55 protein-coding genes, 1 tRNA gene and 1 pseudogene (1 of these 57 only partly in view) are annotated in these 54,750 nt (G+C 70.5%); 23 read left to right on the top strand and 34 right to left on the bottom strand.

Going from position 1 to position 54,750, the window contains the following annotated elements; genetic code table 11:
* Positions 1–1,065 carry the 3' portion of a M1 family metallopeptidase gene (locus VKQ35_RS21180; RefSeq protein ID WP_324364852.1) on the top strand. Its footprint begins 867 nt before the window's first position, so 1,065 of the gene's 1,932 nt are visible here — the last part of the coding sequence; its start codon lies off the left edge, out of view; its stop codon occupies positions 1,063–1,065.
* A 148-nt stretch (positions 1,066–1,213) separates the two neighbouring features.
* On the opposite strand, the gene asnB is transcribed toward VKQ35_RS21180, so the two are convergent.
* From asnB to VKQ35_RS21165, 3 genes are read right to left on the bottom strand one after another with little or no spacing between them, the layout of a single operon-like run.
* Positions 1,214–3,019: an asparagine synthase (glutamine-hydrolyzing) gene (gene asnB, locus VKQ35_RS21175; RefSeq protein WP_324364851.1), complete on the bottom strand. Its 1,806-nt coding sequence runs from the start codon at positions 3,017–3,019 to the stop codon at positions 1,214–1,216.
* Positions 3,019–4,047, bottom strand: a complete 1,029-nt coding sequence (locus tag VKQ35_RS21170) for a glycosyltransferase (RefSeq protein ID WP_324364849.1) — start codon at positions 4,045–4,047, stop codon at positions 3,019–3,021. The genes asnB and VKQ35_RS21170 overlap by 1 nt, the downstream gene beginning before the upstream one ends.
* Before the next feature lie 60 nt (positions 4,048–4,107).
* A complete protein-coding gene (locus VKQ35_RS21165; RefSeq protein ID WP_324364847.1) occupies positions 4,108–4,983 on the bottom strand; it encodes a hypothetical protein in 876 nt (291 codons plus the stop codon).
* A 115-nt stretch (positions 4,984–5,098) separates the two neighbouring features.
* On the opposite strand from VKQ35_RS21165, the gene VKQ35_RS21160 reads away from it, so the two are divergent.
* Positions 5,099–6,472, top strand: coding sequence for an MFS transporter (locus tag VKQ35_RS21160; RefSeq protein ID WP_324364845.1), 1,374 nt, complete (start codon positions 5,099–5,101; stop codon positions 6,470–6,472).
* Here VKQ35_RS21160 and VKQ35_RS21155 read toward each other — a convergent pair.
* Positions 6,435–7,262 carry a PEPxxWA-CTERM sorting domain-containing protein gene (locus VKQ35_RS21155; protein ID WP_324364843.1) on the bottom strand — a complete coding sequence of 276 codons (828 nt, stop codon included), beginning with the start codon at positions 7,260–7,262 and terminating at the stop codon, positions 6,435–6,437. The genes VKQ35_RS21160 and VKQ35_RS21155 overlap by 38 nt on opposite strands.
* A 140-nt stretch (positions 7,263–7,402) precedes the next feature.
* Between VKQ35_RS21155 and VKQ35_RS21150 the strand changes: the two genes are divergently transcribed.
* Positions 7,403–7,591 (top strand): hypothetical protein, encoded by a 189-nt coding sequence (locus tag VKQ35_RS21150; protein WP_324364841.1) that lies wholly within the window; start codon positions 7,403–7,405, stop codon positions 7,589–7,591.
* 6 nt (positions 7,592–7,597) lie between these two features.
* On the opposite strand, the gene VKQ35_RS21145 is transcribed toward VKQ35_RS21150, so the two are convergent.
* The 4 genes from VKQ35_RS21145 to VKQ35_RS21130 all read right to left on the bottom strand — a co-directional run bounded on the left by VKQ35_RS21145 (position 7,598) and on the right by VKQ35_RS21130 (position 9,838).
* Entirely contained in the window at positions 7,598–8,125 is a 528-nt protein-coding gene (locus VKQ35_RS21145) for a DUF4199 domain-containing protein (protein WP_324364839.1), read from the bottom strand.
* Positions 8,126–8,243: 118 nt separating this feature from the next.
* Positions 8,244–8,657, bottom strand: coding sequence for a response regulator transcription factor (locus VKQ35_RS21140; protein WP_324364837.1), 414 nt, complete (start codon positions 8,655–8,657; stop codon positions 8,244–8,246).
* A 31-nt stretch (positions 8,658–8,688) separates the two neighbouring features.
* The gene (locus VKQ35_RS21135) at positions 8,689–9,450 is read right to left on the bottom strand and encodes an HNH endonuclease signature motif containing protein (protein ID WP_324364835.1); all 762 of its coding nucleotides are present in this window, start codon (positions 9,448–9,450) and stop codon (positions 8,689–8,691) included.
* Positions 9,451–9,463: 13 nt separating this feature from the next.
* The gene (locus VKQ35_RS21130; protein WP_324364833.1) at positions 9,464–9,838 is read right to left on the bottom strand and encodes a hypothetical protein; all 375 of its coding nucleotides are present in this window, start codon (positions 9,836–9,838) and stop codon (positions 9,464–9,466) included.
* A gap of 187 nt (positions 9,839–10,025) precedes the next feature.
* On the opposite strand from VKQ35_RS21130, the gene VKQ35_RS21125 reads away from it, so the two are divergent.
* Entirely contained in the window at positions 10,026–10,394 is a 369-nt protein-coding gene (locus VKQ35_RS21125; RefSeq protein ID WP_324364830.1) for a YccF domain-containing protein, read from the top strand.
* Here VKQ35_RS21125 and VKQ35_RS21120 read toward each other — a convergent pair.
* From VKQ35_RS21120 to VKQ35_RS21110, 3 genes are read right to left on the bottom strand one after another with little or no spacing between them, the layout of a single operon-like run.
* A complete protein-coding gene (locus VKQ35_RS21120) occupies positions 10,391–13,540 on the bottom strand; it encodes a CusA/CzcA family heavy metal efflux RND transporter (RefSeq protein ID WP_324364828.1) in 3,150 nt (1,049 codons plus the stop codon). The genes VKQ35_RS21125 and VKQ35_RS21120 overlap by 4 nt on opposite strands.
* On the bottom strand, positions 13,537–14,712 hold the full coding sequence (locus VKQ35_RS21115) for an efflux RND transporter periplasmic adaptor subunit (RefSeq protein WP_324364826.1): 1,176 nt from the start codon (positions 14,710–14,712) through the stop codon (positions 13,537–13,539). The genes VKQ35_RS21120 and VKQ35_RS21115 overlap by 4 nt, the downstream gene beginning before the upstream one ends.
* A complete protein-coding gene (locus VKQ35_RS21110; protein ID WP_324364824.1) occupies positions 14,702–16,237 on the bottom strand; it encodes an efflux transporter outer membrane subunit in 1,536 nt (511 codons plus the stop codon). Before VKQ35_RS21110 ends, VKQ35_RS21115 begins: the two co-directional genes overlap by 11 nt.
* Before the next feature lie 452 nt (positions 16,238–16,689).
* On the opposite strand from VKQ35_RS21110, the gene VKQ35_RS21105 reads away from it, so the two are divergent.
* The 4 genes from VKQ35_RS21105 (at position 16,690) to VKQ35_RS21090 (ending at position 19,548) form a co-directional block, all read left to right on the top strand.
* Positions 16,690–17,301 carry an OmpA family protein gene (locus VKQ35_RS21105; RefSeq protein WP_324364822.1) on the top strand — a complete coding sequence of 204 codons (612 nt, stop codon included), beginning with the start codon at positions 16,690–16,692 and terminating at the stop codon, positions 17,299–17,301.
* Position 17,302: 1 nt separating this feature from the next.
* The gene (locus VKQ35_RS21100; protein WP_324364820.1) at positions 17,303–17,995 is read left to right on the top strand and encodes a hypothetical protein; all 693 of its coding nucleotides are present in this window, start codon (positions 17,303–17,305) and stop codon (positions 17,993–17,995) included.
* Positions 17,996–18,007: 12 nt separating this feature from the next.
* A complete protein-coding gene (locus VKQ35_RS21095; protein WP_324364818.1) occupies positions 18,008–19,414 on the top strand; it encodes an APC family permease in 1,407 nt (468 codons plus the stop codon).
* Between the two features lie 57 nt (positions 19,415–19,471).
* Positions 19,472–19,548: transfer RNA gene (locus VKQ35_RS21090), tRNA-Met, on the top strand.
* 39 nt (positions 19,549–19,587) lie between these two features.
* Here VKQ35_RS21090 and VKQ35_RS21085 read toward each other — a convergent pair.
* Positions 19,588–20,631: a DUF2125 domain-containing protein gene (locus VKQ35_RS21085; RefSeq protein WP_324364816.1), complete on the bottom strand. Its 1,044-nt coding sequence runs from the start codon at positions 20,629–20,631 to the stop codon at positions 19,588–19,590.
* Between the two features lie 24 nt (positions 20,632–20,655).
* On the opposite strand from VKQ35_RS21085, the gene VKQ35_RS21080 reads away from it, so the two are divergent.
* Positions 20,656–21,180: a gamma-glutamylcyclotransferase gene (locus VKQ35_RS21080; protein WP_324364814.1), complete on the top strand. Its 525-nt coding sequence runs from the start codon at positions 20,656–20,658 to the stop codon at positions 21,178–21,180.
* Positions 21,181–21,183: 3 nt separating this feature from the next.
* Here the strand turns inward: VKQ35_RS21080 and VKQ35_RS21075 are convergent, their stop codons facing one another.
* The 4 genes from VKQ35_RS21075 to VKQ35_RS21060 are packed head-to-tail and all read right to left on the bottom strand — an operon-like array spanning position 21,184 to position 24,075.
* Entirely contained in the window at positions 21,184–21,891 is a 708-nt protein-coding gene (locus tag VKQ35_RS21075; RefSeq protein WP_324364812.1) for a lysophospholipid acyltransferase family protein, read from the bottom strand.
* Positions 21,892–21,893: 2 nt separating this feature from the next.
* Complete coding sequence (locus VKQ35_RS21070; RefSeq protein ID WP_324364810.1) at positions 21,894–22,517, bottom strand: YdcF family protein; 624 nt, start codon at positions 22,515–22,517, stop codon at positions 21,894–21,896.
* Positions 22,514–23,407: a cell division protein FtsX gene (locus VKQ35_RS21065; RefSeq protein ID WP_324364809.1), complete on the bottom strand. Its 894-nt coding sequence runs from the start codon at positions 23,405–23,407 to the stop codon at positions 22,514–22,516. Before VKQ35_RS21065 ends, VKQ35_RS21070 begins: the two co-directional genes overlap by 4 nt.
* Positions 23,404–24,075, bottom strand: coding sequence for a cell division ATP-binding protein FtsE (locus VKQ35_RS21060; RefSeq protein ID WP_414692373.1), 672 nt, complete (start codon positions 24,073–24,075; stop codon positions 23,404–23,406). The genes VKQ35_RS21065 and VKQ35_RS21060 overlap by 4 nt, the downstream gene beginning before the upstream one ends.
* Before the next feature lie 130 nt (positions 24,076–24,205).
* On the opposite strand from VKQ35_RS21060, the pseudogene VKQ35_RS22100 reads away from it, so the two are divergent.
* The 4 genes and pseudogenes from VKQ35_RS22100 to VKQ35_RS21045 form a co-directional block, all read left to right on the top strand.
* Positions 24,206–24,307 (top strand): annotated as a pseudogene (locus VKQ35_RS22100) (MJ0042-type zinc finger domain-containing protein); the annotation flags it as partial.
* A gap of 102 nt (positions 24,308–24,409) precedes the next feature.
* Complete coding sequence (locus VKQ35_RS21055; protein WP_324364807.1) at positions 24,410–24,982, top strand: DUF3426 domain-containing protein; 573 nt, start codon at positions 24,410–24,412, stop codon at positions 24,980–24,982.
* Complete coding sequence (locus tag VKQ35_RS21050) at positions 24,979–25,521, top strand: phosphoribosyltransferase (protein ID WP_324364805.1); 543 nt, start codon at positions 24,979–24,981, stop codon at positions 25,519–25,521. The genes VKQ35_RS21055 and VKQ35_RS21050 overlap by 4 nt, the downstream gene beginning before the upstream one ends.
* A gap of 92 nt (positions 25,522–25,613) precedes the next feature.
* A complete protein-coding gene (locus tag VKQ35_RS21045) occupies positions 25,614–26,054 on the top strand; it encodes a hypothetical protein (RefSeq protein WP_324364803.1) in 441 nt (146 codons plus the stop codon).
* A 20-nt stretch (positions 26,055–26,074) separates the two neighbouring features.
* Here the strand turns inward: VKQ35_RS21045 and VKQ35_RS21040 are convergent, their stop codons facing one another.
* The 5 genes from VKQ35_RS21040 to argH form a co-directional block, all read right to left on the bottom strand.
* Positions 26,075–26,668, bottom strand: a complete 594-nt coding sequence (locus VKQ35_RS21040) for a hypothetical protein (protein WP_324364801.1) — start codon at positions 26,666–26,668, stop codon at positions 26,075–26,077.
* A gap of 133 nt (positions 26,669–26,801) precedes the next feature.
* Positions 26,802–27,881, bottom strand: coding sequence for an NAD-dependent epimerase/dehydratase family protein (locus tag VKQ35_RS21035; RefSeq protein ID WP_324364799.1), 1,080 nt, complete (start codon positions 27,879–27,881; stop codon positions 26,802–26,804).
* A 26-nt stretch (positions 27,882–27,907) separates the two neighbouring features.
* Positions 27,908–29,206: a diaminopimelate decarboxylase gene (gene lysA / locus VKQ35_RS21030; RefSeq protein ID WP_324364797.1), complete on the bottom strand. Its 1,299-nt coding sequence runs from the start codon at positions 29,204–29,206 to the stop codon at positions 27,908–27,910.
* Positions 29,203–29,514, bottom strand: coding sequence for a hypothetical protein (locus VKQ35_RS21025; RefSeq protein WP_324364795.1), 312 nt, complete (start codon positions 29,512–29,514; stop codon positions 29,203–29,205). The genes lysA and VKQ35_RS21025 overlap by 4 nt, the downstream gene beginning before the upstream one ends.
* Positions 29,511–30,944 (bottom strand): argininosuccinate lyase, encoded by a 1,434-nt coding sequence (argH, locus tag VKQ35_RS21020; RefSeq protein WP_324364793.1) that lies wholly within the window; start codon positions 30,942–30,944, stop codon positions 29,511–29,513. The genes VKQ35_RS21025 and argH overlap by 4 nt, the downstream gene beginning before the upstream one ends.
* Between argH and VKQ35_RS21015 the strand changes: the two genes are divergently transcribed.
* Entirely contained in the window at positions 30,945–31,622 is a 678-nt protein-coding gene (locus VKQ35_RS21015) for a TlpA disulfide reductase family protein (RefSeq protein ID WP_324364791.1), read from the top strand.
* On the opposite strand, the gene VKQ35_RS21010 is transcribed toward VKQ35_RS21015, so the two are convergent.
* Entirely contained in the window at positions 31,623–32,009 is a 387-nt protein-coding gene (locus tag VKQ35_RS21010) for a helix-turn-helix transcriptional regulator (RefSeq protein WP_324364789.1), read from the bottom strand. It abuts the gene before it with no gap.
* Between the two features lie 389 nt (positions 32,010–32,398).
* Between VKQ35_RS21010 and VKQ35_RS21005 the strand changes: the two genes are divergently transcribed.
* Both VKQ35_RS21005 and VKQ35_RS21000 read left to right on the top strand, forming a co-directional pair.
* Positions 32,399–32,650, top strand: a complete 252-nt coding sequence (locus VKQ35_RS21005) for a hypothetical protein (protein ID WP_324364787.1) — start codon at positions 32,399–32,401, stop codon at positions 32,648–32,650.
* Between the two features lie 65 nt (positions 32,651–32,715).
* Positions 32,716–33,819 (top strand): AGE family epimerase/isomerase, encoded by a 1,104-nt coding sequence (locus VKQ35_RS21000; protein ID WP_324364785.1) that lies wholly within the window; start codon positions 32,716–32,718, stop codon positions 33,817–33,819.
* A gap of 273 nt (positions 33,820–34,092) precedes the next feature.
* Here the strand turns inward: VKQ35_RS21000 and VKQ35_RS20995 are convergent, their stop codons facing one another.
* Positions 34,093–34,797 carry an alpha/beta hydrolase gene (locus VKQ35_RS20995; protein WP_324364783.1) on the bottom strand — a complete coding sequence of 235 codons (705 nt, stop codon included), beginning with the start codon at positions 34,795–34,797 and terminating at the stop codon, positions 34,093–34,095.
* A 4-nt stretch (positions 34,798–34,801) separates the two neighbouring features.
* Positions 34,802–36,109 carry a guanine deaminase gene (gene guaD / locus VKQ35_RS20990; protein WP_324364781.1) on the bottom strand — a complete coding sequence of 436 codons (1,308 nt, stop codon included), beginning with the start codon at positions 36,107–36,109 and terminating at the stop codon, positions 34,802–34,804.
* Positions 36,110–36,305: 196 nt separating this feature from the next.
* On the opposite strand from guaD, the gene VKQ35_RS20985 reads away from it, so the two are divergent.
* From VKQ35_RS20985 to upp, 3 genes are all read left to right on the top strand, one after another.
* Positions 36,306–37,562, top strand: coding sequence for a GTP cyclohydrolase II (locus VKQ35_RS20985; RefSeq protein WP_324364779.1), 1,257 nt, complete (start codon positions 36,306–36,308; stop codon positions 37,560–37,562).
* Between the two features lie 183 nt (positions 37,563–37,745).
* Positions 37,746–38,939 carry a DUF1688 family protein gene (locus VKQ35_RS20980; RefSeq protein ID WP_324364777.1) on the top strand — a complete coding sequence of 398 codons (1,194 nt, stop codon included), beginning with the start codon at positions 37,746–37,748 and terminating at the stop codon, positions 38,937–38,939.
* A 15-nt stretch (positions 38,940–38,954) separates the two neighbouring features.
* Positions 38,955–39,584, top strand: coding sequence for a uracil phosphoribosyltransferase (gene upp / locus VKQ35_RS20975; RefSeq protein WP_324364889.1), 630 nt, complete (start codon positions 38,955–38,957; stop codon positions 39,582–39,584).
* Between the two features lie 206 nt (positions 39,585–39,790).
* Here the strand turns inward: upp and virB11 are convergent, their stop codons facing one another.
* From virB11 to VKQ35_RS20925, 10 genes are all read right to left on the bottom strand, one after another.
* Positions 39,791–40,795 carry a P-type DNA transfer ATPase VirB11 gene (virB11, locus tag VKQ35_RS20970; RefSeq protein WP_324364775.1) on the bottom strand — a complete coding sequence of 335 codons (1,005 nt, stop codon included), beginning with the start codon at positions 40,793–40,795 and terminating at the stop codon, positions 39,791–39,793.
* Position 40,796: 1 nt separating this feature from the next.
* Positions 40,797–41,942, bottom strand: coding sequence for a type IV secretion system protein VirB10 (virB10, locus tag VKQ35_RS20965; protein ID WP_324364773.1), 1,146 nt, complete (start codon positions 41,940–41,942; stop codon positions 40,797–40,799).
* On the bottom strand, positions 41,939–42,703 hold the full coding sequence (locus VKQ35_RS20960; protein WP_324364771.1) for a TrbG/VirB9 family P-type conjugative transfer protein: 765 nt from the start codon (positions 42,701–42,703) through the stop codon (positions 41,939–41,941). The genes virB10 and VKQ35_RS20960 overlap by 4 nt, the downstream gene beginning before the upstream one ends.
* A complete protein-coding gene (locus VKQ35_RS20955) occupies positions 42,700–43,863 on the bottom strand; it encodes a type IV secretion system protein (protein ID WP_324364769.1) in 1,164 nt (387 codons plus the stop codon). Before VKQ35_RS20955 ends, VKQ35_RS20960 begins: the two co-directional genes overlap by 4 nt.
* A 36-nt stretch (positions 43,864–43,899) precedes the next feature.
* A complete protein-coding gene (locus VKQ35_RS20950; RefSeq protein ID WP_324364767.1) occupies positions 43,900–46,299 on the bottom strand; it encodes a VirB4 family type IV secretion system protein in 2,400 nt (799 codons plus the stop codon).
* Complete coding sequence (locus VKQ35_RS20945; RefSeq protein WP_324364764.1) at positions 46,296–46,580, bottom strand: type IV secretion system protein VirB3; 285 nt, start codon at positions 46,578–46,580, stop codon at positions 46,296–46,298. Before VKQ35_RS20945 ends, VKQ35_RS20950 begins: the two co-directional genes overlap by 4 nt.
* Before the next feature lie 2 nt (positions 46,581–46,582).
* Entirely contained in the window at positions 46,583–46,891 is a 309-nt protein-coding gene (locus VKQ35_RS20940; RefSeq protein WP_324364763.1) for a TrbC/VirB2 family protein, read from the bottom strand.
* 3 nt (positions 46,892–46,894) lie between these two features.
* Entirely contained in the window at positions 46,895–47,524 is a 630-nt protein-coding gene (locus VKQ35_RS20935) for a lytic transglycosylase domain-containing protein (RefSeq protein WP_324364761.1), read from the bottom strand.
* Between the two features lie 83 nt (positions 47,525–47,607).
* Positions 47,608–50,085, bottom strand: coding sequence for an ATP-binding protein (locus VKQ35_RS20930; protein WP_324364759.1), 2,478 nt, complete (start codon positions 50,083–50,085; stop codon positions 47,608–47,610).
* Positions 50,086–50,213: 128 nt separating this feature from the next.
* Complete coding sequence (locus VKQ35_RS20925) at positions 50,214–51,311, bottom strand: YeiH family protein (protein ID WP_324364757.1); 1,098 nt, start codon at positions 51,309–51,311, stop codon at positions 50,214–50,216.
* 91 nt (positions 51,312–51,402) lie between these two features.
* Between VKQ35_RS20925 and VKQ35_RS20920 the strand changes: the two genes are divergently transcribed.
* From VKQ35_RS20920 to VKQ35_RS20905, 4 genes are all read left to right on the top strand, one after another.
* The gene (locus VKQ35_RS20920) at positions 51,403–52,881 is read left to right on the top strand and encodes a carotenoid oxygenase family protein (RefSeq protein ID WP_324364755.1); all 1,479 of its coding nucleotides are present in this window, start codon (positions 51,403–51,405) and stop codon (positions 52,879–52,881) included.
* Positions 52,882–52,946: 65 nt separating this feature from the next.
* Positions 52,947–53,228, top strand: a complete 282-nt coding sequence (locus tag VKQ35_RS20915; RefSeq protein WP_324364752.1) for a hypothetical protein — start codon at positions 52,947–52,949, stop codon at positions 53,226–53,228.
* A 74-nt stretch (positions 53,229–53,302) separates the two neighbouring features.
* Positions 53,303–53,887 (top strand): XRE family transcriptional regulator, encoded by a 585-nt coding sequence (locus tag VKQ35_RS20910; protein ID WP_324364750.1) that lies wholly within the window; start codon positions 53,303–53,305, stop codon positions 53,885–53,887.
* Between the two features lie 110 nt (positions 53,888–53,997).
* On the top strand, positions 53,998–54,750 hold a 753-nt coding region (locus VKQ35_RS20905), incomplete at its 3' end, for a HAMP domain-containing protein (protein ID WP_324364748.1).

The following is a 54,750-nucleotide window of genomic DNA, read 5'->3' as shown; positions in this document are numbered from 1 at the left end:
CACATGGACAAGACCCGCGACGTGGCTTTCACCGCCAGCCGGGCCTTCGTCTGGGACGCGGCGAAGATCAATCTGCCGGACGGCAAGACGGCGATGGCGCAGTCGGTCTATCCGCCGGAGAGCGTCGGCCAGGAGGGCTGGAGCCGGTCGACCGAATATATGAAGGACGCCGTCGAACGGTTCTCCAAGCGCTGGTATCCTTACCCCTGGCCGAACGCCATCAACGTGGCCGGGCCGGCGACCGGCATGGAGTATCCGGGGATCGTCTTCGACGGCATCCCGGACAAGGGCAAGACGCTGTTCTTCATCTCGGCGCACGAGATCGGCCACAGCTGGTTCCCGATGATCGTCGGCTCCGACGAGCGGCGCGACGCCTGGATGGACGAGGGAATCAACACCTTCATCGACGTCTACGAGAGCGACGATTTCGAGGGCGGGGTCTATGGCCCCAAGCGCGACGGGGAGTATGCGCCGGACGCCAAGGGCGGCTCGCCCGCCGACCAGATCGCGGCTCTGATCAAGGACCCCGAGGCGCCGGTCATCATGAGCCGGGCCGACACCATCCGCGAGAAGTACCGCCACCCGGTGACCTACTTCAAAGCCGCCTTCGCGCTCACCCTGCTGCGCGAGGACATCCTGGGTCCGGAGCGGTTCGATCCGGCGTTCCGCAAATACATCGCCGACTGGGCTTACAAGCACCCCAAGCCCAGTGACTTCTTCCGCGAGATGGAAAGCGCCGGGGGCGAGGACCTCAGCTGGTTCTGGCGCGGCTATTTCCTCAACAACTGGTCGCACGACATGGCCGTGACCGAGGTGGTCAACGACCCGGCCAGGGGCGCCTCGGTGACGGTGGAGAACCGCGGCCAGCTGGTGCTGCCGGCGACGCTGCGGGTGACCTTCCAGAACGGCCAGACGCGCGACATCCGCATTCCGGTGGAGACCTGGATGCAGACCGGCAAGCACACCTACGCCATCGACGGCGGACCGGTGGCGGAAGCGACCATCGACCCCGACCACCGCCTGCCCGACGCGGACCGGTCGAACAATTCGATGAAGGCGCGGTAGGCGAGCCCATTTTTCGAACCACGAAATACACGAAATACACGAAAAGGATCGACGCTGGCCGAAGGGCGATTCTTCCGGCTCTAAGTCGATTGGATGGCGAGCTGCGCTCGCGGGCGAACCGGCTCGTTCGTGTATTTCGTGGTTCTCTTCAGACCGCGCCCGCGACGCTCGCCAAGGCCTCGGCGGGGCCCGCGCCTTCGAGGTGGATGCGGGACCAGAGCGCGAAGAACAGCAGGGGCCAGCGGACGCCGGGCTCTCCCGCCTTGAACGCCGCGGCGGCGTCGGGCTTCACGCGGCGGAGCGCCGCGATGTCGCCTAGGCGCTGGGCGATGTCGGCGGCGCGGGGCGCGATCCAGGCCTCGACCGGGACGGTGAAGCCCTGTTTGCGAGCCCAGGGCTCGGCGGCGGGGCAGGCGCGCTCCAGCCATTTGCGCAGCAGCCATTTGCCGTAGCGGCCGCGGACTTTCATCCGGTCGGGCAGGGGGAAGGCGAAGGCGGCGACCCCGGGGTCCAGGAACGGCGTGCGGCCCTCCAGGCCATGGGCCATCAGGCAGCGGTCGAGCTTGAGCAGAAGGTCGTTGGGGAGCCAGGTCTGGATGTCGGCCCATTGCGCCTGCTGCAACCGGGAGAGGCCGGCCGGGCCTTGCGCCTCGGTCCGCCAGCGGGCCAGCGCCGCCGCGTCGGCGCCGCGCGGTTCGGCGGGCCGGCCGCCCAGCCAGGCGGGGCGCAGCGCCCGGCGATAACGGCCGTAGCCGCCGAACAGCTCGTCGCCGCCCTCGCCGGTCAGCACGACGGTGAGCGTGCCCTTGGCGGCTTCGGCCAGCTTGTAGGTCGGCAGGGTCGCGTAGTCGGCGGTGGGATCGTCGAGCGCCCAGGCGACCTCAGGTGCGATCCGCCAGAAGTCGGCCTCGCCGAAAGTCGTCTCGCGCCAGTCGAGGTTCAGCGCGCGCGCGACCCGCTCGGCCTGGGCGCGTTCGTCGGCGGCGCCGGCTGTGTCGAAGCCGCAGGTGTAGGCGGTGACCGGGCGCGCGTTCAGCCGCGCCATCAGGGTGGCGATGGTCGCCGAGTCGATGCCGCCGGAGAGGAACAGGCCGTAGGGGACGTCGGAGCGCTGATGGACGCGGACGGAGTCTTCGAGGACGGCGTCGAGGCGGGCGAGGATGTCCTTTACCTCACCCGTGAAAACGGGGGAGGGGGACCGCGAAGCGGTGGAGGGGGCGCTGGGATTGCGCGGCGAGGTGGGTGCGGCGGCAGCGCCCCCTCCACCACGTTCGTGGTCCCCCTCCCCCGCAGGGCGGGGGAGGTTTTTGGTGAGCCATCCCTGCCGCCAGCCTGAGACGATCCGGCCGTCGCGGACTTCGCAGACTTCGCCGGGGGCCAGGCGGCGCAGGCCCTGGAACGGGGTGCGGGCGCCGAGCGTGTAGTTGAAGGCCAGGAGTTCCTTCGCGGCTTCTTCGTCGAGAACGGCCTGCATCAGGCCGGCCTTGAAGAAGGCCCGGGGTTCGGAGGCGAAGGCGAGGCCGCCGGCGTGTTCCATGATGTAGAGCGGCTTGATGCCGAAGGGGTCTCTGGCCAGGAAGGCGCGGCCGTCGTGGCCGATGAAGCACAGGGCGTACATGCCGCGCAGGCGGGCGAAGGCGGCCTCGCCTTCCTTCGCATAGAGGTGCAGCAGCGGTTCGAAATCGGAGCCGGTGGCGAGAACCTCCGTAAGCTGATGATCCCGGGCGAGCTCGAGGTAGTTGTAGATCTCGCCGTTGCCGATGACCGTCGAGCCGGCGGCGTGCATCGGCTGCCAGCCGCCCTCCAGGTCGATGATCGAGAGCCGCGCGTGGGCGAAGGCGGCGCCGGGGGTCTCCTCGATGCGAATGCCGTCTGGGCCGCGGTGGGTGAGCGCTTCGATCATCTGGGCCACGCGGGGATCGCGCCCGCCCACCTGGCCCGCGATGCCGCACATCAGACCGCTCCGTAGTCGGCGAAGAGGGTCTTCCACTGGGCGACGACGGCGGCTTCGGAGAACTCCGCGGCGACGCGGCCGAGGCCCCGCTGGATGAAGCCGGCGGTGAGCTTCGGCTCGGCGAGGACGCGGCGCACGCCGGCGGCGAGCGCGTCGGCGTCGTCGACGGGGACGAGGATGCCGTCGCGGCCGTCCTCGATCAGGGCGGATGGGCCCTGGCTCGCGGCGGCGACCACCGGCAGGCCGTGGGCCCAGGCCTGGATCACCACATTGCCGAGCGGCTCGTAGCGCGAGGGGAAGACGCAGACGTCGGCGGCGCGATAGAGCGCCGAGGGGTCGGTGCGCCAGCCCAGGAAGCGCACGCGGGACGCGACGCCGAGCGCCTCGGCGAGCGCCTTCAGCTTGGCCTCCTCCGGGCCGACGCCGGCGATCCACAGGTACGCGTCCGGCAGGTCGGCGAGCGCCTGCAGATTGACGTCATGGGCCTTGGACTCATGCAGGCGGCCCATGGCCAGCAGCAGGGGCGCGTTGGCGGGGGTGTCGAGGCTCGCGCGGTCGGCGGGCGCGCCATCCGGCGGCGCGGCGGCGAAGTTGGGGATGTGGCGCACGCGCCCGGCCGGCCAGCCCTGGCCCACGATCCACTCGGCGATGTCCTCGGTGTTGGCGACCAGCTCGTCGAAGCCCTTGTAGTATTTGAGGTTGTAGTAGCCGCCCAGTCGGCCGATGCGCGCCCAAGGCCCCTTGGGCGTGTGACGCGCCGCGCGGTTCATCCAGGCGAGCGCCAGCCTGGTCCCGGTGATCTGGGCGTAGCCGGCCGCGGCGGTCCTGGTCAGGATGTCGAGCGGGCCGCCGAAGCCCAGCACCTTGGTCGGCACGCCGGCCCCGCGCAGCGCGGCCTCGCGCCCGGCATGGCGGCGGATCGCGCACGCTTCGTCGACGCCCGCGCGCCGCAAGGCGGTGACCAGGTCGACGAAGTAGGTCTCCGCCCCGCCGTCCCCGGCCGTTCCCAGAAGGTGCAGCACGCTCATGTGTGGCGCGAACCTAGCGGGTTGGGGTGTGCGGTAGAAGCGCGAAGGTGCGGGGCGGCCCTACAGCCGCGCCAGGCCCCGGGCCATGGAGCGGCCCAAGGGCAGTGAGAGCAGCCAGTCGCCGCCGGCGGCGAGGGCTGTGGGGCCCTGGTCGCGGACCAGGTGTTGGCGGATGTGTTCGGGGGCGGAGGTCTCGGTGGCCAGGTGGGGTTCGCGGGACATCTCGGCGAAGCGGGCTTCGTCAGCTTGCGCGTCGCCGGTGAGGTCGCCGACGCGTTCGAAGATCGCGGCGGTGGCGGTGGGCGTGCGGCCGGGGTCCAGCGCGCAGAACAGCACCAGGCCGTCGATGATCCCGGCCTGGACGGTGGAGACGCCGTTGAAGATCGCGAAGACGAAGGCGCCGCTGGTCATCTCGGCGCCGGCGAAGAACAGCTGGTTCTGCAGCAGCATCACCTGGCCTTCGACCAACACGCCGGCGGCGGTCATGCTGAGTTTGAGGAACCCCTTCGGCTCGGCGCGGATCATCACCTGATCGTGGATGAACTGGCCCGGATGCTGCGCGTAGGGCCGGGTCGTGCGGTAGAAGCCCTCATAGGCCGATCCGCGCAGCCGCACGGCCGCCAGGCTTTCCTCCAACAGCGGAATGGCGATCGCCGGACCGCCGCCACCGCCGCGGCGGGGTCCCGGCGGGGTCACGCCGATGGCGTCGGCCAGGCTCTCCAGGTCCCGCTCCCAGTCGAGCGCGGTGAACCTCGGCACGCGGGCGGCCACCAGGGCGGTGATCTGGGACATGTTGTGCGCCGAGGGCGCGGCCGCGCCGCTGATCCAGCGGCCGACGGCGGACTTGTCGACGCTGAGTTCGGCGGCCATCCGCCCACGGCTCATGGACAGCGCCTTGAGAACGAAATCCAGCTTTTCGGAAAGCTCTGGCGCCATCAGATCCGCACCGATCAACTAGCCGACAGGTTGCGGCAAGCTATACAATAAGCTCTCAGCATTTCGTACCGCCGCCGAGAGGGCGAAGGTTCGCGAGCCAGGGGTCGGAGCGGGGATGAGCGATGGCGCAAGCCCACCGGCCGAATCGCCGGGCCGCGAACGGGGCTTGCCGCTTGGACGGCTGATCGCCTTCGCCGCGCCGGCGGCGCCGATCTCGGCCATCGACACGCCGATTTCGGTCTATCTGCCGGCCTTCTACGGCGGCCTGGGCCTCAGCCTCGGCCTGGTGGGCGCGGCCTTCTTCATCGGCCGGATCGCCGAGATTCCGCTGGCGCTGTCGGCCGGCGCGGTCTCCGACCGGTTCGGCTGGGCGAAGCATCGCCGCAAGTTCTGGCTGGCCGCCGCCGCGCCGTTCGGCATGGCCGCGATCTGGGCCGTCTTCGCGCCGCCGGACAATCCCAGCGGCGGCTACCTGATCGGCTGGCTGCTGGCGGCGGTGGCGGCGCTGACCCTGCTGTCGATCAATCATGTCGCCTGGGGTTCGGAGGCCACGGCGCGCTATCACGAACGCACCCGCATCCAGGCCAGCCGCCAGATCGCCTCCGTGGCCGGGCTGGTGCTGGTGCTGGCCGCGCCGATCCTGATCGAGCGCGCGCATCCCGGCGGGGCGGACCGGCTGCGGATGGCCGCGATCGGCGGGTTCTTCGTCCTGCTGCTGCCGCTCACCGTGGCGGCCGCCGCCCTGCTGGCGCCCGAGCGGCCGTCGCCGCGGCCGGCGGTCACGCGCACCTCGCTGAAGGCGGCCTTCGCCGCCCTGCAGGGCGACCGGGCGCTGCGCCGCCTGCTGCTGGTCGATCTCTGCGACGCCGGCGCGCTGGGGATTGTCACCAGCCTGTTCGTCTTCCTGGCGCGAGATGTCTGGGGCCTGGGGCGCATCTCAAGCCTGCTGCTGCTCGCCTATGTGCTGAGCGGCGTGGTGTTCCTGGGGCCGATCCTGAAGGCGGCCGGTGGGCGCACCAAGCCTCGGACGATGGCCTGGATCGCGCTGGGGCTGACGCTCGCCCTGCCAGCCATCCTGCTGGTGCCGGCCGGCGGCGTGGCGGCGGCGGTGCTGTGCGTCGTCCTGCTGGGCGCGCCATCGGCGACCAACACCGCCCTGCTGGATTCGATGATGGGGGACATCGCCGCCGAGGACGCGGCGCGGCGCGGCGAGGTCCGCACCGGGCTCTACTACGCCCTGCACCTGATCATGGGGCGGGTCGGGCGCGGCGTCGCCATCGCGGTCGCCTTCGCCCTGCTCGACAGGATCGGCTTCGGACCCAACCGCGCCAACGCGCCGGCCGCGGTGAACGCGTTCAAGCTCATCTATGTGGGCGCGCCGGTGGCCCTGCAGCTGGCGATCGCCAGGCTGACCTGGACCTTCCCGGTCCCAGAGCCGGTGGTTCCAGGCGTCAGGCGGCAAGCGCAGCCCGGCGCCGCCGCCGGATGACCGCGCCGAGCGCGCCGAAGCCCACCAGCATCATCGCCCAGGCCGCCGGCTCCGGCACGTCGCCGCCGCCTACAAACGGCGGATCACCGTTGGTCACGTCGGGGCTGACCTCGATCGAATAGTCCTGGGGGTCGCCGATCGAGGGATCCAGAAACAGGATCGGGTCGGCCTGGGCGGTGAACTCGGAACCGTAGTCCGCGCCCGACGCCGCCGCCGAGAGCTTGATCCACTCCACGGTGTTGGTCGGCACGCTGAAGCTGACGTTCACGGGGACGGTGTTGGAGCTCAGGCCAGGCGCGCAGGAGCCATCGAAGCTGGCGCAGGCCTGGCCGTAGTAGTCGCCCGGGGCGAGGCCCGCCGAGCCCGAGATGCCGGCCCAGGCCTCGCCGGGATCGGGATAGGGGAATCCGAAGGCGTAGACCGAGCCTGTCAGGCCGATCAGGGCGCTGCCGCCAACCGGGCCGTTGATCCGGTAGAAGTAGGTCAGGTCGACCGCGGCCGAGGCGCTGCCGATCGTGTAGGCCGTGACCGCCGGTCCCGTGCCGAAGTTGTCGGATTGGGTGAAGGCGTGGGCGGAATCGAGGTCGAAGATGTCGACGGCGGACACGCCGAAATCAACCGGCAGCGACACGTGGTCGTAGGTGGCGCCGGCCGGGAACGCCACGTTGGCGGAATAGACGGCCTGCGACGGCGGCAACTGGGCCATGGCCGGCGCGCCGCCCGCGAGCGCGGCGGCGGCCGTGGCGGCCGAAAGGCCCGCGACGAGGCGACGGTTGACATGCACACTCATGCTTACACCCACCCAATTCGGCGCGTCGCCGGCGCCCGCCCCACCTGGGAGATCGCCGGAAACGCGCATCCCTGATGACGGCCCAAGCGCCGCCGACAACCATGGTGGCGCGCCCGGCGCGAGGGACCAGTGGATGCGCCGTGCGGATCGGTGCGGCGCCGTGCGCGGCGGTGCCGGAAATCGCCCCTCGCGCGACCGGGGTGGTCGAGGCCTGGTTCGAAGAGCCGGGGATCAACGACGCTGGCGAGGACGACGACCCCAACACTGTGACCAACCCCGAGGTGGCGCCGGACTATCTGAAGACGCGCAGGGCCCCGAAGGCGGCTTAGCGGGGTTCAGGCCGGCCGCGACCGCGCCGGCAGGAACTTCGGATTGCGCAGCAGGCCGGCGCTGACCAGCGCGACCAACAGGCCGACCGGAAAGATCTCCACGAAGGTCTCGGGCAGGCGGTAGAGCGGGTTGGCGTATTGGCGGCGCATCTGCTCGGCCTCCGCCACGGCCTTGGCGTAGGCCGCGCCGGTGACGCCGGCGGCGCGCTTCGCGGCCAGCATGCTGTCGGTGTACTTCTCCATGAAGCTGTAGTGGGTGGCGGCCAGGTAGATCTCCCAGATCACCACGTAGGCCAGCGAGGCGGCCAGCGCGATGCCAAGGCCGATGAGGAAGGCGGTGGTGAACTTGATCACCCCGCCCAGCTCGCGGTCGCGGTGTTGTTTCACGGCGATCAGGATGGTCGAGAGCGCCACCAGCATGATCAGATAGCCGGTGATCACGCTGGAGTGGCCGCCGAGCGCGAGCGTGGCGCCGATGCCGGCGATGATCACGGCGCCGGAGCTGAGGCCGTAGAGGAGGATGGTGCGGGTCATGCGGAGAGCGCCTTTCGCGTCTGGGTCGGGAAGGACCGCAAGCCTGACCGGGCGGAGACGGTGAAGCTATCGCCCGAAAGGGTGAGATCGTCGCCATCACCTATACGGACCAGCCGGTTCACGGGATCAGCTGCAGGTCGCGGGCCTTGCCGATCGCCTGGGTGCGGCGGCTGACGGCGAGCTTTTCGAACAGGTGCGCGATGTGCGTCTTGACCGTGTTGGGCGACAGGCCGAGCGCGCGGGCGATCTCCTTGTTGGACTGGCCGGCGGCAAGGCGCTCCAGCACCTTCACCTCCTGGCCGGTGAGGCCCAACGCGGTCAGCGCTGCGTCATTGCGGGCGAAAGGCCCAGGCGCGTGACGCCGCGTCAGCCGCCAGCCCGCCCAGACGCCGCCACCGGCGAAGGCCAGGCCGATCAGGCTGACATAGAGCTCGCGGCTGAGTGTGTGGGTCTGGTACTGCGCCTGCAGCCACTCGAGCGCCGAGGCGCCCACGGCCAGGACGAGCGCCCAGGTCAGGATGGTGCGGGTCATCGGGCCATCTAACCGGGCGCGATGACGGTTGTCAGTCCCCCGCGGGCTGGGCTCCGGCGGCGGCGGTCGTGTCGTTCTCGGTCCCGTGGGCCGGGCAGGTGGTCTCGTCGCAATAGACGTCATAGCCCTTGGTCCAGTCGCCGAGGAAGACGGCCTGGGCCTGCAGCAGGGTGACCGCGGGGTCGCCGGGCTTGGGATGGCAGACAAGGTTGTAGAGGCGGTCCTCCAGCCGGTCCTTGATCCAGGCGTTGAAGCCGGGCGCAGTGCGCGACTGGGGCCACAGGTTGTGGATGTCGTCACGGCCGCCGAGCGACAGGGGGATGCGGTGGTCGACCTCGTAGCTGGCGCCGCCGTCGCGCGGATTGACCATGCCGTAGGTGACGAAGACCTGGTTCTTCAGCGCGTCCGAGGTCTGGCGGCCGGCTTGGGAATAGGTGAGCGCGCCGCCCGGGATCGGCGGGGAGTCCTTCGGCCCCGGCTGCCAGGTCTTGCCGCAGATCTGGGCGGCGGTGGTGACCGCGGGATCGGTGAGGCCAGGCGTCTTGTCCTGATCGGGCAGCACACGCGTGCTGACCGCCGGCGTGGGCGCCGGGGGCTCGGTGTGGTTGAGGCCGACGCCCAGGCCGGTGGCGCCGGCGACGCCGATGACGGCGGCGGCGATGCGGCCGGCGTGCGAGCGGCGCGGCGGGGGCGTGGCCGCGGGCTTGGCGGCGGCGGCCTTGGCCGGCGCCGGCGCGGCGGCTGCGGGCTGGGCGGCTTTCGCTTTCGGCCGCTTCGGAGGAGGGCGCACCATGGTCCCGGCCCGCCTACTGCAGCACGGACTTGAGCTGGTTGAACGCGTAGGGGACGAACAGCGCCGCGCCGACAAGGAACAGCTTGCCGACGCTGTTCAGCACCGTGGTGACGTCGGCCGGATGGACGATGGCCAGCACGATGACGATGTTGCTGACGATCCAGAACAGCGAGGCCAGCATGATCGCGCCGACCAGGCCGGTGACGCGGCTGTAGCTGTTGTCGCCGGTGGAGGTCCCGTCCGGGGCCTTTTCCTTCAGCGCCTGGCCGACCTCCTGGGTGACGTTGCCGGCGCGCATGGTCATCGCCGCGGCGATGCCGATGGGAATGTTGAACGCCACGACAGCCGCGCCGGCGCCGTAGAACCTGACCTGCTCCCAGTCGATCATGACGATCCCCCGTCCCTTCCGATAACAGGGTTAGCTTAGCCACAGCTTCGGCGGTTCGCAACCTTTACGCGAAACTGTCACAAACACACCCGCCACCTCGTCGCGGGGCGCAAGAACCACCGAGACGAAGCGGCGGGCCGGCGCCTATGCTGTCGGTCTGCCCGCCGGGGCGGTTGCGGAGAGCCCGATGCGCACGCTGATGAACGTCCTGTGGTTTATCTTCGGAGGCTGGATCTCGGGGTCTCTGTGGTTGCTGGCCGGTGTCGTGCTGGCGATCACCATCGTGGGCCTGCCCTGGACGCCGGCGGCGTTCCGGATGGCGGGGTTCAGCTACTTCCCGTTCGGCAAGATCGCCGTCGAGCGCGACTACGGCGAGGTGAGCCTGCTGCTCAACATCCTGTGGCTGATCTTCGCCGGCTGGTGGCTGGCGCTGCACCATATTGTGTTGGCCGTGGCGCTGGCGGTGACGATCATCGGCCTGCCGTTCGCCTGGCAGCACGTGAAGCTCGCCGGCCTGGCGCTCGCGCCGGTCGGCCGCGACGTGATCGAGGTCTAGACCTCGAGCCGGTCGTCGGGCCGCGCCACCATCGTGTAGAGCACCGGCATCAGGAAGACGCTGATCAGCAGCCGCGTGAACAGGCCCGAGACGATGACGAGCGCGAAGGGCCGCTGCGAGTCGGTGCCGACGCCGGTGGCGAGCGCCGCGGGCAATAGTCCCAGCGCCGCGACCAGCGCGGTCATCATGATCGGACGCAGCCTGAGGATCGCGCCCTCGCGGATCGCCTGATCCAGCGGCAGGCCGTGGCCGCGCAGCTCGTTGACGTAGGAGATGTAGACCACGGCGGTCTGCACCGAGACCCCGAACAGGGCCAGGAAGCCGATGCCGGACGACACCGAGAACGGCGTGCCGGTCAGCCACAGCGCCAGGATCCCGCCGACCGGCGCCGAGAGCGCGACGCCGACGAGGGTGATGAAGGGGAACTTGAAGTTGGCGTAGAGGGTGAACAGCAACAGGAAGATCAGGGCGAGCGTCAGCGGCAGGATGATCTTCAGCTGGTCGCGGGAGGCGGTGTACTCGGTGTAGTCGCCGCCCCAGTCCGCGCGGTAGCCCTGCGGCAGGGCGACCTTCCGGTTCACCTGCTGAATCGCGTCCTGCACGGCCCCGGCGAGGTCGCGGCCCTCCACCGAGAACTGCACGCCGATGTAGCGGGAATTGTTCTCGCGGTAGATGAAGGCCGCGCCGTTGGTGACGCCAATGGTGGCGAATTCCTTCAGCGGGATCTGCTGGCCGCCCGGGGTGGCGACGAGGAGGTTGCCGATCTTGTCCGGGTTGTCGCGGTACTGCTCTTCCAGGCGCACCACCAGGTCGAACTGCTTTTCCTGCTGCACGACCTGGGTCGCCACGTCGCCGCCGATCGCGGTGGTGATCAGCGCGTTGATGTCGGAGACGTTGAGGCCGTAGCGGGCGATCTTCTCGCGGTCGATCTTGATGGTCAGGCTGGGCTGGCCGAGCTCCTGGACGAGCGTCACGTCCTTGATGCCGCGCACCTGTTGCAGCACCTGCTTGATGGCCCGGCCCTTGGTCTCCAGGGTCTTCAGATCGGGGCCGAAGACCTTGACCGCCAGCGCGCTCTTCAGGCCGGTCTCGGCCTCGTCGACGGCGTCTTCAGCGGGCTGGGTGTAGTTGAAGGTGACGCCCGGAAAGGCTTCGAGCTTCTTGTTGATGGCCGCGATCAGCGCTGGCTTGGAGTGATAGCTCCCATGCCACTGCGAATAGGGCTTCAGGCCGACGTAGAACTCGACGTTGAAGAAGCCGGTGGGATCGGTGCCGTCGTCCGGCCGGCCGAGCTCGGAGGCGACGGTGGTCACCTCCGGGAAGGATTTCAGGATGTCGCGCACCTTGGGCGTCAGCTTGGCGCTTTCGTCGAAGGCGATGGTGTAGGGCATGGTGGCCCGCACCCACAGCGCGCCCTCGTCCAGCTGCGGCATGAACTCGCCGCCCACCGCCGGGATCAGCAGCAGGGCGGCGACGAGCGCGATCGTGGCCGCCGCGAGCGTGCCCCAGCGGTGCTGCAGGCAGAAGTCCAGGCCTTTGGCGTAGCGGTCCTTGATCCACTCGAAGCCTTGGTTGCGCCGCTCGCGCACGCCCGAGCGCATGAACCAGGCGCAGAGCACCGGCAGCAGGGTGAGCGTCGCGATCAGCGCCCCGATCAGGCCGAAGATCATGGTGTCGGCCATGGGCCTGAAGAGCGTGCCGGAGGGACCTGAGAGCACATAGATCGGCAGGAAGCTGACCACGATCACCGCCACCGCGTAGAACAGCGGCCGGTCGACCTCGGCGGCGGCGTCGCGGATGATCTCGCCGACCGTGGCGGGCGAACCTTTCCTGAGCGCGATCTGGCGGAAGATGTTCTCGACCATGACCACCGCGCCATCGACCAATATGCCGAAGTCGATGGCTCCGATGGAGAGCAGGTTGGCCGACGCGTTCTGGATGTTGAGACAGGTGAAGGCGAACAGCAGCGCCAGCGGAATGGTGGTCGCCACGATCAGGCCGGCGCGGAAGTCGTAGAGGAAGAAGATCAGCACCACGACCACCAGCAGCATGCCGCGCAGCAGGTTAGCCTGCACGGTCTCCTTGGTGAGCGAGATGAGGTCGGTGCGGTCGTAGAACGGCACGACCTTGACGTCCTTGGGCAGGACGTGGGCGTTCAGGTCGGCGGTCTTGGCCTCGACGCGCTTCAGGACGTCCTGGGTCTTCTCGCCGGTGCGCAGCAGGATCACGCCCTCGACCGCGTCGTCCTGCTTCTCGAAGCCGAATTCGCCAAGGCGCGGCGCGATGCCGATCACCGCGCGGCCGACGTCCTTCAGCAGCACCGGCACGCCGTCATGGACGGCCAGGACAACGTTGCCGATGTCCTCCAGCGTCTCCAGCCGGCCGACGCCGCGCACGTAGTAGAACTGGCCGCCTTGCGAATAGAAGCCGCCGCCGGCGTTGGCGTTGTTGTTGGAAAGCGCGGTCTCCACCTGGCTGACGTTCAGGCCGACGCCGGCCAGTTTGTCGGGATCGAACAGCACCTGGTACTGCATGGTCCCGCCGCCGAAGCCTGAGTCGTCGGCCACGCCGGGGACCGAGCGGAAGGCGGGCTCGATCACCCAGTCCTCGAAGGTCTTCAGCTCCATGGGCGAGCGGTCGGAGCTCTGCAGGACGTAGCGGTAGATCAGCCCCGACGGCGACGACAGCGGCGAGACCGAGGGCTTGACGCCATCGGGCAGGGTGAGGTCGCCCAGGCGGTTGAACACCTCCTGGCGGGCGCCGTCGCGGTTGGTCCCGTCGTGAAAGGTCAGTCTGACGTCGGAGAGACCGTAGAGCGAGATCGACCGGCTGATGGTGGTGTGCGGGACGCCGTTCATGCCCTGCTCGGTGGGCACGGTGATCAGGCGTTCCACCTCCTCGGCGGCATGGCCCGGCCATTGGGTGATCAGCTCGACCATCGGCGGCGAGAGGTCGGGATAGGCGTCGACCGGCAGGCGCTGCACCGACCAGATCCCGACCCCGATCAGGATCAGGGTGAAGAGAACGACCAGCAGCGGCTGGGCCAGCGCGGCGGCCACGACGCGGTCGATGACGCCCGGCTCGTGGGGCCCATGCGCGCTTTCCGGTGCGGCCTCGGGCGGCAGGGGCGGCGTGGCGTCGCTCACTGGCTTTGCATGAACTGGACGAAGACGCCGCCGTCGGCGACGACGCGGTCGCCGGCCTGCAGGCCCTGCGGGATGTCGTACTGGTCGCCGGCCCGGTAGCCGAGGGTCACGTGGCGCCGCGTGAAGGTCCCGCCGGCGCCGGCCACGTAGACGAAGGGCAGGTTCTCGTCGTCGCGCAGGATGGCCGAGACCGGGACCAGGAGGCCGGTGGAGTCCTGCCGCGAACGGATGTGCACGCGGACGTACATCTGTTTCTTCAGGAGGCCGCCGGGATTGGCCACCACGACGCGGGTCAGGACCGCGCGGGTGTCGGGATTGACCAGCGCCGAGACGTTATCGACGACACCGGTGATCGCCTGTTGGCCCCCATTCGCCTGGCCGACCCCGGTCTCGACCTCCACGGGATCGCCGGCGGCGATAGAGGCGAGCTCGGACGGCGGCACCTGAGCCATGACCCACATCTTCGAGAGGTTGGCGACGGTGAAGGCGGGCGTGGTCCCGGCCTGCAGCAGCTGCCCCGGGGTGATCAGCTTCTCCACGAGGGTGCCGGGGAGCGGCGAGCGAATGGCGCCCTCGACGTGGGTGATGGCCTGGCCCTGCTGGATCGCCTTGACCGCCTTGGGATCGATGTTGAGCGCCGTGACGGCGCGCAGCGCCGCGTCGCGGTCGGCCTCGGCGTTGGCGGCGTCGGTCTGGGCCTGGGCGTTTTCGCGGGCCGAGACGCCATTGTGCTGGGCCAGGTCCTTGTCGGCGTCGGCCACCTGGCGCGCCGTCTTGGCGGTGGCCAGCGCCTTGGCGTAGGCGCCGAGCGTGGCGGCGAAGTCCGGCGAGTCGACCATGGCCAGCGCCTGGCCCTGCGCCACCTTCTGGCCGGGCTCGACCAGCAGGCGGGTGACGGGCCCCGAGATCGGGGACAGCACGCTGGTCGCCTGGTCGTTGTCGAAGTCGACGACGCCGGCCGCCTCGACGGTCTTGTGGAAGCTGGTGGGCGCGACGGCGAACAGGCGCACGTGCTGCAGCTGGTCGGCGGTCAGCGTGATGTTGCTGGGCGTGGCCGCGGCGGCCTGCGCCTTGTCGTCCGGCTTGCCGGAACAGGCGGCGAGCGACAGCGCGCCGAGGGTGATCGCGGTGGCGGCCAGGAAGGCTCCCAGGCGGGGCAGGCTAGTTGGCATGGGCGTCCTTGGCGGAGGTCTTCTCGGCGAGTTCGGCCCGCTTCCACCAGCCGCCGCCGAGCGCCTGGTAGAGGGCGGCGGTGTCGGCGAAGCGCGCCGCCTGCGCCTGCACCAGCGCGATGCGCGCCTGCTGATAGCCCTGCTCGGCGCTGAGCAGGGTGAGGTAGGAGGCGTAGCCGGCCTGGTATTGGCGTTGCGAGAGGTCGAGCGTGCTCTTGGCGGCGTCAAAGGCGGCGGCGTTGGCCTTCAGCCCCGCCGCGTCCTGCTCGATCGCGGCGAGCGTGTCGGCGACGTTCTGGAAGGCGGTGAGCACGGTGGAGCGGTACTGCTCGCGCGCCTGGACGTAGGCCGCCTTCGCGCCGCGTTCCTGGTGCAGCAGCGTGCCGCCCTCGAAGATCGGGGCGGTGATCGCCGCGCCATAGGCCCAGAAGCCGGTTCCGGCGCCGAACACATGGCCGATCTCCAGCGCGGTCGAGCCGGCGTTGCCGGTGAGCTGGATGTTGGGCAGGCGGTTGGCGGCGGCGATGCCGACCGCGGCGTTGGCGGCATGCATGTTGGCCTGCGCCTGCAGCACGTCCGGGCGCTGCTCGACGAGCGTCGAGGGCAGGCTGACCGGCAGGTCGGCGGGCAGCGTCAGGCTCGTCAGGTCGAACTTCGGCGAGGGCGTCTGGCCGGGATAGCGGCCGGCGAGGACCGCGATCAGGTCGTGCTGCTGCGCCGACTGCTTCAGCAGCGGCGGCAGGGTGGCGGCGACCTGGGCGAGGGCGGCCTCCTGCGCGGCCAGATCGAGACCCGAGGCGTAGCCCTTCTGCTGCTGGTACTTCAGCGTCTCGACAACCTTCTCGTCGATGCCGATGAGCTGGCGGGTGGCGTCGATCTGGGCGTCGATCGAGGCGTCCTGGAACGCTGCGGCGGCGATGTTGGAGGTCAGCGTCAGGTGGGCGGCGGCCAGGGAATAACGGGCGGCGTCTTCCTGCGCCTTGGCGTTCTCCACCGTGCGCCGGGTCAGGCCGAAGACGTCGAGGTTGTAGGCGACGTTCACCTGCGGGGTGAAGAGATTGTACTCGAAGGCGTTGTTGCTGGGGGTGGGCGCGATGTCGCCCGACTGGCGCTGGCGGGTCGCGGCGAAGCCGGCGGAGACCTGCGGGAAGAAGGCGCCGCGCTGGGCGCGGGTGTTCTCCTGGGCGACGGTGAGCGCCGCTTGCGCGGCCTTCAGGTCATGGTTGTTGGCCAGCGCCTGGTCGATCAGGTCGGTGAGCGGCTTGGAATGGAAGAGCGTCCACCAGTCGCCGGAGATGTCCGCCCCGCTGACGAAGCTCTGGGCCGCGCCGCCGGGGACGCCGGGCGTGGCGTCGGTGGCCGCGAGCGGATGGTCCGTGTACCCGGCGACCGTCGGGGCGGCCGGCTTCTTGAAGTCGGGGCCCGCGGCGCAGGCGGCCAGCAACAGGGCCGCGCCGATCCCAAGGACGGGCGCCAGGCGGTTTCGGCAAAACGCCGGATATCCCTCGAAGACAGGGCTGCTCATCGTCCCGTTGACGCCTTGATCAATCCGTCCATGCGGCGTTCGGAAAATCCCCGCCGCGCTCGACGCCCCCAAAGGGAGCGTCCCCAGCCCATGTTATAATGTAGCGCCCTAAGGCGCAGGTGAATAGGGCGCGGATAGGACGCCTCTGTGTCGTTGGTGTCCGTACTGAAACCGTGGCGTCAGGTTCGCGCGGGCTTGCGTTGCGGAGGCCTGTCGTCGCCCCTCTGTATGCCCGGAAAAGGTGGCGCTATTCGGACGGGGGATCCTATTTCCAGGCACCCGCCGCTTCCTGTTTGGGCAGAGCCTGGCCGGTTGGGCGAGACACAAGCTTGGCCAAGGGCTTACGGCCAAGCTGCGCCCGAAAACCGCCCCTTTCGGACCTGACAGAATGTCGCAGCTGGGGAGCTTTTAGACGGCGGTTTGAGAGCCGCCGACATGGAGGGACTATCCCAATGATCCAGCGTGCGCCGAAGATTCTAGTCGCGGGGGCGATGGTGCTGGGCGTGGTCAGCCTGGGCGGCTGCGCCACCAAGAAGTTTGTCAACGAGCAGGTCGGGCAGGTCTCCACCCGGGTCGACGACGTGAACAACAAGGTCGCCGATGTGAACGCCAAGGTCGGCGAGCACGACACCCACCTGGCGACCCTCGACCAGAACACCAAGGACGCGCTGGAGCGGGCGACCGCGGCCGGCAAGCTGGCGGAAGGCAAGTTCCTCTATCAGGAGGTGCTGACCGACGATTCCATGAAGTTCGGGGTCGCCCAGGCCAAGCTGTCGCCCGAGGCCCAGGCCCGGCTCGACGCCTTCGTGGACAAGCTGAAGAGCGACAACCGCAACGTCTATGTGGAGATCCAGGGCCACACCGACGCCACCGGCTCCAAGGAGGTCAACTACAAGCTCGGCGAAGAGCGGGCCGAGGCCGTGCGGCGCTATCTGAACGAGCACGGCGTGGCGCTGAACCGCATCTCGACGATCTCCTATGGGGCGGACGATCCGGTGGCGCCGAACAACAAGCGCGACGGGCGCAAGCAGAACCGCCGCGTGGTGCTGATCGTCCTCACCTGACGTGACGCGCCGCGGGTCGCAGCGGCGGCGCACGGCGGCGGTCGGCGCGTTCAGCGTCGCGGCGCACGTCTGCGCGCTCGCCCTGCTGCTGACCCTGCAGGGGACGCCGCCGAAGGTGGAGGAGCCGGCGCCGATGGTGGTGCAGCTGGCCGAGGCGCCGCAGGCCGATCCGGTCGCCGCGCCGACGCCCGACCCGCCGCCGCCGGCCAAGCCGCCGCCGCCCCGCAGCATAGCGCGGCAAGTGCGCGCGCCGCCGCCGGACGCGCGGCCGCTGCCGTCCGGCAAACCCTCCCCGAGCGCCGACGGCGACGACGAGGCGAGCGACGCCCAGGTGGCCTCCGCGGCCACCGCCGGTTCCGGCGCCGGCGGGCGCTGCGACATGGTCCGCCAGCTGCAGGCGGCGTTGCGGCGCAATTCGCTGGTGCAGGCCGCCGTCGCTGAAGCCAGGAGCGAGAGCGGCCGGGCGATGTTCGTCTGGAACGGCGACTGGATCCGCAGTCACGGCCAGGACGGCGCGGGCCTGGCGGCGGTTCGCGAGGCGATCATGTGGGAGATCGCGTTCGCGCCGGAAGCCTGCCGCGCCCAGCCGGTGCACGGGCTGGTGCTGCTGTCGCTGAACGACGGGCCGGGCGGCGGGCGGCTGGTGATGGGCGAGGGCGATTGGCGCTGGTCGGACATGCTCAAGCGCCACTAACCTCGCCGCTGCATGAGCCGCGCCGCCGATTCCACCGCCTCCGCCGTGCGCCCGCTGGCCCGCGACATGGGCGTGATGGGCGCGCTGTTCCTGACGCTGTCGGCGGAGACGCCGGCCTCGTCGGTGTTCGTGATCCTGCCGGGTGTGATCCAGGCGGCGGGGTCGGGCGCGCTGATCTCCATGGCCGCGGCGGGGCTGGTGGCGCTGTGCATGGCCCTGACCTACGCCGAGCTGGGCTCGGCCTTCCCCTCGGCGGGCGGGGAGTACGCCATTGTGGGCAGCGTGCTGGGGCCGGCGGCGGGGTTCGCGGTCTTGGGGGTCAATCTTTTCAACATGATCCTGGCCGCCACGGTGCTGGCGCTGGGGGTGGCGGACTATCTGGCGGCGGTCTGGCCAGGGGTCTCGCCGCTGGGCGCGGCGTTGGCGGCGCTGGCCATCGGGACGGGCCTGGGCATCCTCAACATCCGCTCCAGCGCGGCGGTGACCGGGGCGTTCCTGGCCGTGGAGTTCGTGGCGCTGGGGCTGGTGACGGCTCTGGGCGCCGGCCACGCGGTTCGCCCGCTGAGCGCGCTGATCGGCCAGCCGCTGAAGCTGGCGGCGTCGGGGCATGGGCTGGAGGCGGTCGGGCTGGGCGGCCTCGCGACCGGGGTGGTGGTCGGGCTGTTCGCCTACGACGGCTATGGCAGCGCCATCTACCTGGCCGAGGAGGTGACCGACGTGCGGCGCAAGCTGGTGCGCGCGGTGCTCTGGGCGCTGGCGGTGACGGCGGTGACCGAGATGGCGGCGCTGTCGGCGGTGCTGGCGGGCGCGCGCGACCTGCAGGGCCTGCTGGCGGCGGGCGACGGGATGATCGCCGACTTCACCAGCCACGCCGGCGGCGCGGCGCTCGGGCGGGCGGTCAGCGCCGGCATCGCGCTCGCCATCCTGAACGCGGTGATCGCGCTGGTGCTGATGACCGGGCGGCAGTTCTACGCCACGGCGCGTGACGGGGTCTGGCCGGGTGCGGCGGGGCGGGCGCTGACGGCCGTGCATCCGGGGACCGGCGCGCCGTGGGTGGCGACGCTGGCGGCCGGCGCCCTGTCGGCGGTCTTCTGCCTCGTGCCGATGAAGCTGTTGCTGACGCTGTCGGGGTCGAGCGTGACGCTGGTCTATATCGCGCTGACGCTGGCCTGCCTGCTGCACGGCAAGCGGCGCGCCGCCGCGCCGGGCTGGAAGCTTCCGCTGTGGCCTGCTCCGCCGCTGCTGGCGATCGTGCTGCTGGTCGTCTTCGCCGCCGCCAGCCTGCAGGATGGGGCGCTCAGCTTCGAGGTCAGCGTCGCCTGCGCGGCCGCGGCGGCGGCCTACTACCAGTGGGTCCTGAAGCCGCGCGGCGGCTGGCGTTTGGCGGGGCCGTCGGTGGAGACGGTGTCAGCCGCTTGAAGCTTGGGGGGTGAGACCCTATAACCCGCGCCTCGCGCTCGGGGACCCGGTTCGTGCGGCTGGGTAGCTCAGTTGGTTAGAGCGGTGGATTCATAACCCACAGGTCGGCGGTTCAAGCCCGCCCCCAGCTACCACCGGGTCCCCAGCGCGATTTTCCCAGCATCGAGGCGATCCTAGCGCGGGTCGTAGACCTTGGGCGCGGCGCCCAGCGCCACGGGCCCCAGCGTGGTGCGTCCGGCCTGGAAGTCGATGGCGGCCTGGGCGGCGTCGCCCGCGCCCTGCCGCGCCTGGACGACGACGGCGGCGGACTGGGCGGCGCCGGCGTCGATGACGCCCTTGTCGGCCAGCGCGGTCAGGCCGCGGGGCGCCTGGCGAAGGGTCACCTGCAGGACGCCGGCGAGCCGGCCGTCGGAGCCGGCGCTTAGCGTGCCCGAGGTCACGCCGAGGTTGGCGTCGCCGGCGGTGATCCCGGCGTTGCGCACGGTCATCCGTCCGCCGCCGGCCGTCCAGCGGCGCACCGCCTGGGCCCAGCTGGGACCGCCGAACGCGCTCATCTTCGAGAGGGTGGAATTCCAGACCATGGCGATGGGCTTGCCGCCGGCCACCTCCGCCAGGACGCCGGAGGGGCCCGCCTTGCCGCCCTCGAGGCTCGCGAAGACGCCGCCCTCGTCGTCGGGGCCGGCGCGCAGGTGGAACTCGACGCGATCGGCGCTGGCGAGGCCGAAGGGCTGGGCGCCGGCCGCCGGCGCGAAGGCCAGCTTGACGCCCTCGAAGGAGAAGCTCGGCGGGCGCTGCTGCAGGTGGGTGAGGCTGGCGCGGATCAGGTCGCCCTTGACCGCCACCGGGCCGCCGAGCGGCCGCACGAAGGTGATCCCGGCCGGCGCGGCGACCAGCCAGTGGGTGATGCTGAAGAGGTAGGCCTCGCCCTCGAGCCGGGGCGCCTCCAGCCCCCAGCCGCCGGGGGCGCGGGTGGTGACGTCGGTGAGCGTCACGTCCATGCGGAACGGGTAGCCGCCGATGGCGCGGTCCTTCCAGGCGAGCTGGTAGCCAGCCTGTTTCCAGCCCTCGACGGCGGCGTCCATGCGCTTGGCGGTCTGCGCTTCCGCCCAGAACCAGGCGACGCTCCAGCCTACGACCAGAACGCCAAGCGCCGCGAACGGCAGGATCAGGCCGAGACGGCGGTATTTGCGGGGCGTGACGGGATCGGGCAGAGACATGAGGGCTTCTTACAGCGGGGCGCGATGGCGGACGAGCATTGGGTGTTCGGGTACGGGTCCCTGATGTGGCGCCCGGGCTTCGCCTTCGCCGAGCGGGTTCCCGCGACGCTCGCCGGCCGCCGGCGGGCCTTCTGCATCTATTCGGTGCATCACCGGGGCACTTACGAGCGGCCCGGCCTGGTGCTGGGGCTGGCGCCCGGCGGCTCGGTGCGCGGCATGGCCTACCGGATCGCCGACGCCGACTGGGCGGGCGTCTATGCCTATCTGCTGGAGCGAGAGCAGCCGACCGAGACCTACATCGAGGGGCGCCGCTTTGTGCGGCTGGCCGATGGGCGGCGCGTCGAGGCGGTGGTGTTCCTGTCGGACGTGCATCATCCACAGTGGGCCGGCGCGCTCAGCCTCGAGCGGCAGGCGGAGCTGATCCGCGGGGCTGTGGGCCTCTCCGGGCGGAACGAGGACTATCTGCGCGACCTGGTGGACCACCTGCGCCAGGAGGGCATCCGCGACCGATCGATGGAGGCGTTGCTGGGGTTGGTGGAGGAGGGATGAGGATCAGAGCGGCAGGAGCGCCATGGACGCGGTCTCGATGCGGTCCTGCAGGATGCGCATGAACTCGGCGCGCTTGAGGCCCGGCGGGATCGGCTCCAGGTACTCGTAGACGATGACACCCGGCCGCCTGAGGATTCCGTGGGCGGGCCAGTGGACGCCGGCGTTGGTGGCGATGGGATGCACCGCCACGTCGAGCTCGCGGTAGAGGGCGGCGATGCCGGGCTTGTAGTCGCCGGCGACTCCCGGCTCGCCCCGGTGGCCTTCCGGGAAGATCACCAGCTGGCGCTCGTCGGCGAAGCGGTCCTTGGCGTCGGCGACCATCTTGCGCAACGCCGCCGCCTGGCCCGACCGGTCGACCGAGATCATCCGGGCCTTGTAGGCGTACCAGCCGAAGAACGGGATCCACATCAGCTCCTGCTTGGTGACGAAGCAGCTGTCGGGCAGGACGGAGAACTGGGCGAAGACGTCGAACATGCACTGGTGCTTGGGCGCGATGAGCGCATGTTTCGCCGGCATGTATTGCTGGCCGCGGAACTCCACGCGGATGCCGCAGATCACCCGCAGCAGCCACATCACCACCCGCGACCAGGGTCGCCAGGACCTTACGATCCAGATTCTGGGCGCCAGCACGAGCGGCAGGATCAACAGCACCCAGAACACCGACCAGACGTAGAAGGCCACGGTGAACAGCAGGGATCGGACGAGGAGCAATTTCAGCCCTTATTCGCCGCCGCGGGCGTCGTGCGCGGGCCAAGCCCCAGCACCGCCTCGCGGCCGAGGATCGCCAGATACTTGGAATACTCCACCACCATCAAGCGCGCGGCGCCCGGCGAGCGCCACCAGTGGCGGGTTTTCAGCCCCTGGGTCGGCACGGCGTAGATCTGCAGTGTCACCGTCGGCGGGCGCAGCACGGCGCGCAGCTCCAGCATGGCGCGGGGCATGTGGTAGTCGCTGGTGACCACGGTCAGGCTAGAGAACCGCATGGCCTTGGCCCACTCGGCGGTCTCGCGCGCATTGCCGACCGTGTCGGCGGCGGTGAAGCCCAGGTCCACGCAGCAGTCATAGAGGCGGCGCACCGAGCCCGAGGCGACGCGCAGCTGCTCGCGGCTGACCTCGCGGTTGACGCCGCTGACCAGGACGCGGCGGCCCTTGTGGTCGGCCAGCAGCTGGACGGCGGCGGCGATGCGCTCGTTGGAGTTGGCGCCGGTCAGCGCCACGATGCCGTCGGCCGCGGCAGGCTCTGGGCTCGGCGTCGAGCGCTGCACGCGCCCGGCGAAGGCGAACAGGCCCGCGACCCAGATCAGGCCGATCACCAAGAGGGCCGCCAGGGTCCTCATTGCATGTCCCGGATCAGCGCCATGGCGGTGACCTGGGCGGCGACGGCGGCGACCAGGGCGGCCAGCAGCGGGCAGGGGAGCACGGCGGCCAGGTCGCTCCAGGCCAGCGGCAGGGCGGGCGTCAGCCCCTCGCCGCCGCCGGCGATGCGCAGGCCCGCGCCCAACGCCGCGGCCGCGCCGGCGCCGATCAGCCCGGCGAGGCCCGCGATCCGGGCGAAGCGGGTGAGGAACAGGCGGGCGATGAAGCCGTCCTCTGCGCCGGCCAGATGCAGCACCTCGACCACGTCGCGCCGCGCCGCCAGCCCCGCGCGGGTGGCGAAGGCGACGACGGCGGCGGCCGCCGCGGCGATCAGCAGGAAGACCATGACGCCCAGCCAGCGCACCAGGCCGCCGGCCCGCTGGATGTCCTTGATCCAGACGGAGTGGTCATCGACCGTCGCGTCGACGTTCTGGCTCTGCAGGGCGGCGTTGAGCTGTTTGGCGTTGGCCGGGTGGCGGCCATCGAGGGTGACGGCGACGAGCCTGGGCACCGGCAGGTCCTCCAGGTCGCTGACGTCGCCGAGCCAGGGGCGGATCAGGTCGTAGGCCTTGGCGGGCTCCAAGGCGCGGGCCTCGGTGACGCCGGGGGTTCCGGCCAGGGCCTCGGCGGCGCGGGCGGCGGCGGCGTCGGGGGTCTCGCCGCCCTTGGGCCGCACGATGACGGTGGCCTCGCCGTTCAGCTGGCCGGTCCAGCCGGCGGCGGCGCGGTTGGCGGCGAGCACGCCCATGGCGGTCAGGCAGGCCAGGAAGCAGAGCACGGCGACCACGAAGATCAGCGACCCGTCGCGGGTCTCCTTCTCCGGCAGGAAGGGGGCCGGGCGCCAGCGGGCGGGATCGAACATCTCGCTCATGCGGGCACAGCGCCCGAGGGCCGGGGATCGGGCGCCGAGCGTGCGGTGATGCGGCCGTTTTCCAGCAGCAGCACCGGCCGGCCGGAGCGGGCGATCAGGTCCTGATCATGGGTGGCGATCAGCACGGTCGTGCCCAGCCGGTTCAGCTCCACGAACAGGCGGAAGATGCGCACGGCCATCTCGTGGTCGACGTTGCCGGTGGGCTCGTCGGCGAGAAGGATGTCGGGGCGGTTGACCACGGCGCGGGCGATGGCGAGGCGCTGGCGCTCGCCGCCGGCGAGGGTCGCGGGCATGGCGTGCATGCGTTGGCCAAGGCCGACCCAGGTGAGCAGCTCGGCCACGTCATTGCGGTAGTCGGCGGGCTTGCGCCCGGCGATGCGCAGGGGCAGGGCGGCGTTGTCGAATGTCGAGAGATGATCGAGCAGGGTCAGATCCTGGAACACCACGCCGATGCGGCGGCGCAGGCCCGGCTTGGCGCTGGCGGGCGCCTGAGTGGTGTCCTGGCCGAACAGATGCACCGCCCCCTTCGATGGCCGGGCGGCGAGGTAGATCAGCTTGAGCAGCGAACTCTTGCCCGCCCCCGAAGGGCCGGTGACGAAGTGGAACGATCCCGGCGCGAGGCCGAAGTTGAGGTTGGTCAGGACATCGGGGCCGCGGCCGTAGCGCATGGAAACGCCGTCGAACCGGACGACATCTTCGGCGGTGCGGCCTGCCGCAGCGGCAACGGGGTTTCTGGACATGGAGACCGAAATCGGCGACCTCGGATAGGAGGCTTCGGGAGCGTCCGATTCGACTGTCATGATACTGACCTGTCCAGAGTGCGCCACCAGCTATTTCGTGGACGACTCACGGATCGCCGCCGGTGGGCGGACCGTGAAGTGCTCCAACTGCGGAGCGCGCTGGACCGCGCGCCCGGAAAGGGCCGAAGAGCCCGCGCCGCCACCGCCCAAACCGGCGCCCGCTCCCATCCCTTCGCCCCCGCCGCCGGCCATTGACGAGATCGTGTTCGAGCCGCCGCCGGCGCCCGTTTCGCGCAAGCCGGAGCGCAAGGCCGCCGCGGCCCGCGAGGCCAACGGCAAGGTGCTGGTCTGGGGCGGCAGCGCGGTGGTGATCGTCGCCCTGATCGCCGGCCTGATCGTGTTCCGCGCCCAGGTAGTCAATCTGCTGCCGGCCAGCCAGAAGGCCTATGCGGGCCTGGGTCTGCCGGTCTCTTCCCTGACGATCGAAAAGGTGCATGCCGAGCCCGCCTTCCAGGGCGGACGCCCGGTGCTGTCGGTGACCGGCCAGCTGCACAACCTGCGCGATGACGCCGCCGAGGCGCCGGCGCTCAGGGTCAGCCTGCTCGACCGGTTCGGCAAGCCGGTGGCCACCAAGGTCGCCCGGCCGATCGACGCCGCGGTGCCGGCGCATGCGACACGCTACTTCGCCATCACCCTGGTCGATCCTCCGGCGGCGATCCACGACCTGCAGGTGACCTTCGAACCCGCGGCCAAGCCCTCAGCCGCCGGCAAGACCGCCGCGGCGCCGCCCCCCATTGCCCCAGATGGGGCCAAACCCGCGCCCGCCGCCAAATGACCATTCCGACGCCGACCGTCCTGTTGTCCGAAGCCGAGGTGGCCGAGTGCGTCGCGGCGCTGGCGGCCAGGATGGCGCCGCATGTGGACGACGAGACCGTGGCCGTCTGCCTGCTGACGGGCGGCCTGTGGTTCTGCGCGGACCTGATGCGGGCGCTGTCGCGGCTCGGCCGCAACCTGGCGTTCGACGCGCTCTGGCTGGCCTCCTATGGCGACGCGCGGGCGAGCCTGGGGCGCTGCGAGGTCCGCGCCGACCTGCAGCGGCCGCTGGCCGGGCGCCGCGCGCTGGTGGTGGACGACGTCTTCGACACCGGGCTCTCGCTCTCCGAGGCCGCCCGGCTGGTGAAGGACGCCGGGGCCGGCGAGGTCAGGACCTGCGTCTTCGCGAGCAAACCCCCTCCTACTTTATGGGGGCCCAAACCCCGGGCCATCGAGCCGGATTTCGTCGCCTGGGAGGCGCCTGCCCGATTTTTGGTCGGTTACGGCATGGACGCGGCTGGCGCCTATCGCGGACTGCCCTATATCGGCGCGCTCGACTAGAGAGACGCCACGCCGGCGCCGCATCTGGGCGCTACCCTGGGCGTTCCTGCCCTAAGACCCATCCGACGACAGACCTACGGAGCCCGAACTTGATGAAACGCGCGGCCGCGGTTGCGGCCCTCCTGATCCTTGGCGGCGCCCTGAGCGCGGGCCTTAGCGCCTGCAGCCCGTCCGGCTCGTCGGTCACCTCCGTCGCGAAGGGCGATGAGGGCAAGTTCACCGGTCTCGACGACGAGATCCTGAAGTGGCGCAAGGAGATCATCGCCACCGACGCTCTGTGCCAGAGCAAGGCCTCGGACCAGAAGTGCGAGAGCTTCGAGGTCGCCTGCAAGGCCGAGCGGACCGTGACGCCGGACGAGCAGGCCAAGGGCGTGGTGGGCCACGTGGTGGCCATGGTCGCCTACAACGGCTTCGACCCGAAGTTCCAGCACGCCCAGTCCGGCACCCAGGTCGCCGAGTTCACCAAGACGAAGGACGGCTGGGCGCGCACCAAGCACGCCCCCGTCTACATGCAGAACTGCGGCGACATGTAGGGGCGCCGTCGGCCACGCGTTCAGGGCGCGTGGCGAGGCGCGCAGTCGAGCTTGCGGCGCTGGCTGAGCTCGCGGGCGGTCTGCTCGTCTTCGGTGAGCGCTTCGCAGACCGTGGTCACCGGCGCGGCGTCGGAGGTCTTGAAGCGGAATTCGTACTCGCTCGGCCGCGCGCCGGCGAGGCTGAGGAAGGTCGAGCTGTCGTCGTCATCTCCCCTGCGGATGAGGGCGCCGTAGTGCCGCCCCGGCTCGACGACACAGGCGGTCCGCACCGTCATGCGGTCCAGGCTCAACAGCAGGTCATGCTTGAACCCGGGGCAGGGATCGCTGAGCGGTGGGTCGTCCTTGAACATGCCGGCGCAGGCCATCGGCTGATCGAAGGTCACGCGGATGACCAGGATGCCGGGACGGACGACCGCGTCCTTGGCGGGGAAGGTCGAGACGACCCTGGGGCTGTGGGCCCAGTGGTCGGAGAGCGTGGGCTTGAGGCACTTCTTCGGCGCCGTGACGGTGAGCTCATCGACGGTCTTGGACGCCGTGACGGTCAATTCCGAGACGGTGCTCGCGCTGTCGGGCGCCGGCGCGGCGCGGGTGAGGCCGGGCGCGAGGAGCGCCACGCAGGCCGCCGACGCTGCGAAGGTCCGTCCCCTGGCTGTCCTGTGAACCGGCGCCATCCCTAGCCGCCCATCCTGATCATAACGAATCCATAAGCCAGCGTGGCCGTCGCGCAAAGCCATGAACCCTGCCCGGTCACACGGCGGCGGCCCGCACCTTCGGCCGCACCTTGGCGATGGAGAGCAGGGATTCGACGCAGTCGCGGATCGAGTCGTCGAGGGGGCGGAAGGTGACGTCGGTCACGGCGCGGATGCGGTCGTTGCGAAGGTCGCCGAGCGCCCAGATGGCCCGGAACTCCGCCTCGCGGGCCTGGATGCGCTCGGGAAAGGGGTCGGTGACCGGCGGGGTGTCGTGGTTCAGCTCAGGCAGCAGGCGGCCGATGTCGGCGCAGATGTCCTCGACGTTGCGGGTGTCGGTGGACCAGGCGATGTAGCGCTCGCCGTTCCACACCTCGGCGCTTTCGAGGAGGCCGATGTGGCAGGCGGCGTCGTCGCGCACGTCGACGGTCATCCAGGGGCGGTAGACGTCGGTCTGGCGGCAGTGGCCCTCGAGCATCTGCTCGATCAGGTGCTGCCAGGGGCCCATGTCCTTCTGGTGCGCCGACTGGATGGGGCCGACATTGTCGCCGGGGCAGCAGGTGATGGCGTCCCAGCGTCCGGAGGCCTCGGCGGCTTCCGCGAAGGCGCGCTCGGCGATCAGCTTGCCCATGGAATAGCCCTGGCCGCGCTCCGGCGTGCGCTTGGGGTTGGTCTCGTCGGGGAAGCGGTCCTCGTAGAACACCGGCCGGCGCACGATCTCCTGCAGGTCCATCTCGGAGATCACCGCGGCGATCGAGGAGGTGACCACCACGCGGGTGACGCTGCCCGAGCCGTTGATGGAGGCGATGATGTGGTCGCAGGTGCGGCGCACATAGTCGGGGTCGTTGTAGGCCGAGACGTGGCTGATGTGGGCGACGCCGTTGGCGCCCTTGAACGCCTCGTCGAAGCAGCCGGGGTTGTCGAGGTCGGCGCTGTGCAGGGTGAGGCGGCCCGAAGCGTAGCCGGGCATGGCCTTGAGGAACCCGACCCGGCTGTCATCGCTCGCGTCGCGCACGCAGGCGCGGACCCGGTAGCCCTTGTCGAGCAGCAGGCGCACGACCCAGCCGCCGAGGAAGCCCGCCGCGCCGGTGACGGCCACGATGCCGCCCATTGGGCCGCGCTTGGGAATGGGAGACATCGGGGCGTTCCTCCGGTCGGTTTTCGTTACAGCCAGGGCGCGGACTGCTCCTTGGCCAGCATGTCGTCGTAGGTGGGCCGCGGGCGCACCACCGCGAACCGGTCGCCCTTCACCAGCACCTCCGGGACCAGCAGGCGGGAGTTGTACTCGCTGGACATGGCCGCGCCATAGGCGCCGGCGGTCATGAAGGCGACGAGGTCGCCGGCCTGCAGCGGGGGCAGGGTGCGGTCGCGGGTGAAGGTGTCGCCGGTCTCGCAGATCGGGCCGACCACGTCGTAGGTCTCGGGCTCCCCCTCGCGGGGTTTCACCGGGCGGATGTCGTGGAAGGCGTCGTACATGGCCGGCCGCAGGAGGTCGTTCATGGCCGCGTCCAGCACCAGGAACTTGCGGCCCTCGGGGCGGGCGTTGACGTGCAGCACCCGGGCGACCAGCACGCCGGCGTTGGCGGCGATCATCCGGCCGGGCTCGAAGGCGAACTGGATGCCCGAAAGGCCCGCCATGGTCCTGGCGATCATCGCGGCGTAGTCGACAGGCGCCGGTGGAGTGGGCGCGTTGAAATAGGGCGCGCCCAGGCCGCCGCCGAGGTCGAGGCGCTCGACGGAAAGGCCCTCGGCGCGCAGGCGCTCGACCAGGCCCCGCATCTTGCGGAAGGCGGCTTCCAGGGGCGCGAGGTCGGTGATCTGGCTGCCGATGTGGCAGGCGACGCCGACCGGGCGGACGCCGGCCATATTGGCGGCGTTGGCGTAGAGCCGCTCGGCTTCGACCATGGAAACGCCGAATTTGTTCTCGGCCTTGCCTGTGGAAATCTTGGCGTGGCCGCCGGCCTCGACGTCGGGATTGACCCGGATGGCGACGGTGGCGCGCTTGCCCATCCGCTGGGCCACCCGGTTAACGAGAGTCAACTCAGGTTCCGACTCCAGGTTGATCTCGGCGACGCCGGTCTCCAGCGCGAAGGCGACCTCGGCCTCGGTCTTGCCGACGCCGGAGAAGACGATGCGGTCCGGCGGCACGCCGGCGGCCAGCGCCCGGCGGATCTCGCCCTCGGAGACCACGTCGGCGCCGGCGCCGACGGCGGCGAGCGTGCGCAGGACGGCGACGTTGGGGTTTGCCTTTACGGCAAACGCGATCAGCGGGTCCTTGAGGCCGGCGCCCACGAGCGCGTCGCGCAGGACGGTGAAATGCCGCTCAAGGGTGGCGGAGGAATAGACGTAGACCGGCGTGCCCACGGCTTGCGCGATCGTCGCGAGGGGTACGCCTTCACACGCGAGCTCGGCGCCCCCCGAACTCTCCCCCTCTAGGCTGGCGACGAGCTCGAAGTGGTTCATCGCGGGTTGGTGAAGGGGTTGCCGAACGCGCCGGGCGGGCCCGAGCCGAACGGGTTCTGGCCGGAGCTTTCGATCGGCGCGGCGCGTGGCGGGGCGGGATCGACGCTGCGGTCGCGCGGATCGACGGTGTCGACCGGACGCTGCGGGTCCTGCGCCTGACGGGCGGCTTCGTCCGCCTGGCGGGTGGTGGCGTGGCCGGCGCCGTTCAGGGGGCCGGGCCTTTCGAGCTGGCCGAGCTTGCCGCAGGCGCAAAGGCCGAGCGCCATGAGCGCGGCTGCGCCGAAAGTCGGAAGACGACGAAGGGTCATGCGAGGATTTCCTTCCAACGCTCGATCTGGGCGCGCACCTGGTCGGGTGCGGTCCCACCGTAACTCATCCGGCTGGCCACCGATGCCTGCGGCGTCAGCACCTTGAAAACGCCCTCGGTGACGCGGGGCTCCAAGCTCTGCAGCTCGGCGAGCGGCAGGGCGGGCAGGTCGCAGCCGAGCTGCTCGGCGCGCTTCACCGCGGCGCCGGTGATGTGGTGGGCGTCGCGGAACGGCAGCTTGAGCTCGCGCACCAGCCAGTCGGCGAGGTCGGTGGCGGTGGAAAAGCCCGCGCCCGCGGCTTTTTCCATGTTTTCAATGGCGGGCTGCATATCCGCGATCATGCCCGCCATGGCCCGCAGGCTGAGTTCCAGGGCGTCGAAGGCCTCGAAGGTGGGGACCTTGTCCTCCTGCATGTCCTTCGAATAGGTCAGCGGCAGGCCCTTCATGACCACGGCCAGCTGGGTGAACGAGGCCAAGAGCCGCCCCGCCTTGGCGCGCACCAGCTCGGCGGCGTCGGGGTTCTTCTTCTGCGGCATGATCGAGGAGCCGGTGGTGAAGGCGTCGGTCAGGCGCACGAAGCCGAACTGCGGCGTCATCCAGATGACGATCTCCTCGGCCAGGCGCGAGAGGTGGATGGCGGTGATGGCGGCCGCCGCCAGGGCTTCGAGCGCGAAGTCCCGGTCGGCGACGCTGTCGAGCGAATTGGCCGTGGGGCGGTCGAAACCGAGCGCGTGTGCGGTCATCTTCCGGTCGATCGGGAAGGGCGAGCCGGCCAGCGCCGCGGCGCCCAGCGGGCTTTCGTTCATCCGCGTCCGCGCATCGGCGAAGCGCGAGGCGTCGCGGCCGAACATCTCCACATAGGCCATCAGGTGGTGGCCGAAGGTCACCGGCTGGGCCGGCTGCAGGTGGGTGAAGCCCGGCATCAGGGTCGCGGCGTGCGGCTCGGCCTTGGCGATCAGCGACCGTTGAAGCGCTTTGATCTGGGCTGCAGTCCGGTCGCAGGCCTCGCGGACCCACATGCGGAAATCGAGCGCCACCTGGTCGTTGCGCGAGCGCGCGGTGTGCAGCCGCCCGGCCGCAGGCCCGATCAGCTCGCGCAGGCGGGCCTCCACGTTCATGTGGATGTCTTCGTATTCCTCGCGGAACGGGAAGCTGCCTGCGTCCATCTCGGCGGCGATGGCGTCGAGGCCGCCGAGGATCGCCGCCGCGTCCTCGCTTGTAATGACGCCGGTCTTTTGCAACATCGCCGCGTGCGCGCGGGACCCCTCCAGGTCCTGCGCGGCCAGCCGCCGGTCGAAGCCGATGGAGACGTTGATCGCCTGCATCAGCTCGGCCGGCTTGTCCGAGAAACGGCCGCCCCACATCGCTTGCCCCGCCTTTGCGGTATCGGGGGGCGGCGACTTCGGGGCGTCAGAAGAAGAGTTCGTCATATGAGCGAAGAGTCCCAGGCGAAAACCGAGGGGGCGAAATCCAAGGGCGGGGTCCTGAGATGGGCCCTGTGGGGCGCCGCCGCCATAGGCGCCGCGGGGCTGGTCTATATCATCGCCCAGTCCACGGCCAAGCCGGTGACGCAGACCGAGGTGGCGACCTCCGGCGGAAGCTCCGGGGCGAGCTCCGGCGCCGTGGCCACCGCGCCCGAGACCCACGACGTCTCCAAGAAGCTGTCGCACGCCGCCGACGGCGCCCAACCCCCGGCCTATCCGTTCTTCGACGCCAGCGGCAAGAAGCTCGTTCCGGCCGACTTCAAGGGCAAGGTGGTGGTGCTGAACATCTGGGCGACCTGGTGCGGCCCCTGCAAGACTGAGATGCCGACGCTGGCCAAGCTGGCCCAGGCCTATGCGGGCAAGCCGGTGGAGGTGGTGGCGGTGTCGATCGACAAGCCGGACCAGCTGGCCGCGGCCAAGGCGTTCATCGCGGCCAATGCGCCGCTCAAGCTCTACAACGATCCGGAGGCCAAGCTGCCCTGGACGCTGAAGCCCAACGCCGACGGCATGCCGACGACGATCATCCTGGGCAAGGACGGCCTGGAGCGCGGGCGGATTTCCGGCGAGGCCGACTGGGCCGGCCCCGGCGCCAAGGCGGTGATCGACAGGGTCCTGGCGGAGTAGCTAGGCGACCACCCGGGTCTTGGCGGGGGTTTCGGCCTGGGCGGTGAGGGCGCGCAGCAGGCCGACCAGCGAGGTGCGGGCCTCCGGCGGCATCACCTCATAGGCGGCCAGCAGCTCGATCGCGCCCGGCGTGCGCATGCGGGTCAAGAGGTCGAGGTCGCCGGTCATCTCGCGGTCCGGGCCGTCCAGCACATCCATCAGGTCCACGACCCGGCACTTCAGGGCGCGGGCGATCTGCACCAGGCGCGAGAAGGAGATGCGGTTCGCGCCGTTCTCGTATTTCTGGATCTGCTGGAAGCTCACGCCGCACTGCTCGGCCAGCGCCTCCTGCGAGATGCCGATGGTGCGGCGGCGGATGCGCACCGCGGCGCCCAGGGCCACATCCATGGGATCGGGCGCTTTTGTTGACGGATCTGCCAATTCTTGTCTCCCCCGGCCGATGCCTTCTGGCGGGCGAAAATCCCCCCGGACCCCGCGCGATGGCTCTACCATAAGTTAAGCTAGTTATTTCTGTGATTAAAAGGGCGCCCGAAAACCGAGGTGCGACAATTTGCAACTCGCGAGGAAATAACGCGTTCGGCGACCGCGTTCTGTCTGGCGCCCGACTCAGCGCCTGCGTCGGCGCCTGGGTCCAGGCGCCCCCTCGCCGCAAGCCAGGGTCGTATCCGATGCGGTCGGGGGGCGGCGCAGGCGGCAATTAAGCACTTGGTCACCGAAGCACCGCGAATTCGGACCTCAAGACGATTCGACGGCCAGCCAAGGGTTTCCAACGGTCCATGCGCGCCATTCAGCTCCATCCGCCCTTCGATCACGGCGCGGCGCTGCGCGTGCCGCCGCCCAGCGACAAGGCGAGCTGGCGGGCGCTCTGGCGGTGGCTCGGCGAAGAGGCCTGCGCGGTGGTGGAAAGCGCCGCGGTGCAGGTGCGCACGCCGGAGGGCCCGATCATCGCGCGCTGCGGCGACTGGATCGTGCTGTCGCATTCCGGCGCCTTCCACGTGGCGCACGCAGCGCGCAACTGCGACGCCTAGGGCCGCGACGCCTCAGGCGGCCCCCCGAAGCTGGCAACGGCGGCTAAATCGGCCATAAGGCGCCCATGCCCGTCCGTTTCGACACCCTGTCCGACGCCGCCCACTGGTATCGCGCCTGGCTGAGCGAGGCGGCGCTGCCGTTGTGGGCCGATGCGGGCGTCGATCCTGAAGGCGGGCTGTTCCAGGAGACGCTCGACCTCGAAGGCCACCCGGTGGAGGCCCCGCGGCGCGCGCGGGCGCAGGCGCGGCAGGTGTTCGTGTTCGCGCAGGCGGCGCAGGGCGGCTACGGCGCGCGGTGGCTGGGCGTGGCCCAGACCGGCTGGACACGGTTCGTGGCGGCCTATCGGCGGCCGGACGGCCTGTTCCGCAACCGGGTGGCGGCGGACGGGACGCCGCTCGACACCGAGGCCGACAACTACGAGCAGGCCTTCGTTCTGCTGGCCATGGCGGCGCTGCAGGCGGCGGACCCGGCCTCGTCGTTCGAGGCGCAGGCGGCGGGCGTGCTGGATGCGCTGCAGGACCGGCGGGTGGCGGGCGGCGGCTTTCGGGAGAACGGGCCCCATCCCTACCAGGCCAACTGGCACATGCACCTGTTCGAGAGCACGCTCGCATGGGAACCGCTCGGCGGACCCTCCTGGGCGACGCTGTCGGATGAGCTGGCGGACCTGGCGCTGCGCCGGTTCATCGACCCGGCGACCGGGGCGCTGCGCGAGTTCTTCGATGAGCGGTGGCGGGCGCTGGAGGGCGAGGGCGGCCTGGTCGAGCCCGGCCACCAGTTCGAATGGGCCTGGCTCTTGGACCGCTGGGGCCGTTCGCGGCGCGACGAGCGGGCGCTGGCGGCGGCGCGGCGGCTGTTCGAGACCGGGCTGAAGGGGGTCGATCCGGTCCGTGAGGTCGCGGTCAACGCGCTGTGGGACGACTTCTCGGTGCGCGACGGCGACGCGCGGCTGTGGCCGCAGACCGAGCACCTGAAGGCCGCCGTCGTGCTGGGCGACGAGGCGCAGGCCTTGCGGGCGGCGCGCGGGCTCGCGCAGTACCTCGACGTCCCGGCCCGCGGGGTGTGGCGCGACAAGCTGAGGGCCGACGGGACCTTCGTCGACGAGCCCGCGCCGGCCACCTCGTTCTATCACCTCCTGGTGGCGATCCAGGCGCTGACGGGGGCGGTTTAGCGCCAATCGTGCAGGTTGGAGGTGGCGTTTAACCTCACCCGCCGCGGCCCGCACGAACGGGTCTGGTCCCTAGAGGCCCGCGCAGCGGGACCGTCCTTTTTCAAACCGCAGAGAACGCAAAGATCGCAAAGAGGCCGCGATGGCCGCGCGGCCATCGCGATCATGCTCTACCTCTGCGATCTTTGCGTTCTCTGCGGTTGAATCGACTGAGCCTCCGCTGCGCGGAGTCTCAAGGCGCGAAGCCGTTCGTGTGGTTCGCAGATATGCTTCCACTCAGCCGGCGGCGAAGGCGCGCATGATCGGTTCGAACTGGGGCCAGGCTTCTTTCAGGACGTGGTGGCCGGCGCCGGCCAGGACCTCGACCTCGATCCCCGGGTGGGCGGCGAGCCGGCGGCGGCTGTCGGCGTCCACCAGGCTTGGCCAGCCGGTCCGCTCGCGCTCGGGCAGCAGGGCGTCGCCGCCCAGCACGACCTTGGCCGGCCGCCGCAGGCGCTCGACGAGGCCGGTGTAGTCGCGCGGCTCGGCGCGCCCCTCGGCGAGGCCGAACACCTGCCAGACGAAGTCCTCGCCGCCGGGCGGCATGGCGTCGAGAAGCTGGGCGAGCGGCCAGGCGCGGTCGGGGCGCAGGGGCGGCTCGACCAGCAGGAGGCGGCCGACCAGGGCGGGATCGAGCGCCATGGCGACCAGGGCGCCGACCGACAGGCCGATCACGCTGGCCGTGCGGCCTGCCAGGCGCTGGCGCAGGGCGTGGGAGATCGCCGCAGCGAACACCCCGACCGAGGTCGCGACGAGCGGCGGCGAATGGTTGCCCGGCAGGTGGGTGCGCCAGACGTCCAGCTCGGGAAAACGCTGCTGGTTCAGCTCGAGCGTGTTGGACGAGGCGAAGGCGCCGGTGATGACCAGCTGCACGGGCGCCCCGGTGTCGCGGCCGAGAAGTTCGATGGGGCCGAGTGGGGTTTCGACGCGGAAGGCCTCCACCGGCCTAGAGCCTGTCGCGGCTGTGGGCCAGGGCGCCGGCGAGGTAGGTCCGCTCGATGGCGCGGTCGTCGCCCAGGAGGCTGAGCACGAAGAGCTTTTCGGCGATGGTCCGGGCGGCGGCCGTGCGGCGCGCGAGCAGCGGCGTGGCCGCCAGGTCGATGACCAGGAAATCGGCCTCCTTGCCGGGCGCCAGGTTGCCGACGTGTGCGTCGATCTTCATGGCCCGGGCGCCCGCCAGGGTGGCCAGATAGAAGGCGTGCAGCGGGTCGAGCGCCTCGCCGCCGAGCTGGCCCACCTTGTAGGCCTCGCCCATCATGTGCAGCAGGGAGAAGCTGGCGCCCGCGCCGATGTCGGTGCCCAAGCCGACGGTGACCCCGCAGGCGCAGGCCTGTTTCAGGCTGAACAGGCCCGAGCCCAGGAGCAGGTTGGACGAGGGACAGAAGACCGCCGCCGAGCCGGCCATATTCATGCGCCGCAGCGCCTCGTCGGTGGTGTGGACGCAATGGGCGAAGACCGAACGCGGCGTCACCAGGCCGTGGCGGGCGTAGACGTCGAGATAGTCCTGCGCGCCGGGGAAGAGCTCGCCGACCCGGGCGATCTCTTCGAGGTTCTCGCTCATGTGGGTGTGGATCAGGACGTCGGGATGGGCCGCGGCCACCTCGCCGGCCATGGTGAGCTGGGCGTCCGAGGAGGTGACGGCGAAGCGGGGCGTGACCGCATAGCCAAGGCGCCCCTTGCCCCGCCAGGCGCGGATCAGGCTTTCCGTGTCGGCCCGGCCGGTCTCGACGGTGTCGGTGAGGCCCGCCGGCGCATGGCGGTCCATCAGCACCTTGCCGGCGGTAAGCCGCATGTTACGGGCCAAGGCGGCGTCGAAGAGGGCGTCGACCGAGGTCTTGTGGACCGTGCCGAACACCAGCGCGCTGGTGGTGCCGTGACGCAGCAGCTCGTCGCAGAAGAAGCCGGCGGCCTCGTCGGCGTGGGCGCGGTCGGCGAAGGCCTGTTCGGCGGGGAAGGTGTGGCTGTGCAGCCAGTCCAGCAGCTGCGAACCCCAGGCGGCGATGACGTCGGTCTGCGGATAATGGATGTGGGCGTCGACCAGGCCCGGCGTGATCAGCTTGCCGGGGAAGGCCTCGATGGGCGTCCCCGGCGCCAGGGCCGGCGCGAGGTCGGCATAGGCGCCGAAGGCCGCCACATGGCCGTCCTCGACGATCAGCAGGCCGTCCGGGTGATAGGCGTAGGCCTCCGCCGCCGGGGCGCGGCAGGGGTCGTCCAGCATGTGGAGCAGGGCGGCGCGGTAGGCTCGGCGGGTCACGCGCAACCCTTAGGCCGCCTTGCCGCCCCGGTCGAGCTTGCGAGACAAAGCGCAGCCAAATCAGCGGCCTGGGCGCCCGACAGCAAAGCCGTAAGACTTGCCAAGTGAAATCAGCGGGTGTTTGATCCCCGCTCAAAGGCCCCAAGCCGGCGAACGGCGCGGGGCTTTTTCGATTCTGGAGGTTTGAGAGAAGATCATGTCCGCCAACAGGACATCCCACATCCGGCTCACCTCGCACCCGGGCGGTGGGTCGCAGAGCCGGTTCCCGATCCATTGGGACGCCAAGACCGCCCGCGAGCGCGGCCCGGTGATCGCCACCCCGAACTCGGGCGCGGACCGCAACGCTGTCGGCGCGCACGGCGGCGCCTATTCGATCTACCGGGCGCTGGCGATCTCGTCGGGCGCCATGGCGGCCGAGACGCGGCCGGAACTGCACAACACCTATCCGGTCGTGCCGATCGGTCCGCACGCCCAATGGCATGAGCCGGGCAAGATCGTGAGCCTGGATCCCTGGGGCCACCGGGTGGCCGAGGACTTCGCCGCGGAGCTCGCCGAGGGCGTCGACATCCGCCCGACCATCGCGGTCACCAAGGCGCGCATCGACCTGCCGGAGATCCACGAGGCTATCGCCAAGGGCCGGCTGAAGGTCGACGGGACGGTGGTGCACGAGAACGGCGACGTGGCGGTGACCAAGGCGGCCATCGACCCCGTCTGGTATCTGCCGGGCATCGCCGAGCGGTTCGAGGTCGACGAGACGCAGCTGCGCCGCACGCTCTTCGAACAGACCGGGGGCATGTATCCCGAGCTGGTCACCCGGCCCGACATCAAGGTCTTCCTGCCGCCGATCGGGGGCATCACCCTCTACATGTTCGGCGACCCGGCGCGGATCGGGAACAGGAAGTACACGCTCACCTGCCGGGTGCACGACGAGTGCAACGGCTCCGACGTGTTCGGCTCCGACATCTGCACCTGCCGCCCCTACCTGACCCACGGGATCGAGGAGGCGACGGCGCAGGCGCAGGCCGGCGGCGCGGGCCTGATCGTCTACAACCGCAAGGAAGGCCGGGCGCTTGGCGAAGTGACCAAGTTCCTGGTCTACAATGCGAGGAAGCGGCAGCCGGGCGGCGACCAGGCGGCGACCTATTTCGAGCGCACAGAATGCGTGGCCGGCGTGCAGGACGCGCGCTTCCAGCAGCTGATGCCCGACATCATCCATTGGCTGGGCATCCGGCGGATCGACCGGTTCGTCTCGATGTCGAACATGAAGTACGACGCGCTGGTGAAGGGCGGCGTCGAGATCGGCGAACGCGTGCCGATCCCCGACTGGCTGGTTCCCGACGACGCCAGCGTCGAGATGGAGGCCAAGAAGGCCGCCGGCTACTTCACGCCCGAAAAGCCGCCGAGCAAGGCCGACCTGAAGAAGGTCGTGGGCCGCGATCTCAAGGAATTCTGATTTCTTCCTCCGTCGGCCGCCATTTTCTTGCTCGTCATCCTCGGGCTTGTCCCGGGGATCCATCCCTCGGCGGCGAGGTGGTGGGTGTGGGCCGCGCGGCGCGGCCCATGATCGACGGCAAGCGGCGGCTGAACCATGGATCCCCGGGACAAGCCCGAGGATGACGAGCTTAGATTTGGATTGATGTCGAACAGCGCAGACACACTGGCGGCGAGATCACTGCTATCCGCCCATGCGGTGCGCGAGCGGTCGCACGAGATGCTGGCCGCGGCGCTGGCGGGCGAGGTCGCCGAATGGCGGGTCGATCCGGCGAGGCTGGAGGCCGCCGCCGACCTGACGGCGGAGGTGGTGCGGGACGCCTATCCGGACCTCAAGGTTCCATTCCACGCGCGGTGGCGGCATTTCATTGTCGCGGGTCGTGACCTCTGGGCCGAGCTGGACGGCGGCTGGCGCGAGCCCGCCGACCGGGCGCGCGCGGCGTTCGACCTGGCGATCACCTCGGTGCTGTTGGATGCCGGGGCGGGCATGGACTGGCGCTACCGCGATCAGCAGACCGGGGCGACGCTCAGCCGTTCGGAGGGCCTGGGCATCGCGTCCTTCCGGCTGTTCGAGTCAGGTGCGCTGTCGGCGGAGCCGAGCGATCCCCTGCGGGCCGACAGCCTGACCGGCGTGACCGCGCAAGTGCTGGCGACGGGCTTCCAGGCCGGCGCCGACAATCCGCTGGTGGGCCTGGAGGGCCGCGCGGCTCTGCTGCGCGCCCTTGGGGCGGCGGTGGGGCGGCCGGGCGATCTGTTCGACGTGATGGCCGCCCGCGCGGTGGATGGGAGATTGCCGGCGCCGGTGATCCTGGAGGTGTTGCTGCAGGCGCTGGGGCCGATCTGGCCGGGGCGGCTGAGCCTGGCCGGCGTGCCGCTCGGCGACTGTTGGCGGCATCCCGCGATCAAGCGCGACGACGTGACCGACGGCTACATGCCGATCCACAAGCTTTCGCAGTGGCTCTCCTATTCGCTGATCGAGCCGCTGGAGGCCGCCGGGATCGCGGTGACGGACATCGACGGGCTGACCGGGCTGGCGGAATACCGCAACGGCGGCCTTTTCTTCGACACCGGCGTCCTGAGCCTGGCCGACCCGGGCGACGCCGGGCGCCGGCATCCGGTCGAGGGGACCCTGGTCGTGGGCTGGCGGGCGCTGACCGTGGCCTTGCTCGACAAGATCGCGCCGATGGTCCGCGAACGCCTGGGCGTCACCGCCGAGGCCTTCCCGCTGGCCCGCGTGCTGGAGGGCGGCACCTGGGCGGCGGGGCGGCGGATCGCCAAGAGCTTGCGCGCCGACGGCGGGCCGCCGATCGCCGTCATCAGCGACGGCACCGTTTTCTAGAGGGAAGCCATGGCCATCAAAGGCGTCACCGTCGTCGACCACCCGCTGGTGCAGCACAAGCTGACGCTGATGCGGAAGAAGGACACCTCGATCAAGAGCTTCCGTCAGCTCCTGAAGGAGATCGGCGCGTTGCTCTGCTACGAGGTCACCCGCGACCTGGCGCTGGAGAGCGTCGAGATCGAGACGCCGATGCAGGCGATGACCGCGCCGCAACTGGCCGGCAAGAAGCTGGTGTTCGCGCCGATCCTGCGCTCAGGCATGGGGATGCTCGACGGCATGCTGGACCTGGTCCCGGCGGCGCGGGTGGCGCATGTGGGCCTCTACCGCGACCCGGCGACGCTGGAGTGCGTGGAATACTACTTCAAGGCGCCGGCCGATCTGGCGGACCGCCAGGTGATCGTCATCGACCCCATGCTGGCCACCGGCAACACCGCCATCGCCGCCGTCGACCGGCTGAAGGAGGCCGGGGCGCGCGATATCCGCATGGCCTGTCTGCTGGCCTCGCCGGAGGGGATCTCCAAGTTCCAGGGCCACCATCCGGGCGTGCGCATCTGGACCGCGGCGGTGGACGAGCGGCTGAACGACCACGGCTACATCCTGCCGGGCCTCGGCGACGCGGGCGACCGGATGTACGGGACCCGCTAGGCGGTCTCGAAGGGAACCGCGGAAGAGCACGGAAGAAGGATTCAACCACGGACGGACACAGACGCACACGGACGCGTCCTGCCGCTTGAAAGGCCGAAGGCCATCTTCCGATAGGCTCCGCCGATGATCGGAAGGCGAGCGGCGCTCGCGAAGGGCATGGCGGGTCCGTGTGCGTCTGTGTCCGTCCGTGGTTCTTCTTGTTTGGTTCAATCAGCGCTGCGGCCGGGCCGGAAGAGCACTTCGGTGAGGCGGCGCGCGCCATTGGTGCGGTCGAGCTGGACGACGACGTCGACGACGCGCTCGACGTAGGTGCGGACCTTGTCCCAGCCGAGGTCGATGCCGGAGGTGAGCGCGAGCAGCGCGATCTGGTCGAGCGCGCCGGCCGGGCTGTCGGCGTGGACCGTGGTGATCGAGCCCGGATGGCCGGAGTTGACGGCGCGCAGCCAGGCGAAGGCCTCGCGGCCGCGCAGCTCGCCCAAGAGGATGCGGTCGGGGCGCAGCCGAAGGGCGGCGGCCAACAGGGTGTCGGCGTCGACCTGGGCCTCGCCGAGCTCGCCGCGCACGGCGACCAGGCCGACGGCGTTGGGGTGGTCCAGGCGGATCTCCGGCGCGTCCTCGATGACGACCAGGCGCTCGGAACGGGCGATCTCCTTCACCAGGGCATTGAGCAGCGTGGTCTTGCCGCTGGCGGTGCCGCCGGAGATCACCACCGTCTTGCGGCGCTTCACGGCGAGCTTGAGGAAGCCGATCAGGTCGGCATGCCCGTTCTTTGGATCGATCAGGGCTTCCAGGTCGGCGTTGGCGGCGGCGTCGCGGGCCGGGTCGGTGCGGGCGGCGGCTTCGAAGAGGCCGTCGCGGGAGAGCTCGTCCAGGCTCATGTCGCTGATCAGGTGCTTGCGCACCGCCATGGCCAGGCCGCCGCGGGTGGCGGGCGGCGAGACCACCTGGACGCGGGCGCCGTCCGGCAGGGTGGCGGAAAGCAGGGGCTGTTCGCGGTTGACGCCCTGGTGGCTGGCGGCGGCGATCTGGCGGGCGAGGCGGGTCAGCGCCACTTCGGTGAGCTGGTCGGCGGGCTCGCGGCTCATGGTCCCGTCGGCGGTCTCGATCCAGACCTCGCCCGGGCGGTTGATCAGCACGTCGGTGACGTCGGGCCGCGACAGCCAGGGCGCCAGCGGCGTGAGATAGGCCTCAAGGTAGACGCCCGCGGACATCCTAGCGTCCGATCGGCGCGACGCCGGTGAAGTCGAGATCGCGGGCGACGGAGACCTGCACCGCCGCGCCCTGGGCCACGCGGATGGTGGTCGGGATGTCGATCTGCTTCTGCAGCGCGATGGAGGCGACGTTCTGGGCCTGGGTGGGCGAGCCGATGACCAGCGCATTGGTCGTGCCGCCGTTGCGGCTGGCGACCGCGTCGATGCCGCCCGAGATCACCGAGAGCAGGATCGAGGCGCCGAAGCGCTGGAAGAAGTGGGTGTCGGCCTTGCCCTCCAGGCCGCCGCGGCCGAGCTGGTCGGTGGCGGGCGAGCCCACGTCGATGGAGACGCCGGTGGGCGTGATGATCCGTGACCAGACCACGAAGGCGCGGGTCTGGCCGATGGCGGCGGCGGACTTGTACTGGCCGATCAGGGTCGAGCCGCGCGGGATCAGCACCTGGCTGCCGTCGAAGCCGCGCACGTCGCGGCTGACCACCGCGCGGACCGAGCCCGGCAGGTCGCTGTCGATGGCGGTCTCCAGCACCGCGGGGATCACGAAGCCCTGCGGCACCACGCGGGAGACGTTGCGCATCTGGGTGGCGCGGGCGGTCTCGGCGCCGGCGCCGGAGACGCGGGCGGCGAAGCGCTCCTCCGCCGAGACGGCGTTTTCGGGCGCGCCGGCGACGCCGGGCGTCGGGGTTCCGGCCGCCGGAGTCGGCGCGCCGGCCTGGGCGAGGCGGAAGGCGGCGGGGGCGGCGCTTGGGCCTTCGCTCAGGTCGACGACCACGGCGGGCGCTTTCCAATGAGTCTCCGGCAGGTCGGTCTGCGAAGGTGGCGGCAGCAGCGTCGCCTGCGGCGCGGCGACGGGCGGCGGGGGACTGGGCGCGGCGCCCGCCATGGACGGCGGCGCGGGCTGGTCCATGATCTTCTGCAGACCCGGCGCCCAGCCCGGCGCGACGTTGGACGCCACGGCGGGCTTCTGGGTCGAGGCCTTGGCTTCGCGGGCATGCGAGAGCGAGGTGAACACCGCCAGGCCCACGACACAGGCGCCGCCGACCCCCAGCACCACGGTCCAGGGCGAGGAGGGCTGGCTCACCTGCGGCCGCACCCAGTGGGCGCGCTCGTAGACTTCGCTGAGCTCGGTGTCGGGGGTTTCGTCGGTCATCTGCGCCACCAGGGCTTGTCGGCGGTTCGGGGTTTGGGGCTGAGCGCGCTGGTCTGCTGACCCTTCCAGCCGTCGTTGAACACCTTGGTCACCTCGGCGCCGCGGCGGAGCACGAAGCCCGGGGCGATGCGGTCGACGACGGTGTAGCCGGCCAGCATGTGCGAATTGACCACCGCCTCGCCGCCGTCGGCCTCCACCGCATAGATGGCCGGCAGGTCGGCGTCGGCGGCGAAGGCGAAATAGGTCGACTGGCCATCGTCGAACAGTTGGGTCGGCAGCGCCTTGGTCGAGCCCTGGTAGCTGTAGGCGTGGTTGCGGTCGACCGGCGGCGGCGGGGGCGGCGGCGGCTCGACCACCGCCATGGCGACCGGCGGATAGATAAAGCGCACCGAGTAGGGGATCGCCTTGGCCGGCGCATGCTCGCGCACGCTGAGCTGGAAGTTGTAGCGGCGCTGGTTGGTGACCACCGTCATGTTGGTGTCGGGCCGCTTGGCCATCGGCTTGACGATCAACAGGTTCGCCTTGCGGTTCGGCGTCACCTGCCAGCCGAGCGCGTCGCCGATGGCGACCGTCTCGATGTGTTCGGTGGGATCGAACTCCAGCGAGAACTGGTAGCCCAGCACGCCCTTCAGCTCGACCACGTCGCCGGGATCGTACTGCACCTCGAAGATGCGCGGATCGCCGGGGCCGGGATGCGGCTCCACGGCGAGCGCCGGGGCGGCGCTCAAGGCCAGGATGGCGGCGACGAGGACAGGTCTCATGCGCGGCCTCCGGCTGGACGCGGCGCGACGGCCGGGCGGCGATAGGCGTCGCCGAGACGGGCCGGGCGCTCGGAGGGCGCGAAGCTCGGGCCGGCGGCGGTCCCGCTGCTCGTGGCGGCGGCGGTGACGGTGGCGAGATGCATCGGACGCAGGCGGGCGGCGGCGGCGGCCTGGTCGCGCTGCAGGTCGAAGGCCAGGCGCTGGGCGCGGGACTCGGGCTCGATGACCTGAACCGGCTGCGGGGCCTGGGTGTTGGGCGCCGGGCGTTGGGCGGCGGCCTCGCCCGGCAGGCGGAAGCCGAAGGCCACGACGCCGGCGGCGATCAGCAGGGCGGCCTGGCCGGCGCCGAACACGAAGACCAGGCTGGCGACGCTCATGGCGGTGTTGGGATCCAGCGTGTTGTCGGCGCGCTCCTGGGCGAGCGTCACCAGCCAGGGCTCCAGCACCGACAGCATCACGACCACGGTCAGCCAGCTCAGCAGGGGCGCGATGGCGGCGGCGGCGAGCGCGCGCACCCAGCCCATGAACAGCCCCCGCGTGGCCGGGATCAGGAACAGCGCGACGAACACCGGCCCGACCGCGGTCAGCACCCCGATCGCCAGGGTGGCGGCGGCGATGGCGCCGGCGGTGGTCATGAACAGCACGCCCGACGCGGCCGACAGCGACTCGGCGGCCGAGGCGGCCGGGCTGGAATAGGCGTGGGCCGCTGGGCCGGCGGTCTTGCCGAAGGCCGCGGCGGCGGCGACGAGCTCGTCGTAGGCGGTCTGCAGGCCGCCCACCGGATCGGCGGCCAAGGACCCGCCACTGGCCTGCAGGGGCGCGGCCACGGCGGCGGCGATCTCGGCCGGCGCCTTGGCGGCGAGGTCGAAGACCAGGGTCTGGAAGGTGGCCCAGCTGGTCACCAACGCCAGGATGGCGCCGATCTTCAGCGCGATGCCGGGCGCGTCAGAGAGGCGCGCGCCGCCCGAGGCGAACAGCATCCGGTAGCCGACCAGGGCGACGTAGATGGTCAAGAGCAGGGTCAGGCCGACCTGGAAGGTCGAGGACGCCGAGGTCAACGACGAATAGCCGGCCTCGGCGAAGCTGCGGGTCTGGCAGTCGACGGCGCCCAGCACGCCGCGGATCACGCCTTGGCCGACGAGGCTGGAGCAGGAGGCCATCCTACTTCGCTCCTTGCGGAGCTTCGCAGGACCGGGTCATGCCGCGCTCCTTCCCGTCATGAAGGGCTCCAGCCAGGCGTCGGGCTCGTCGCCCAGTTCGCCGCGCAGGGCTTCGAGGCGCCGCACCGCGCGCTCCGTGCCGGCCAGCACGGCGAGTTCGCCGCCCAGGCCGGATAGGTCGAGGCGGGCGACGACGCTGTGGTCGCCGCGCTTGATCAGGAAGCAGCGGGAGGTGTCTGGGAGGTTGCGGACCAGTTCGAACTCATGCTCGGTGAGGCCGAAGCCCTGCACATAGTCCTCGGGCCGCGCGCGGCTGTTGGGGAAGAAGACCTGGGTCGCGGCCTGTTCGACGATGGCCGAGGCGATGCGGCTTTCCAGGGCGTCGGACGCGCTCTGGGTGCAGAAGCCGACGATGCCGTTGCGCTTGCGGATGGTCTTTTCCCAATCCTTGATCCGCCGCACGAAGACCGCGTCGTCCAGCGCCTTCCAGCCCTCGTCGACGACGATGATGGCGGGCGAGCCGTCCAGCCGCTGCTCAAGGCGGTGGAACAGGTACATCATGGCGGGCGTCCGGATGGTCGGCGCGTCGAGGATCCTGGTCATGTCGAAGCCCAGGATGCGGGCGTCGATGTCGAGGCGGTCGGACGCATTGTCGAACAGCCAGGCGTGCTCGCCGCCCTCGCACCAGGCGCCCAGCCGCGCGGCGAGGTCCCCGGCGTGCGGGCGGCGCGCGCCGCGGAACAGCTCGCGCAGATAGCGCAGGCGGCGGTGGCCGGGCGCCTGGGCGTAGTTGGCGTCGACGGCCTCGGCGATCATCGCCCGGTCCTCGGCGTCCAGGCTGCCGCCGTCGACGGTCAGGAGCTGCCCCAGCCAGTCGGCCAGGAAGGCGCGGTTGGCGGGGGTGTCGGCGAGCGCCAGGGGGTTGAAGCCGGTGGGCTCGCCCGGTGAGATCACGTCGTAGCGGCCGCCGATGGCGCGGATGAAGGGCTCGGCGCCGCGGTCCTTGTCGAAATAGGCGATGCGGGGCTTCAGCCGCTCGGCCTGGGCCAGCAGGAAGGTCAGGAGCACGGTCTTGCCCGAGCCCGACGGGCCGATGACCGTGAAGTTGCCAAGGTCGGCGTTGTGGAAATTGAAGTGGTAGGGGCCGAACGACGTGGTCTCCAGCACCGCGATGGCCGGGCCCCAGTGGTTGCCGTCGGCCTGGCCGGTCGGATGGTTGTGGAAGCTGGCGAGGCTGGCGAAATTGGCGGCGGAGACCAGCGCGCGGCGCGAGATGTATTTGAAATTGCCCGGGAACTGGGCCCAGAAGGCGGGCTCCAGGTTGGTGTCCTCGCGCACCGCGATGGCGCCGGCTTCGGCCAGCGCCGACTGCACGTCGGCGACCGCGCCGTCGAGTTCGGCCAGCGTTTCGGACTTGGCGAGGATCGTCAGGTGGTGCTCGCCATAGGCCGCGCGGCCGGCGCCCACGTCGTCGCGCGCCTCGGCCAGTTCGGAGCGCAGGCTGTAGGCGTCGTCGTCGGCGGCGCGGAGGCGCCGCAGCGCCAGGCCCATGCGGTCCAGCGCCTGCTGGCGCTCGACGAAGGCGAAGCTCTCGGTCAGCACCAGCTCCATCGGCAGCCGCAGGACCCCGTCGAGCAGGCCAGGCGCGGTGCGGGCCGGGTAGTCCTTCAGCGAGATCATCGCCCCGAACGCCGGCTCGTCGGCCATCGGGCCGAACTCCATGGCGTCGAGGCCGAAGGAGAGGCGCCGCGCCGCCAGCGCGTGGCCCATGTCGCCGGTGGGGGCCAGGATCGGCTTCAGCTCGCCGTTGAGGATCAGGCTGAGGAACTCGGCGGGCTCGGAACGCCGCGCGCCGCCGGCCCCGTCGTAGAGCGAGAGCGTGCGCGGGCCGTAGGGGGCGAGCGCGGCGGCGAAGGCGTCGCGCGCGGCGTGCAGGGCGCGAAGCTCGCGGTCTAGGTCGGCGGTCTTGGCGTTGGGGGCCCTCACCAGGCGTTCGAGGAAGCCCGCGCCGCCCTGCAGGGGCCGCCTGACCAGGGTCAGGAAGATGTCGTTGACGTAGAGCCGCCGCCCCGCGAGCCGCTCGCGCCAGCCGGCGTCGAGGCGCGCCGCGAAGCCCTCGTCCGGGGCGTCCGGGAAGGCGGGCGTCACCCGGCGGCGGACCACGTGGTGGTAGAGGGCCAGCCGCGACGACGCGGCCCCGCGGAGGACCGTCTCGCGGATCGCCTTCCGATAGTTCAGCTCTTCGTCCGGCGCGGTCTCGGAGGGGAAGCCGGCCAGGTGCAGCGTCTGGATCAAGAGGCCGTCGCGGGTCTGGATCGTGACCTCGTCGAGGTGGCCGGCGTAGGGCAGGCGGTCGCCGACGCTGGCCTCGCGCGGCGCCAGGGTCCTGGCGACGCCGGTGGTGACGTAGCGGTCGTGGGCGGGGCCTTGGCTCATGGGCGGTAGGAGTTCCCGCGCCAGAAGCCGAAGTTCTTCACCCGCGGACAGGTGCGAAGCTTGGTCATCCAGATGTCGAAGAACCGCGGCTCCCGCAGGCAGCCGAGATAGCCCGCGGCATGCAGCACGGCGGCCAGGCCCAGCGCCCAGAACGAGCGGGTGATCAGGAAGGCCTCGACGGTGACGATCAGGTTGAACACCGCGTAGGCATAGGTGACGCCGCCGATCATCTGCGGCCGGGTGAGCGCGGCGAAGACGGGATCGGAAGCCAGGCGCGCCATGGCTAGTGCAGCCCTCCGGCCAGCGAGCGGATGCCGGCGACGATGGAGACGGCGCCGAAGATGACGAAGCAGCCGATCACCACCGTCAGGCCACGGCGCCAGTCCATCCGACCCGTGAGCATCAGGAAGCCCACGGCGGCCACGGCGATCACCGCGGCGGTGGTGGCGAGGTTGCCCAGCAGGGTGCCCTGCACCCAGTCGAGCGCGGCGAGCAGCGGCGAGGAGCCGGCCGGATCGCCGCCCGTCTGGGCATGGGCGGCGCCGGCGTAGGCTACGGCGGCAGCGAGGATCAGGGGCGCGCGTGCTTTCATGGCTTACTCCACGCGCACTGCGGCGCCGCTGCCAATGCCAATGGGGGCGGTAGGAAGGTGTCCGAGTATCGCGCGTACATAGGCCCTGGTCTCGGCGTATGGCGGGACCCCGCCATAGCGCTGCACGGCCCCTGGCCCGGCGTTGTAAGCCGCCAGCGCCCGGGGCAAATCGCCCTCGAACAGCTGCAGCATATGCGAAAGATAGGCGACTCCGCCATCTATGTTGGCGCGGACATCGTTAGCGTCGACGCCGAGGCTGCGCGCGGTGTCGGGCATCAGCTGCATGACGCCGAGCGCGCCCTTGGGCGAGATGACGTTCTGGTGGAAGCGCGATTCCTCCCAGGCGACGGCCTGGGCGAGCGGCGCGCTGACCGCATGGCGCTGGGCGGCCTCGTCGATGGCCCTGGAGACTTCAAGGGGAGCGATCTCGGCCGGGGCGGCGGTCTGCGGCGCTGCCTTCGGGATCAGAGAGGTCACGCCTTCGGAGGTGTAGACGGCGGGGCCTGCGTAGGTGGTGACCGCGCCGTCGTCGCCGATCTGCAGCACCTGGGCGCAGGCCGGGCCGCCGACGGCGCAGGCGAAGGCCGCCAGAACCGCGCCGACCGTCTGCGGAAGAGTGACCTTAAGCCCCATGTGTCGCCCCAGAACAGAGGCCTCGACGTTAGCCCATCCTGAGGAGCCGGGGCCAGACCACTTTGTCACGTCGCCTGACGCGCTCACGCGGCCTGGCTGGCCTTCAGCTCCTCGGCGCGGCTGAGCAGCGCGATCAGGGCGTCGGGACGGATCGGTTTGGCGAGGTGCTCGTCCATGCCGGCGGCGCGGGTCTCGGCGATGTGCTCGGGCAAGGCGTTGGCCGAGAGCGCCACGATCGGCGTGCGCGCCAGGCCCAGGGCCGCCTCCAGGGCGCGGATTTCGCGCGCGGCGCTCAGGCCGTCCAGCACCGGCATCTGCAGGTCCATCAGGACCAGGTCGTAGGTCTCGCGCTCCACGGCCTCGACGGCCTGGCGGCCGTCTTCCACCAGCGTCAGGTCGACGCCGAACGGCTCCAGGATCAGGGAGACGACGGTGCGGTTGGTCGGATGGTCCTCGGCGACCAGGATCTTCATGCCGCCCAGGTCATGGCCGGCGATCTCCGCGTCGCCGCCGGCGGCCTCCGGGGCGGCCACCGCCTCGAGCGGCAGGGTGACGGTGAAGACCGAACCCTGGCCCGGTTCCGATTTCGCCTCGATCGTCCCGCCCATCATTTCGGCGAGCGAGCTGGAGATCGCCAGGCCCAGGCCCGAGCCGCCGAAGCGGCGGGTGATCGAGCCGTCCGCCTGCTCGAAGCGGCTGAACAGCTTGGCCTGGAAGTCGGCGGAGAAGCCGACGCCGGTGTCGCTGACGGTGAACCGGATGGCGCCATCGCCGGCCACGCCGACGTCCAGGGCGACCTGGCCCTCAGTGGTGAACTTCACGGCGTTGGAGAGCAGGTTCGACAGGATCTGGCTGATCCGCACATCGTCGCCGAGGCGCCAACCATTGGCAGACTCGTCCACGTGGACGGTGAAGGTCAGGCCCTTGGCCTCGGCGCTGGCGCGGTGCAGGGCGGCGATGGTGGCGACGCAGGCGGCGAGGTCGAAGGGCGCCAGGTTGATCGGCAGTTGGCCGGCCTCGATCCGCGAGATGTCGAGGATGTCGGTCAGCACCTGCTCCAGCAGGCGGCCGGAGGCGCGGACCAGTTCGGCCATCTGGCGGCCGCGGTCGGTGGTCTGTTCCCTGGCCAGCAGGTCGGAGACGGCGACCACGCCGTTCAGCGGCGTGCGCAGCTCGTGGCTCATGTTGGCCAGGAAGTCGGTCTTGGCGGCGTTGGCGCGGCGCAGCTCGGCGGTGCGGGCCAGCACGCGTTCTTCCAGGCCGGCCTGAATCTCGTCGCCGCGCAGGCGCTCGTCGCGCAGCGTGCGGGCGAGCTGGCCGATCTCGTCGTCGCGGCCGGCTTCCGGCGCGGCGCGCTCGGTGTCCGGGTCGCCCAGCAGCTGCAGTGGGCGGATCACCAGCTGGCGCACCATGCCAAACAGGATCGCCGCGCCGATGCCGACGATCAGGAACTTGCCGGCGAAGTTGGAGAGCAGCGCCGACCAGGACTCCGACAGCGCGGTCGCCTTGGGGAAGGCCACCAGCAGGATCCACTGCGGGCCTTGCAGGCGCCCATAGGCGACCAGCGTCTTGCCGTCGGGGCTCTCGACGACGCCGGAGGGCTTGCCGTCGGCGTGGATGCGCGCGACCAGCGGCGCCAGGCCGTAGGTCTTCTCCAGCGCAGCCACCGAAGCGCGGTTCAGCGCCTGAGGCGCGGTGAAGCCGGGGAAGGCGACCAGTTCGCCCTTGTCCGAGGCGATCAGGCTTGTCGCGCCCTTGGGCGTGTTGTGCAGCACCTGGGTCAGGTACGAGCCGGCCATCACCGTGGTGCCCCAGGCGCCCACATAGCGGCCGTCGACATAGACCGGGCTGACGCAGCCGGAGATCAGGGTCCGCTTGGTCTTGTCCTGCAGGAGCGGCGACAGCGGCGTGCAGCGCATCCGCCGCGTGGGGTCGTTGGCCGGCAGCGGGTAGGAGCTCTGGTCGGTGTGGTCGAAGTCGAGGTCGCCGGGCGCGGTCTTGCGGAAGAAGGTCAGCTTTTCGGCGCGGTTCGGCGCGAACAGGATCAGCCGGTTCTTGGGCGTCAGGAAGAAGAAGTTCTCGAACTTGGCGAGGTCGCTCTCGCCGACCCGGTTGACCACCAGGGTGGCGGCGGTCAGCACCCGCTTTTCGTCCTCGGTGAGGTCGTTGGCGCGGCCGATGAAGGCCCCGACGCCGTAGATCGAGTCGCCGACGGAAGTCTGTTCGCCGTCGTAGAGGCTGTCGCGGCTGCGGCGCGAGCCGTCGCCCTTGACGGGGAACCAGGCGTCGAACTGGCGGTCGACCTGCGGGCCCGGGCGCATCAGGGCAAGGCGGCGGCGGAGCGCATCGCTGGCGGCGGCCTGCTTGGCGCTCAAGGCGTCGAACAGCTCCTGCTCGGTGCGGGTGCGCTCCTGGACGTAGAGGGCGAGGTCGGCGACCTGGCGCTGTTCGGCCTGGCGGCGGTTGGCGGCGAAGGTCACCGCGGTGTCGACAAGCAGCAGCAGCGTCATCGAGGCGATGAGGCCGGCAAGGAGCTTGGTGCTGATAGACCGGAACCGCATGTCCGAACGGGGAATCCTCGAAACTCGCCGGACTGCCTATCAACAAATGATTTCCGAAGGCTTCTCGTAGCGACGTTCTGCGAATGAAAAAGCGGAACCGTAGGCGCGGAGCGAACGGCGCCTGCCGGCTAGGTGGCGAACTCGACGATGCCGAGCACGAGGCCCGCGATCCACAGAGTCTCCAGCACCATGGTGGCGACGGGGCGCCAGCCGGCGGCGATTAGGGCCTTGAACGAGGTCTTCATGCCGAGCGCGGCGATGGCCACGACCAGCAGCCAGCGGGAGATGTCGGTGGCGCCGGTCACCGCCGCCTTGGGCAGGAAGCCCAGGCTGTTGATCGCCACCAGGGCGGCGAAGCCGAACAGGAACCAGGGGAGCGGCACCTTGGCGCCCGATGCGCCGCCGCGGCCGCGCGACAGGACGAGCGCGATCGTGCCCACGACCGGCAGCAGCATGGCCACCCGCAGGAGCTTCACATAGGTCGCCACGTCGCCGGTCTTCTGGGAGATGGTGTAGCCCGCGCCCACCACCTGGGCGACGTCATGGATGGTGCCGCCGAGGAAGAAGCCGGCGCGCGCGTTGTCCAGGCCGATGATCGGCACCAGCATCGGGTAGAGGATCATGGCGATGGTCGAGAGGCCGGTGACCACCACGACCGCCAGGATCACGTCGCGCTCGCTCTCCTTGTTCTTCGGCAGGACCGAGGCGATGGCCAGCGCCGCCGAGGCCCCGCAGATGCCGACGGAGCCGCCCGACAGCACGCCGAAGCTGCGGCTGAGGCCCAGCACCCGGGCCAGCAGCAGGCCCATCAGGATCGTGGTGGTGACGCCGGCCACCACCATGGCGATCGGCACGGGGCCCAGCGCCACGATCTGCTCCACCGTGATCCGCGCGCCCAAGAGGGCGACGCCGGTGCGCAGGATGGCCTTGGACGCGAACTCGATGCCGGGGATGCAGCGGCCTTCCTCGTGCAGGAAGTGGAAGGTCATGCCGAACAAGAGCGCGAACAGCATCACCGGCGCCTTGTAGTGGCCGGCCAGCCAGTCGGCGGCGAGCGCGATGGTGATCGCCACCAGGACGCCCGGATAGACCCGCTGCAGGAAGGCCTGCGGGCTCAGCCGCGCCGGCGTCACCGGCGCGGTGACCGGCAGGCCCTCCATGAAGTCGAAGGACTGGAACATCTCGTGCGCCTGGGCGGCGTCCGTATCGATGTCCCGGTTGACCATGGTCGCCTCACCCTCGCTGAATCTGGCCGCAAGCTGGCCCGGTTTGCGTTTCGGCGCCAGTGTGCCGCGGCCCGCCCGAGAGGAGGCTTTCGTGCCCACGACCCTGGTCAACCGCGTCGCGTCCACGCTCGGCGAAACCGACCACCCCTATATGACCGGGGCCTGGACGCCGAACTTCGAGGAGTATGACGCCACCGACCTGGCGGTCATCGGCGGCGAAATCCCGCGCGACATCGACGGGGTCTATGTGCGCAACACCGAAAACCCGGTGCATGCGCCGATCGGCTTCTATCACCCGTTCGACGGCGACGGGATGATCCACGCCATGGCGTTCCGGGACGGCAAGGCCAGCTACCGCAACCGCTTCGTGCGGACCAAGGGCTTCGAGGCCGAGGCGCAGGCCGGCGAGGCGCTGTGGGCCGGCCTGGCCGAGCACCCCGCCAACTCGAAACGCCCGGGTTGGGGCGCGCAGGGGTCGCTGAAGGATTCGTCGTCCACGGACGTGGTGGTGCACGCCGGCAAGATCCTTTCGACCTTCTACCAGTGCGGCGAGGGCTACCGGCTGGACCCGCTGACGCTGGATAATCTGGGTACGGAGGATTGGGTTCCGGCGGAGGGAATCTCGGCCCACGCCAAGGTGGACGAGGCGACCGGCGAGCTCCTGTTCTTCAACTATTCCAAGCAGGCGCCCTACATGCACTATGGCGTCGTGGGGGCCGACAACCGGCTGAAGCACTACGTGCCGATCCCGCTGCCCGGGCCGCGCCTGCCGCACGACATGGCGTTCACGGAGCGGTTCTCGATCTTCGCTGACCTGCCGCTGTTCTGGGACCCGGAGCTGCTGCCCAAGGGCTATCACGCGGCGCGGTTCTATCGGGACCTGCCGACGCGGTTCGCCATCGCGCCGCGGTTTGGCCAGCCGGAAGACATCCGCTGGTTCGAGGCGAAGCCCTGCTTCGTCCTGCACTTCATGAACGCCTACGAGGAGGGCGATGAGGTGGTGCTGGACGGCTATTTCCAGGAGGACCCGCAGCCGCCGCCGCTGGCGGGCTACGGGCCCAAGCTCGGCCAGATCATGGCCTATCTCGACGAGCACTCGATGAAGCCCAGGCTCTACCGCTGGCGCTTCAACCTGAAGACCGGGGCGGTGACGGAAGGCCTGCTGGACGACCAGATCCTGGAGTTCGGCTCGTTCAACCAAAGGGTCGCCGGGCGCAGGGGCCGCTACCTCTATTCCACCACCTCGAAGCCGGGGTGGTTCCTGTTCACCGGCATCGTCAAGCACGATCTGGAGACCGGCGGCTCGCAGTCCTTGAGCTTCGGCGAGCACCGCTATGGGTCAGAGGCGCCGTTCGCGCCGCGCGTCGGGGCGACGGACGAGGACGACGGCTATCTGGTCAGCTTCGTCACCGACATGGCGGCCGACGCGTCCGAGTGCGTGCTGATCGACGCCAAGGATATCGCGGCCGGGCCCGTCTGCCGCCTCCGGCTGCCGCAGCGGATTTCCTCGGGCACGCACGCGACCTGGGCGTCGGGCGAGCGCCTGCGCGCGGCGAAAGCGGCGCCATAACCGAATTGTTCAGACTGCCGGGCTAGGGTGATGGGGCCGCGAAAGGTCCGCCGCCCGAGCGAACGATGACCACCGTCAACTATCCGAACCCGGTCACGGTGAACGGCTACTCGTGCAAGAACTGCACGGAGGTCGACCTCGCCAAGCAGCACATCGACCCGGCGCACCCGAAGGACGGCCCCTATGGCGTCGACGCCAAGGACCATCTGGCCTCGCCGTCCGCGCCTAGGACCCAGACGCCGGCTGTCACCCTCGGCGGCGCGCTGGCCGGCGTGTCGCAGGCCTCGGGCGCAGGGTCCCAAACCCCGGCGGCGCCGCTGGGCCAGCAGCTGAACATCCTCGCCTGATCCGCGGCCGCCTGTGCCAAAGCGGGAATCAGCCTACGATTCCCAGCTTCACCGTGAATTGGGAATCGGCTGGGATGCGGTCGCGACTTTCAGACAAGCTCGGACCGGCGCTGCGCAAGCTGAGGCTGGCGCGCGGCTGGAGCCTGGCGCAACTGAGCGAAGAGAGCGGCGTGCCGATCTCCACGCTGTCGCGGGTGGAGCTGGGCCAGAACGCGCTGAACTACGACAAGCTGGTGCGCCTGTGCCGCGCGCTGGAGGTCGACCTGGAAGGCCTGATGACCCGCGAGGCGGAGGGAACGGCCGCGCCCTCGGGCCGCCGCTCGGTGACCAAGACCGGCGATGGCGCTCCGGTGCGGGTCGGTCCGGCGGCGGGCCAGGCGGCGGCGGCGGACCTGCTGTCAAAGAGCTTCTCGCCGGTGATTGTCGAGGTCACGGCCGCCACGGCGGAGGCCCATGGCGCGGCGGCGGCGCACCCCGGCGAGGCCTATCTGCTGGTGCTGGAAGGCGCGGTCGAATTCCGCAGCCATCTCTACGCCCCGCTGGCGCTCGCCAAGGGCGACGGGGTCTATTTCGACGCGGCCTCCGGCTATGTGCTGCTGGCGCCGTCCGGGCCGGCGCGGGTGCTGCTGGTCGCCAGCGGGGAGCCCTTCGCCGCTTAGCCGCCGGTTCCCATATTTCCCATCTTTAACCAATATTTCAGCCGCATTTGGGAAGAGGCGCTCGAGATCCCGCCGCCGCTGGCCGGGACCAGATTTCGAGACGCCGCCTCATGTCCCTCAACGACCTGAACATCTCCAAGAAGCTCACGCTCGGCTTCGCCGGGGTGGTGACCATCGTCACCGTGATGTGCGTGGGCCTGGCGCTGAACCTGCACAGCATCAAGGCGGCGGTGGTCGCCAATGACGAGGAGGTCGCCCAGCTCAACCTGGCGCACGACGTCGAGCTGCAGCTGATCGAGCGGATGAACGGCGTGCGCGGTTTCGCGATCACCGGCGACGCGAGCTTCCTCAAGGCGGTGGCCACGGCGAAGGACAAGTACGACGCCGCCATGACCGCCTGGATCAAGGCCGCGCCTGAGGACAAGGCGACGACCGGCGCGATCAAGGCCGAGATGGACGGCATCTTCGCCGACCAGGACGAACAGGTGAGCCTGGCCAAGGACCCGGCCACCCGGCCGGAAGCGCTGGAGAAGCTCGGCAAGAAGGGGCGCCTGAACAAGATCCGCGCGCTGCTGAAGGCCTATGGCGAACAGGAAGCCAAGCTCCTTAAGCAGGACGCCAAGGGCCAAGACCAGAGCCAGGAATTCGCCAACGCCACCCTATGGGCCGGTGCGGGCCTGGCGATCGCGCTCTCGATCCTGATGGGCTGGCTGCTGAGCCGGGCGATCGCGGGTCCGATCGCCAAGATGACCGACGCGATGGGCCGGCTGGCGTCTGGCGACCACGCGGTGGAAGTGCCGGCGGTGGGTCGCAAGGACGAGGTCGGCCAGATGGCCGACGCGGTGCAGACCTTCAAGGACGCG

The sequence above is a fragment of the Phenylobacterium sp. genome (assembly GCF_035309685.1).
In the GTDB taxonomy this organism is placed as follows: Bacteria; Pseudomonadota; Alphaproteobacteria; order Caulobacterales; family Caulobacteraceae; genus Phenylobacterium.
The sequence above is the reverse complement of the archived record's forward strand: the minus strand, read 5'-3'. Positions and strand labels throughout refer to the sequence as shown.

Bases quoted from the DNA above. Each gene is read 5' to 3' on its own strand.
- VKQ35_RS21160 (WP_324364845.1), top strand. From the start codon at position 5,099: ATGAGCGATGGCGCAAGCCCACCGGCCGAATCGCCGGGCCGCGAACGG.
- VKQ35_RS21165 (WP_324364847.1), bottom strand. From the start codon at position 4,983: ATGGCGCCAGAGCTTTCCGAAAAGCTGGATTTCGTTCTCAAGGCGCTG.
- virB11 (WP_324364775.1), bottom strand. From the start codon at position 40,795: ATGTCCGCGGGCGTCTACCTTGAGGCCTATCTCACGCCGCTGGCGCCC.
- asnB (WP_324364851.1), bottom strand. From the start codon at position 3,019: ATGTGCGGCATCGCGGGCCAGGTGGGCGGGCGCGATCCCCGCGTGGCC.
- VKQ35_RS21130 (WP_324364833.1), bottom strand. From the start codon at position 9,838: ATGATCGACTGGGAGCAGGTCAGGTTCTACGGCGCCGGCGCGGCTGTC.
- VKQ35_RS21010 (WP_324364789.1), bottom strand. From the start codon at position 32,009: ATGGATGTGGCCCTGGGCGCCGCGGTGCGCATCCGCCGCCGCACCATC.
- lysA (WP_324364797.1), bottom strand. From the start codon at position 29,206: ATGAACCACTTCGAGCTCGTCGCCAGCCTAGAGGGGGAGAGTTCGGGG.
- VKQ35_RS20950 (WP_324364767.1), bottom strand. From the start codon at position 46,299: ATGAGCCAAGGCCCCGCCCACGACCGCTACGTCACCACCGGCGTCGCC.
- VKQ35_RS20930 (WP_324364759.1), bottom strand. From the start codon at position 50,085: ATGCGGTTCCGGTCTATCAGCACCAAGCTCCTTGCCGGCCTCATCGCC.
- VKQ35_RS21015 (WP_324364791.1), top strand. From the start codon at position 30,945: ATGAGCGAAGAGTCCCAGGCGAAAACCGAGGGGGCGAAATCCAAGGGC.
- VKQ35_RS20940 (WP_324364763.1), bottom strand. From the start codon at position 46,891: ATGAAAGCACGCGCGCCCCTGATCCTCGCTGCCGCCGTAGCCTACGCC.
- VKQ35_RS20935 (WP_324364761.1), bottom strand. From the start codon at position 47,524: ATGGGGCTTAAGGTCACTCTTCCGCAGACGGTCGGCGCGGTTCTGGCG.
- VKQ35_RS20945 (WP_324364764.1), bottom strand. From the start codon at position 46,580: ATGGCGCGCCTGGCTTCCGATCCCGTCTTCGCCGCGCTCACCCGGCCG.
- VKQ35_RS21095 (WP_324364818.1), top strand. From the start codon at position 18,008: ATGAGCCGCGCCGCCGATTCCACCGCCTCCGCCGTGCGCCCGCTGGCC.
- VKQ35_RS21155 (WP_324364843.1), bottom strand. From the start codon at position 7,262: ATGAGTGTGCATGTCAACCGTCGCCTCGTCGCGGGCCTTTCGGCCGCC.
- VKQ35_RS20915 (WP_324364752.1), top strand. From the start codon at position 52,947: ATGACCACCGTCAACTATCCGAACCCGGTCACGGTGAACGGCTACTCG.
- VKQ35_RS21050 (WP_324364805.1), top strand. From the start codon at position 24,979: ATGACCATTCCGACGCCGACCGTCCTGTTGTCCGAAGCCGAGGTGGCC.
- VKQ35_RS21105 (WP_324364822.1), top strand. From the start codon at position 16,690: ATGATCCAGCGTGCGCCGAAGATTCTAGTCGCGGGGGCGATGGTGCTG.
- VKQ35_RS21080 (WP_324364814.1), top strand. From the start codon at position 20,656: ATGGCGGACGAGCATTGGGTGTTCGGGTACGGGTCCCTGATGTGGCGC.
- VKQ35_RS20910 (WP_324364750.1), top strand. From the start codon at position 53,303: ATGCGGTCGCGACTTTCAGACAAGCTCGGACCGGCGCTGCGCAAGCTG.
- VKQ35_RS21140 (WP_324364837.1), bottom strand. From the start codon at position 8,657: ATGACCCGCACCATCCTGACCTGGGCGCTCGTCCTGGCCGTGGGCGCC.
- VKQ35_RS21085 (WP_324364816.1), bottom strand. From the start codon at position 20,631: ATGTCTCTGCCCGATCCCGTCACGCCCCGCAAATACCGCCGTCTCGGC.
- VKQ35_RS21170 (WP_324364849.1), bottom strand. From the start codon at position 4,047: ATGAGCGTGCTGCACCTTCTGGGAACGGCCGGGGACGGCGGGGCGGAG.
- VKQ35_RS21005 (WP_324364787.1), top strand. From the start codon at position 32,399: ATGCGCGCCATTCAGCTCCATCCGCCCTTCGATCACGGCGCGGCGCTG.
- virB10 (WP_324364773.1), bottom strand. From the start codon at position 41,942: ATGACCGACGAAACCCCCGACACCGAGCTCAGCGAAGTCTACGAGCGC.
- VKQ35_RS21125 (WP_324364830.1), top strand. From the start codon at position 10,026: ATGCGCACGCTGATGAACGTCCTGTGGTTTATCTTCGGAGGCTGGATC.
- VKQ35_RS21110 (WP_324364824.1), bottom strand. From the start codon at position 16,237: ATGAGCAGCCCTGTCTTCGAGGGATATCCGGCGTTTTGCCGAAACCGC.
- VKQ35_RS21060 (WP_414692373.1), bottom strand. From the start codon at position 24,075: ATGCGCTACGGCCGCGGCCCCGATGTCCTGACCAACCTCAACTTCGGC.
- argH (WP_324364793.1), bottom strand. From the start codon at position 30,944: ATGACGAACTCTTCTTCTGACGCCCCGAAGTCGCCGCCCCCCGATACC.
- VKQ35_RS21135 (WP_324364835.1), bottom strand. From the start codon at position 9,450: ATGGTGCGCCCTCCTCCGAAGCGGCCGAAAGCGAAAGCCGCCCAGCCC.
- VKQ35_RS20980 (WP_324364777.1), top strand. From the start codon at position 37,746: ATGTCGAACAGCGCAGACACACTGGCGGCGAGATCACTGCTATCCGCC.
- VKQ35_RS21035 (WP_324364799.1), bottom strand. From the start codon at position 27,881: ATGTCTCCCATTCCCAAGCGCGGCCCAATGGGCGGCATCGTGGCCGTC.
- VKQ35_RS21045 (WP_324364803.1), top strand. From the start codon at position 25,614: ATGAAACGCGCGGCCGCGGTTGCGGCCCTCCTGATCCTTGGCGGCGCC.
- VKQ35_RS21145 (WP_324364839.1), bottom strand. From the start codon at position 8,125: ATGACCCGCACCATCCTCCTCTACGGCCTCAGCTCCGGCGCCGTGATC.
- VKQ35_RS21065 (WP_324364809.1), bottom strand. From the start codon at position 23,407: ATGAGCGAGATGTTCGATCCCGCCCGCTGGCGCCCGGCCCCCTTCCTG.
- VKQ35_RS21000 (WP_324364785.1), top strand. From the start codon at position 32,716: ATGCCCGTCCGTTTCGACACCCTGTCCGACGCCGCCCACTGGTATCGC.
- VKQ35_RS21115 (WP_324364826.1), bottom strand. From the start codon at position 14,712: ATGCCAACTAGCCTGCCCCGCCTGGGAGCCTTCCTGGCCGCCACCGCG.
- VKQ35_RS20925 (WP_324364757.1), bottom strand. From the start codon at position 51,311: ATGGTCAACCGGGACATCGATACGGACGCCGCCCAGGCGCACGAGATG.
- VKQ35_RS20985 (WP_324364779.1), top strand. From the start codon at position 36,306: ATGTCCGCCAACAGGACATCCCACATCCGGCTCACCTCGCACCCGGGC.
- VKQ35_RS20955 (WP_324364769.1), bottom strand. From the start codon at position 43,863: ATGGCCTCCTGCTCCAGCCTCGTCGGCCAAGGCGTGATCCGCGGCGTG.
- VKQ35_RS21025 (WP_324364795.1), bottom strand. From the start codon at position 29,514: ATGACCCTTCGTCGTCTTCCGACTTTCGGCGCAGCCGCGCTCATGGCG.
- VKQ35_RS20960 (WP_324364771.1), bottom strand. From the start codon at position 42,703: ATGAGACCTGTCCTCGTCGCCGCCATCCTGGCCTTGAGCGCCGCCCCG.
- VKQ35_RS21070 (WP_324364810.1), bottom strand. From the start codon at position 22,517: ATGAGGACCCTGGCGGCCCTCTTGGTGATCGGCCTGATCTGGGTCGCG.